Here is a 44,757-nt window from a genome sequence, read left to right on the forward strand (position 1 = left end):
CGGCCCTGCAATTGCAGGTAGATCTCGTAAAGCATGCGGATACCACTGGCCCCCACGGGGTGGCCAAAGCACTTGAGGCCACCATCTATCTGGCAAGGCACTCGCCCCTCAGCATCGAAGCGACCGTCGAGGACATCACGTACAGCCATGCCTGGCTCGGACAGGTACAGATCCTCCATCGTGACCAACTCGGTAATGGAGAAGCAGTCATGCACCTCGGTCAGGCTGATCTGCTCACGCGGACGTTCGATACCTGCCTCGGCGTATGCCTTGCGGGCAGCGATGCGAGCGGTGTGCACATAACTGCCATCCCAACCGTTGCCACTCATCTCCCAGCCATTCGACACCGAGACCTGCAGGGCCTTGAAGGTCACCAGGTCGCGCTTGCCCAGTGCTCGGGCGATATCCGGACGAGTCACAATGACCGCCGCCGCGCCATCGGAAACACCGCAACAGTCGAACAGGCCCAGCGGCTCGGCGATGATCGGCGCCTTCAGGCACTGCTCCTCGGTGATCGGCTTGCGCAGGTGCGCCTTGGGATTCTTGGCGCCGTTGGCATGGCTCTTCACCGAGACGTGGGCGATGGCGCGCTTCAGCAGTTGCGCATCGATGCCATGACGGGCGCTGTACGCCGTGGCCAGTTGGGCAAAGTTGGCAGGAGCCACCGCTGCCGGATACCACTGCGGGATGAAGGTACCGACGGTGGCGACTGGCAGGCCGCCGTAGCCGGTATCCTTGAGCTTCTCCACTCCCAGCGCCAGAGCGATATCACAGGCGCCGGCGGCAACTGCATGGACCGCTGCGCGAATAGCCTCTGAACCACCGGCGCAAAAATTCTCCACCCGAGTGACGCCAATATTGGGCAGGCGCAGGGCGATGCTCATCGGCGTACCCCCGCGCCCAGTACCGACGTCCTCCATGTGGGTGGAGAACCAGGCCGCGTCCAACTGCTCCGGACCGATGCCAGCATCGGCCATCGCCTCGTTGTAGGCCTCGACCATGAGGTCTTCGGGGCTGGCATCCCAGCGCTCGCCGAAGCGGCAGCAGCCCATGCCGAGGATCGCCACCTTGTCTTTGATACCTGCGGGCATGATTTACTCCACTGCTGTGTCAGAAGGATTGGACACCGGTGTCGCCTTCCAGAAATAACGCTTGAAGCCGCGCAACTCGTCGATGTCTTTGATGCGGAAAACCATTTCCACCGGCATGCCGGTGGCCACCTCGCCGCGCGCCACGTCGGTGAACTCCATGAGGATTCGGCCGCCGCCGTCAAAATCGATCTGTCCGTAGTGGTGAGGAGGAGCCAAGTACGGAGACAGCGACTCGGCAGACCAGCTCAGTACCCGGCCCAGACGGTCGGCGAGCGGATAAGGCTCCTGGGTGTCCAACTGCGGAGCATCCGGGGTATAGGAAAAACGCGACGGCGGGAAATGCACATCACCGCTCACCCGGCAACGACCTGCCACCAGCCCCAGGATCGCCCGGCGATGCCGGTAGGCAGTACTCAGCGCAGTCTTCTTGTCCTGCTCACCGCGCACGCCACGCTCCAATTGCAGTTGGCCTTTGTAGGCCAGATAGCGGGTGTAGTTGGTCTCCTCCCTGCCTCGCGCCAACCAGCCGCCAACACCGCGGCGAGGACGGAAGCGATGGATAGCCTCGGTCACGCGCAGCACGAAGGCACGTGCACCGCTGCCGAATTGCGCCAGTAGCACCAGTTGGCCTGGCTCGGCTTGTTCCAGCACCTTCGCCAGCAATAGCAACCCATGGCCAACGCCGGTGTGGCCGACTTGCTCGGTGAGGCCATCCACCAGGCTCTCTGCGCGCAACCCACAGACTTGAGCGAGTTGTGCGTCCATCCGGCTCAGCGAGGTGGGGAAAATGAAATGGTCGATCGCCCCGGCTTCCACGCCACTGTCTCGGAGCACCCGCTGGATAACCTCAGGCATGATCCGCCCGATGCCTTCATCACGTACCCAACGCTCTTCACCGTAGTAGTCGATCTCTCGACCGGACAGGCGGAAATGGTCGATGAAATCGACGCTCGAGGCGGCCTGGCCGAGTACCTCGGCTATCACCCCCTCGCGACCGAGCAGCAACGCAGCCGCGCCATCGCCATAATCAAGCTCCTGAACACTGGCGGCGCGGGTACGTCGGTTGTCAGCTGCGCAAAGCAGAACCTCTTGGGAGGAACTGGCAGCCAGCGCCAAGGCCTGGGAGAGACCGGCCAGCGCCGCACATTGCGACCCCGTGACGTCAGAAGCGGAGGTGCGCTCGTCGAGGTTCAGTGCTTCGGTCAGCACCACGGCATTCAAGCGCTCGGCGAATGGCAGGCTACAGGAGGCCAGCAGCACCTCGCCAATACGCTCTGCCGTACCTTGGCTGCCCAGTGCATCGCGCGCGGCAGCAACCGCCATGGTGATGCTGTCCTCGTCCCAGTTGGCCATGGAGCGCTGTCCCCGCCCCTTGGGCTTGAGCTCAGGTGCGAACCAGGCATTGGCCGCCACGACCGCCTGGCGACTCAGGCGTAGGCGCGGAATGTAGGCGCCGAATCCGGTGATACCGATGCTCACGTTGTACTCCTCATGTCAAACCCAGTGCCTTTGCAGAAAGGCACCAATGTGTTCGATGGCTAGGCGTGCTTCCGGCAGATCCTCGGCGAACTGCTGGAACACATGGATCATTTCCGGCCACACCTCCAGCACCGCCTCACCACCGGCCTGGCGGACCTTGACGGCGAACAGCGCACTGTCGTCGAAGCCGACCTCGCGCTCGCCGACCTGAAGCAACAGCGGTGGTAGACCAGCCAAATCGCCATGCAGCGGCGAAGCCAGCGGCTCGCGGCTATCTACGTCCTCGCCCAGGTACTGGCGGGCCAGGTCGAGCAGCATTGACTGCTGATGGATGGGATCTAGCTCCGCCCGGTTGCGGTAGCTGTCGGTACTGACGGTCAGGTCAGTCCAGGCAGAAAGCAGCACAGCACTGGCTGGTAGCGGACGCCCTTTGTCGCGCAGCGCCAGGAGGCTGGCAGCCGCCAAGCCGCCGCCTGCGGAATCCCCGGCCATCGCCATCTGCCGCGGATCATGGCCCTGGGCAAGCAACCAGTCGTATACCGCCAGGACATCCACTAACGGTTCCGGAAAGCGATATTCGGGTAACAACCGGTAATCCACTCCAAGCACTCGACAGTCCCCGGCCCGCGATAGCCGCACCATCAAGTCATGGTGCGAAATCAATGACCCCATCTTGAAACCGCCACCATGCAGGTAGATCAGCGTGCGGCTCTCATCGGCGGAGGGGGAGCGAACCCAGCGGACCGGCACGCCGTTGGCGCTACGGTCCTGGGTTTCGCACTCGAGGCGGTCGGACCAGAACAATTGGTCCCAGTCGTGGCGCATCGTCTCGATCGGTGTGTGTCGCCGCCAGCGGCCATAGGTCGCCTGGACGCGAGCGATGACCTTCGACAGTGCCGAATGCTGAGCAGTACTCATCAGCAGCCCATCCCGCCGGATACGCCGAGCGTTTCACCCGTAATGAACGAGGCCTCAGGTGAAGCCAGGAAGGCCACCGCCGACGCCACCTCTTCGGGTGTTCCCAGTCGCCCCATCAGCGTCGAGGCCTTCATTGCCTCGAGCATGCGCGAGCCTCCGGCCTCAAGTGCCTTGCGCAGCAAGGGGGTATCCACCGGACCGGGCGCCACTACGTTGGCAGTGATGCCATAGCGACCGTTCTCCCGGGCGATCGATTTGGTGAAAGCTATGACCCCACCCTTGGCCGCGGCGTACACCGAGCCGCCACGTGAGCCTTGACGTCCAGCCTCGGAACCGACGTTGATAATGCGACCATAGCCCGCTGCCTGCATGCTCGGCAGGGCGGCATGGATGGTTGCGAATACAGCCTCCAGATTGACCGCCAACAGGTGGCGCCACTCTTCGGGAGTACTGTTGGTAAAGAATCCGTGCTGGTCGATTCCTGCGTTGTTGACCAGTATCTCGAAAGGTCCGCACGCCTCGACTACCTGTCTAGCACGGCCGAGATCGGTGACATCCAGGCGCACTGCGCTGCCAGCGATCTCATCCGCCAGCCGCTCAGCGCTGAGCATGTCCTGGGCAGCGATCACCACCTTGGCGCCATCGGCGGCAAGCCGCCGTGCTATGGCCGCACCTATACCCTTGGAACCTCCAGTGACGAACGCCCTCTGTCCTACCAACGAACGCATATCAGCGCCCCTCGAAGCGCGCACGACGCTTCTCGACCACGGCCATGAGGCCTTCGCGCACATCCGCAGTGCGGCACAGCGCAGCCACCGTACGACTTTCCTCAGGCATCGCGGCATCGACCCCGAGCGCGATCCCGGCCCACAGCAGGCGCTTGGTCGCGGCCAGGGCCCGAGGTGCCCCCTGGGCCATGCGCTGCGCATACTCAAGCGCATCGCTCTGCAATCCGGAGTCGGCGACGACTCGATTGACCAAGCCACAGGCCAGTGCATCGGTCGCCGTCATCACCGGGTTCATGAACAGCATGTCCGCCGCCTTGCGCGGCCCGACCAAGCGCGGAAGGGTCACTGACAGGCCCGCATCCGGCGCCATCGCCACGCGCGTGGCCCCTGCCAGGAAACTGGCCGATTCGGCTGCAAACACCACATCGGCGGCGCATACCAGCCCCATGCCACCGCCGCCAGCGGCGTAACCCTGCACTGCTGCGACCACCGGCGCGTCCAGGTGGATCAATGCGGAGATGACATGCTGCAGTAGCAGCGTCGCCTGGCGGATGTACTCGGGCAGACTCTCGCCTTTGGTCAGGAAGGTCCATACATCGCCACCCGCGCAGAAGTTAGCCCCAGCGCCAGTCAGCAACAGCACTCGCAGTCGCGGTTCGCCATGGCAGCGCACCAATGCTTCGTGCAGAGCCTGCAGGGTTGGAATATCCAGACCATTGGAGGCCTCGGGGCGGTTCAGCTGCAGCAGCCCTACGCCATCACGCAGTTCGAGCAGAACGGCGCCCTCACCGATCAGTACGTCCACTTGGCTCATGGCTCGCCCCTCAGATCAGGAAAGACAGGGTGAACAACGCCTTGTCGTTGTTCACCAGAACTACTTTCTTGCGCGCCATTCGCAAGCCGCCCTCCTCCCGCCGCAGCAGGTATTCGTTGCGGGTGCACCAAACGGTGTCAGCGCGCAGGTTGGACTCGAACACCATGGCGTTGGCGGTGACGCGCAACTCATCACCCTCCACTGCGATCAGCTCCACATTCGACAGTACTCGCCCCAGACGAGAGGGCGGCGCCTGGGTGTGTCTTTTGCCGGTATGGAACTGACGGATGCGCAAGGCGATACGCGAGCGGTTGTCATAGATGATCGACATCTGGGTTTCCGGGTCGATATCGTCACCGTTGGCCGGTACCCAGTAGATGCCATCGTCGGTCCACAATGCCTCCCACTGATCGTACTCATGGGTGTCCTGCAGGCGGGCCTCACGGTAGAGAAACTGACTGACTTCGTTCAGCAGTTCGCTCTTCGCCTCGTTGCTCATACAGCCTCCATCAGCTTGCGGTAGTGGCGCCAAATACCGCGAGTGGTTACTTCATCGGTGGCGTCGCCGATCAGGTAGCCATCAGCATCGCGGCGCTCGCGCATCAGGCCACGGCCGAGGTAGTTCCATTCCGGATTGCGAATCTGCACCCCACGCTGGGTGCGCTCGTACATTTCCGAGTCGTCGGCGAGCAGGAAGCCGGCCGGTCCCACCGAGCCCATGGTCTGCTGACGCAGCCGCCGGTTCAGGTCGGGCGCGCCCTTGAACTGCAGAGCGGTGACGTGCTGCACGGTCTCATCGACCGACAGCGGCTGGATGACGAATATCTGGATTTCGGCGATGAACAGGTTAGGGAAGATCATGATGTGCGGCGTGCCGTCGATCATGATCTTATTGGAGAGCTCCTCGCCGTAGGCCTCGCGCATCTTCGCCACGTAATCCGGCAGCCGCTCGGCGCTGGTACCGAACCAGCTCATGGGCTCGTCTCGCTTGCGGAACTCGGGGCGCAGGTCGATCTCGGTGTGACCGTCTCCCAGATCGCGGGCAACAGCGGTCGAATCGGAGCTATAGAGGTCGCCTATGCCGCTAGAGGCCACATCGAAGATCGAGGCATGCACAAACTGCGGGTGGTAGCCGTCGGTCTCGTTCTCCACCAGGAATTTCCAATTGGACTTGACCTTGTGCTGGAGGAAGCCGGCGGTGATCTCTACTTCACCTTCAGGAGAAGTCAGAACCAAAGCGTCGAGCGCCGACCGGGCTCCGCCCAGATGCTCTTCAAGGCTCGGACCCTCTTCGGCAAAGCTGCCAAATACAAAGCCCTGATAGATACCGATCCGCGAGACCTTACCCAGCCCGAGCGCCTCACGATCGGCGCCATCATAGCCAGAGGCGAACGGATAGCCGCGCAGGGCGCCGGAATTGGAGAAGGTCCAACCATGGTATGGACAGGTAAAGGACTTGCGGTTGCCCGCATGCTCCAGACAGACTTGGTTACCCCGATGCGGACAGCGATTGAGCAGCAGATGGATTTGCCCTTCGGCATCGCGGGTCATGATCACCGGCTGCGGTCCGATCGACTTCATCACGAAATCGTTCGGTTTCGGAACCTCGCTGACATGACCGACATAGACCCAGGTGCGATACCAGATCTTCTCCAGTTCTTCCTGGAAGATCTCCTCACTGGTGTACACCGAGCCATGCACCCGATCACGCTGAATCAGATCGCCCCAGTCGCGGACAGGGTTAGCTGTCGTCATCACGCACCTCTGCAGAGTAAAGATTCGATGATCAGCACTCTAGCGATGCGCGATTAGCCCCCGGATCGTCGTTTCGGACGAATTGTCCCAATGCGCACCATAGAGGTATCGCGGTGGCTAGCCACAAGCCCCGACCTGACGCAAGACAGCCTCCGCGCAATCGCGATACACAGCACGCACTGCCCAGACAGAACATGCATCCCGTGCCACACAGAGCCCCTGCAGCAGCGACAGAATGCATTTCCTAGCCAAGACAACCTCCCCCACCACAAAAGCGCCGCAGACCACGCCACGCTGTAGAATCTCATCGAGCTCCGCCTCATAGCGCGCCCGCAACTCGCCCACAACCTGCTTGCCTTGAAGGTCCAGGCTGCGGAAGTCCAATAGCAAGACCCGTCCCTCGGCGCCGCGCACCAAATGAAAGCGCACGTAGACAGCGACAAAGGCCAGCAACGCCCGCTTCGGATCGGAGCAACGACGACGTCGGACCCAGGCGGACATCAGATCCGCCTGAAAATCGCAGCAGAGCGCCTGCAGCAACTCTTCTTTACTCGTGAAGTGCGCATAGACAGAGCCCGGCTGGATACCAACCGCCTCAGCCAGTTGGCGCAGAGAAACCCCGGCGTACCCCCGCTCAGCCATCAGTCGAGCCGCCTCGTGCTTGATTGCTTCAACCCTGGCCATCACCCGCCCCCGGAAATTTCGCGACCAAGGGTCTGGCAGCATCGCGCTGCCCTGCTCGTCGGTTCCGACGATTTTTGGTCTTGCGAGCAAGCCCCAACCAACCGGAAATGCCTTGAAACTCAGGGAAATAGCCATCGGAGCGGTCCTGCAGCTATTGCACCCATTAAAATTTCCACTGTTAACAAAACAATCGATCGTTGCTAAGGTGGCAGTGCCAACCCAGCAAAACGGTGAAATCCATGGCCCGCCCTCTCTACTCTCCCGAGGAGACAGAAAGCATCCGTCAGACCCTGGTCCAGGGTGCGCTGGCCCTCTATCTGGAAGAGGGCATGGACAGCGTTACCCTCCGCCAGATCGCCAAGCGCGTAGGCCTCAGCCATACCGTCGGCTACCGCTACTTTTCCAACAAGGAAGCGTTGGTCGCGGAGATGCGGCGCGCCTGCATTCTGGAGTTCAAGGCTGCCATTCCACCGGCGGACGGGCATAACCCTGATCCGCTCCGGCACCTGCGCGCAACCTTGCTGAGCCTGCTCGAGTTCGGTCGAACCCAGCCAGCCAAGTACCGCCTGATCTTTTCCGATAGCCAGCCCGACCTGGCCGATTACCCCTCGCTGTTGACGCAGCGATGGGAAGTCTTCGCCACCTGCGTCGAGCTAGTACAAGACGCCATCGATCAGCGGCGCCTGTACGGCGATGCCCTGCTGTTCTCCCACGGTCTGTGGAGCCTGTTGCACGGAATGCTGTCTCTGCACGCCGCCAACCAGCTGGTGCATGGCCTGTCGCTGAGAGAAATGGCGGAACCCCTGATCGATACCTTCTTGCGGGCAGGCTGCATCCCGCAGGAACCCCACAAGCTGGCCCCTATAGGCTAGGCAGCGCACGCGCGGGGCAACGCCCCATGAGGAGAAGAACCATGCCCAACAATAACAATCCATTGGCTCGATTCAGTGTTCCCTCGGAAAAACAGGCAGCCATTGCGGCGCTAACCCGGGTCCCAGCCATTTCCCCGACTGTATTGCTCCTGTTGATAGCCTCCACCGGCGGCGTAATCGCCACTGACATACTGGCTGTTCTAGGTCACCTAGGCCTGGGCTGGGCCTGTCTGATCAACACCTTCCTGATGTATTGGCAGTTCACCGTTGTCCACGACTCAGTGCACCGCTCTGCCGCGAAAAACCAGACACTCAACGACTTGATTGGCCGCATCGGCGTAGCTACCTTCGCGCCGCATATCAACCTCGGCATATTCCGCTGGGCACACATCCAGCATCACCGCTTCACCAATGGCCCGGAGGATCCGGATTGCTGGATGCACGGCGCCACCTGGAGCCTACCGCTGCGCTGGGCATTCCTCGACTACGGCTACCTGCGTTTCATTCTGCGCACCCGTGACAAGACCGGCATGCGCCACCTGCGCGACGCGCTGCGCAACGCTGCCGTCTCCGCTGTGATCATCGCCGCCCTGATCTACTTCGGCTATGGCCTGGAAGTCCTGCTGCTGTGGTTCATCCCGTCGCGCCTCACCTTCATGTCAGTCGGCTTCATGTTCTTCTGGCTGCCACACGTAAAGGACGACGTCCCCTCCGAGCAGGACATCACCTTGGCAACCTCGGTACGCCTTGGTCATGAATGGCTGCTGACCCCCCTCTGCCAGTACCACAACTACCATCTGATCCACCACCTCTTCCCGACCATGCCGTCCTACCAACACCTCAAGGCCTGGCGGATCCTGGAGCCGGAGCTCATGAAGCGCAATCTACAGATCCAGTACGGCTTCGCCATCCACCCCGTCGTCCATCAGGGAGCCTGACATCATGAAGCGCTGGCAATGCAGTTTCTGCTCGCACATCTATGACGAACGCCTTGGCGATCCCGACCATGACATTCCCCCGGGCACCCGTCTGGAGGACCTTCCCGATGACTGGACCTGCCCCGATTGCGGAGCCAGCAAGGCTGACTACTTCGAGATTGCCTAACCCACTCCACCGCCCCCTCCCAAAGGGGGCGGTGCTCATTAAATTCGTCGATTGAGACGAGTCCCACCGCAACGTTCCTCCTTAGCCTTGCGCCGAGACGCGGTTTCACCACGCCGCTGTAGGCAGCCCATTAAGGCCAAGGGACGTCATATGCACTCTCTTTCCGTGCGAACCAAGCTGTACTTTATGATGTTTTGCTTCATTGCCAGTCTCGCCTGTGTGGGGGCATCCGGCTGGATCGGCATCCGCAATGCCGGTAGCAACATGGAAGACATCAGCATCGCGCTGCGCTCGGTCGACGCACTGGCGTCCCTGCACAACGCCCGCTTGACCTCGATAGCAGCCATGCAGGAGGGCGCCAGTTGGCGCCCGGAAGCCTTCGACTCGCTGTCCGACAAAGGTGAAGCACTCTCCGAAGCCCACACCATGTTCAGCGACATACTCGAACGCCACCGTGCCGCCCTCGCTCAGGCTGAACGAGCCTTCCGCACCTATGACGGGCAACCCAAGAGTGCAGCCGAGCAGGCTCTGTGGAAAAAGTTCAGCGCCCTGTGGAGCGAATTCCAAGACGCCAATGGGACGCAGACCCAGATCTGCGAGCAGTTGATGCAGGCCAAGACCTGGGATGAAGTCCACACCCACTCGCTGGAGCTAGTGACCAACACCTTGCCTTGGGCCGCGTCGATTCATGCCACCGGCGAGCCGTTGGAAAAACTGGTCGCGCTTAGCGTAGACGCCGCCAACCGTGCACAGAGCAATGGCGAGTCCGCTATCGCCACCTCGCGAGTGATGATTGCCAGCGTCTTTGGCTGCGCTGTAGTGGCCCTAACCAGCCTCGCCATCCTCATCGTACGCAGCGTCGTCCTTCCCCTGCAGCAATTGCGCGCGACCATGGAGCAAGTACGTACCAGTAACGACTTTTCGGTTCGCGCCCAGAGCCTGGGTAGCAACGAGGTAGGCCAGGCCAGCAATGCCTTTAACGCACTGTTGGAGCGCGTGCAAAGCGCTCTGCTCGAAGTGAAGGGAGGAGCCGGGAAGATCGACCAGGCTGCCAGCCAGACCAGCGCAATGGCCCGGCAGATGGCCGACAGCGCACTACAACAGAACGATGCGGCAACGGATATCGCCAGCGCCATCGAGCAGATGAGTAATGCTATCGGCCAGATTACCGCTAGCACCCAGGATGCACACTCCCGCTCTCAGAGCGCCGCGGAGGCCGCCACCTCAGGCGCACAGGCAATCAGCAGGAGCACCGAGGAGACCGACCAGGTGATGCGCCAAGTTGGCGAAGCCAGCGAAACGATCAGCGCCCTCGGTAACGAATCGGAACGAATATCCGGCATCGTGGCAGTCATCAAGGCAGTCTCCGAGCAAACCAACCTGCTCGCACTCAACGCTGCGATAGAGGCCGCGAGAGCCGGAGAGCAGGGTCGAGGCTTCGCAGTAGTGGCTGACGAAGTCCGCCATCTGGCTGAAAGAACCAGAACCTCGGCCGAAGAAATCCGCGACATGGTTGCCGGCATGCAAACCTCCGCACGGCAGGCTGTGGCGGAAATGACCGGCGTGGTCAACCGCTCTCGCGAGAGTCGCAGCCTTGCGGAAAACGCCGCAGCCAGCATGCAGGACATCCTGGACAGTGCTAGCCGAGCCTTGAGTGCCATTAGCGAGGTATCGGAAGCCCTGATCGAGCAGGACCGCACTGCCCGGCTGATAGCCCGCCGGGTCGATGCAGTGGCGCAGATGAGCCAGGAAAACTGCATTGCCGGGGAACATGCTGCTGAGGTCTCGCGCGGGTTGGATGGAGCCTCCAGCGATCTCCGCCTGGCCATCGGCCAGTTCCGCGTATGAACCACACAATGTGCTCTCGAAAGCGCCGTCCAGACGATTGACAGCCGCAAATCCGAGATCATAGACTCGCCACTATAACGAACGTTACATAAACAGTTCGAAGCAGGCCGGGTCGGCATCTCAGAGCCAAGCCGAAAACACGGCCGGAGCGACAGCAAGGCGCTCCCAAGCCATGAACCAGAACAAATCCAAAAACGAGGACAGTTCATGCAACAAATCGATGTAATCGTGGCGGGGGCCGGCCATAACGGCCTGGTATCGGCCTGCTACCTGGCCAAGGCCGGGCTGAAGGTGCTTGTCCTGGAAGCCCACCAGACACCCGGTGGCATGACCTGTACCAACCCCATGGCCCCCGAGGCACCGGAACACCTCATCAACGAGGCCTCGATCCATGCCTCGATGTTCCGCATGTCGCCAATCAACGACGAATTGGAGCTCGAGAAGAAGTTCGGCCTGCGCCAGCGTCTGATCGACCCATGCCACTACCAGCTGTGCTCCCACGGAGAGGCTTCCTTCGGCATGTGGCGTGACGCACGCCGCACAGCATCGGAAATCTCGCACTTCTCCAAGAAAGACGCTCAGGCCTGGCTGCAGATGTCCGAAACTGCCGACGCAGCCCTGCGCATCGGCCTGCCGCTGGCTATGGAAAACCCGACCAAGCCAGGCTTCAACGCTGTTTTCAAGGTCATGAGCAAGGCAGTCGGTAACTTCAAACACCTGGGCCCCATCGTCAAACTGATGACCGGCACCCATGCCGGCACCCTCGAAGAACTGTTCGAGACCGATATCGTACGAGCCGGTCTGCTCACGGGCCTGCCGTTCATGGATTTCCGCGCTGATCTGAGCTCGTTCGCCATGGTCTACCTGAGCGTGCTGCAGAAGTACGGCGTAACCATGTTCGAGGGTGGCACCGGTGGCTTCCCCGCAGCACTGATCCGCTGCCTGGAGGCCCATGGCGGCGGCGTGCGCTGTAACGCCAAGGTCAAGCAGATGCTGGTAGAGAACGAGCGAGTGGTCGGCGTGGTACTGGAAAATGGCGAAGAGATTCGCGCCAAGCGCGGCGTAGTCACCGCCTTCAGTCCCAAAGCCGTGCTCAACCACATGCTGCCAGAGGGCCTGCTCGACCATGCCACCCAGGTCAAGGCCAAGTTCATTCCCACCGCCAACCGCGGTATCGCCGACTACAAGCTCAACATCGCTCTCAAGGGCAAGATCATGCCGACCCGCAGCACCGCGTGGCGCCAGAGCAGGGGCTGGGGAGGCAACATGCGCCTGGGCACCCTGCAGTGGTCGACCTATGAACAGGGTCGCAAAGCCTATACCGACTGTATCCGCGGCCTGGTTCCGGAAGTCATCGGCGGCCTGTCACAGATCACCACCGAATTCGATCCGGCCATGGCGCCCCCCGGCCATGACACCTTCTGGTTCTGGTCCGGCCTGATCCCCTTCGATCCCCATATCGGCTGGGACAAGGCGCGCGAACAGATCACCAACATGGTCATCAAGGATTCGGCGCGGATCTACGACGGCATCGAGGAACTGGAGATCGCTCGCCGCCCGTTGTGCCCGCCAGACATCGAGAAGCGCTTCCATGCCATCGACGGCAGCGTCTACCACTGCGATCCCTTCATCACCCGCTTCGGCGCAGGTCGCCCGGCCAAGGGGCTGGCCGGCTACAAGATCCCGGTCAAGGGACTTTATCTCAGCGGTTCGGGTACCCACCCGAGCGCAGGGATCTGCGGCCTACCCGGCCGTAACGCTGCCCTCACTGTGTTGAAGGACTGCCGCTAGACGTGCACCCCCGACATCCATAACCAACAACAAGACAGGTAAATCACAATGTCACTCGACAACTGGATGCAAATCGTCCAAGGGGTAATCCTCCCCGTTCCAGCCGACTATATGTCCAACCAACTGATCGGCATGATCTTCACCATCTGGGCCGGCGGCTTCGGCATCGCTGTGCTGCCATGGGCGTTGTACCGCTACTTCAAGCACAAGGACGACATCCCCGGCCTGATGTGCGTCGGCGGTTTCATCTGCTCGGTGCTAGAGCCGATGCTCGACCACCTCGGTCACCTGTGGTGGCCGACCAACCTGCCCGGTCCGGCATTCATCGGCTTCGACCTGCACATCCCGTATCTGATCCCGCCCTGCTATGTGTTCTTCATCGCCATGACCGGCTACTGGGCCTACCTGCGCATGAAATCCGGTCTCGACATGAAGGGTGTATTCGTGGTCTGGCTAATCATCTCCATGTCCGATGTGATCATGGAAATCCCGGGCACATCCACTGGCGCCTACACCTATTACGGCGACGCCTCGTTCAAGATCTTCGGCTTCCCGCTGGCCTGGGGCTGGATGAACGGCACCTCGATGCTGCTGGTCGGCTTCCTGCTGTGGCTGGTCAATCCCTACCTTTCCGGCCTCAAGCGCCTGTACGTCATCCTGGTTCCGGTCACTGCCATGGGTGCCGCCTATGGGATGGTTTCCTGGCCGTACTTCATGTCGCTGAACTGGGACATGCCGTGGATCGCTACGCGCCTGCTGACGCTGGCTTCGCTGCTGATCTCCATAGTGGTGGTCGGCTTCGTAGCAGCCCTGGTCGCCCGTACCCGCTCCAGCACTGACCCGCTGCCCAACCTACGCGCGGCCTACAACTCGTAATGCTCCGCCCGCACCCTGACCTGATAAGCCCGATGGGTGCGGGCTCAACCACCTCCAGCCAACAACGCGGAGACGGCAACAGCCCTATGGCCACCGTCATCCCGATGAACAAGAAATGGAAACGGACGTGAACGCAGTCGATATCGGTGATTGCCCGACAGTTGCGAAGAAAACCAAGCGCATTCCAGGTGACGAACTGATCTGGATGTTCCTGCTGGGCGACATGATCTGCTTCGCCCTATTCTTTGCTCTCTACTCCTATACCAAACTCGGCAAGCACGAACTTTTCGTTGCCTCGCAGCAGGCTCTCAACCTGCACACGGGCTCGCTCAACACTCTGTTGCTGCTGGCCAGTTCCTGGTTCGTAGTCCTCGCGGTCAAGGCAGCTCGCCGGCAGATGATCGTCGCCTGTCGCTGGCTGCTGTTACCGGCCTTCCTCTGCGGCAGCGGCTTCGCCCTGATCAAGTCCTACGAGTACAAGGAAAAAGCCGCCGCCGGAATCGACTTTCTGACCAACGACTTCTACCTGTTTTATTACCTGATCACCGGCATGCATTTCGTCCATGTCCTGCTCGGCCTGCCCTTGCTCCTGTATTTCGCCATCATCCTTCGGCCACCGCGGCTCGACGAGCGCACCATGAACAATCTGGAGAGCAGCGCCATCTTCTGGCACATGATCGATCTGCTCTGGATTGTGATCTTCCCGCTGATCTATCTGATGAAGTGACGCCATGAAAGCACTCATTCTCTCTCGGGAAACACTGGTTTGGCTGGTTCTGATGGCCATGACCATCACCTCCTGGGTGCTGGCCTATACCCACGGCATGCTCTTGCCCAGCGCACGCTACGAAGCCGTACTGATCATTTCGCTGGCCTTCATCAAGGCCCGCCTGGTACTGATGCATTTCATGGAAGCGGGCCATGCACCGCTTCAACTACGCATTCCCTGCGAAGCCTGGGTGCTGCTAAGCGCTGGCGCCCTCATCCTATTGGAAAGCGGACTGCTCTCTGCCTGACTCCAGATCCCACAAGAACAAGGACAATGCCGATGAAAATCACCTCCACCGACCGTTACCTCGACTTGCTGCTGAAATCACTGAGCGAAACCATCGAGCCAGAGTTGCAATCCAGCAATGCCAAAGCGTCACTTGGCATGATCAAGGGAGTTCTCGGCGAGCTGCTCAAGCGCGAACATGTGACTGGAGGACTACTGCGCGAGGTGATTCGTGAAGGGCTCGATCTGCAAGATACCCTGACCGATGCCTTGCACATTCCCGCGCCCACCGGCGACGTCTCGCGCAACGCAATCGAAACGGCAATCCGGAACGACGATACCTCCCTGGAAGCCTTGCTGCGCCAATACGAAATCCTCTGCAGCAACCTGGACGAGCTGAGCAGCAGGCTCGACCAGAGTGATCTACCTCAGGAGCAGACTGCGGCCCTACTCAAGCGCTTGGCCGAATGGGAGCTGTCCTATTACGAGCGCGAGGCTCAGTTGGCCGTACCAGCGCTCCCCCACATCGACAATCCCAAGCAACCACTGGACAAGCGATTACTGCAAGACTTCCTCAACAGCCTGCCGGGTAGCAGCGGCAGTGTGGAGGTTTCGCGCCTGGAGCCACTTCCTGGTGGCTTCGGCAAGCAGACCTACTTTGCCTCCTACCTGCGCCAGCCCGGGGCGGAACCGAGCGAGTTGGTAGTGCGCAAGACCGACCCAGCGCCAATCATGAGCCACGGCGCCTGTGACCTGGAAAGCGAATACGCGCTGCTCAAAACGCTGGCTCGGATCGACTACCCGGCCCCAAAACCCCAAGACTTCGCCAAGGGTTTCAAGAACCTGGACGCCGATTTCTACACCATGGACAGGATCGCAGGCAGTACGCAGGGAACTTTCCTTGGCGGGCTCAGCGGCGAGGTGGAGGAGGATCTGTTCATGCAACTCGCCGAGCGCCTCGGACAATTGCACGCCCTGCCGCTGGAGATGTTCGCCGACTACATCGAGCAGTACGAGGACCCGCGCATCCTCAGCGGCAGCGTTGAAGACTGCTATCGCTACAACCTCGAGGGCTGGTATCGCTACATGGCCCGTGAGGATCACCTGCCATCCCCCTATATGCGTTGGCTGCTGCACTGGCTGAGTCACAACATTCCCAAGGACGCACGCAAGCCGATCCTGGTCCATGGCGATTTCAACATCCACAACATTCTGTTCGACCAGGGCAAGCTTACCGCTGTACTCGATTGGGAGTGCTCGGGTTTTGGTGCACCGGAGCAGGATCTAGCCTACATCAAGCCGCATATTTCCCAACACATCGAATGGGATCGCTTCGTCAACCATTACCTGGCTCATGGAGGGCTGGAAGTGAATCCCGCGGCAATGGCCTTCGGCTTCGTCTACTCGGCACTGCGCACCAACCTAGCTGGCAACCGCGGCACCAGCAACATGCAGAGCGGACGTAACCAAGACCTGCGCTACACCATGGTCGAGCTTGGCTTCACTCGTTCGTTCATGGACATGGCCCTGACCAGCGCCTACGCCACTTCCAAATAAAACAAGTACAACCTCGAGGACAACGACGATGAAAGTAACCGGCGGTAGTGACGTACTGGAATACGGCCCGCAACAGGAGGGCCCGCAAACACCTGGCCAGGACCCATTCTGGCAGGACAGCGTCGTACTGGTCTGGTGGGACCTGGAGAACCGCGTCGGAGGCATGCACCGCATTGGCCATGAAATGAACGTAGCGGGCGGTCCGCAGGTCTCCCTATGGAACTACGTGTTTTCCCCCGATTACATCTTCAAGCGTGACGATCGCCTGCCACTGCGCGAAGGCGACCGTGACGGTCGCCGCTTCAACAGCGGTGACGACACCTGCATATTCGAGTACACCGACCACCCCATCTGGCGTATCAACGACCAGGATGTCAGCGCCGAGCTGCACGTGAAGGATCATCACCCTCCCGTGGACATCTACCCGAAGAAGGGTGCCATGGCTGACGACGTCGCCCCCAATCACATGGAGGTGGCTGGCCGGATATCCGGGGAGCTGACCATCATGGGGCAGCGTTACCAGATCAATGGGTTCTCCTTCCGGGATCATGGCTGGGGCACACGCAAGTGGGATGTGTTCGTCGGCCATCGCTGGATGGCCGGAGTTCTGGCTGATGGCACCATGCTCTTCGCCCAGACCTTCCACAGCTCAGACGACCAACTGGTACGCTTCGGTTGCATGATCAAGGACGACGTACTGACCTACGCCAAGCACGTCGATATCCTCATGTACCTGGAACCCGATGGACTCACCCATCGTGGCGGCCGGGTCGAGATGACGCTCAGCACTGGCGAACTGATTCAGGTCGAATGCACGCCATTGCAGAAAGGCATCGTCTCCTGGATCCATGGAATCGCCTGCGTCGACACCATCTGCCGCATCGAGTATGCCGGTGTGGAAGGCATCTGCGACTTCGAGACTACCAACAACGCCCTGCGAGGTTCGCACCGACCGAAGCTGGCGCTCAATGCAGTAGTCGATAACGGCATGAATCGCCTGGGATAGCGATCAACGGCACCGTATGATCAACGGCCTCCCCGCGCCCCAGTGGCAAGCGGGGCAGACCGTTATGCCAGTCAGCCCCTTGACAGCCGCCTCACGGGAGTTCTCTTGAAGAAAAGCGCCCCTCAACCTGCCAACTCGCGCCAGCGAATCCTCGAGGTGTCGACCCAGCTCTTCGCCAAACATGGTTTCGACGGCGTCACCATGCGCAACATCGCCACAGCCGCAGAGATAACCCTGCCGGCCATCTACCACCACTTCGGCAACAAGGAAGAGTTGTTCAAAGCGGTGGAAACCGAAATGTATACCTCCCATGCCCGGTCGCTGATAAATCAATTGCAGGCGGATCTCAGTGCCGAAGAACGCCTGCGCGGATTCGTCTTCGTGATGTTCGATCACCTGCAGTCCAACCCAGACTATCTAAAGCTTCTGCAGCGTAACCTGGTCGATGGCTGGGAAGAAAACCAGGTATTTCTGGTCGATCTTTCGCTACAGCCAGTGATGGACGAGTTGAAGACACTGCTCAACCAATACGCTCCCGGTACCGGCGATAGTGTCGCCCCAGTAGCCATCTTCTCGCTCATCCTGGGCTTCATTACTCTCCTACCGGTCGTCCGTCATCTCCGAGAACAACCATTCATGTCCGGTCCTGGCACGCAAACGCGCACATTGCTCGTAGAGTCGGTGATGAACTTCGTCGCTGCCAATCGTCCCTGAGTCCGAGCCATCCTCTACCAACGAGACCGCGATGAGCCATCCCGACCAACACCCCGGACGCCGTTCCCACTGGCTCGCGATGCTTTGCCTGCTGTGCAGTGCTTGTGGACACGCGAGTAACCACCAGGATATCCAGGAACTGCGAACCCTCAGCTATTCGGTTCTGGAAAACGTTCTGGTCTATCACAATCCCCAAGGAAGCCCATTCGACAGCGAAAACGCCACTCGCTACCAGGTGAGTCTGCAACGCTTGCACGATCACGCGGCGAAACTCGGGCGAACCGATATCCTCGAGCAGACGACACGGCTGGCCATCGCTGTGGCGGGGCTGCGCAACCTCCCGCAGTCCAGCACTGGCATACGCACCAGCATTCCGCCCTACTCGCTCTGGCTGCTTCCCGTCGTGGAGCAACAGCAAAAACTGGTCGATGAACTCAGTGCGCTCTATGCAGACACCCCGTCGAGTAGTCCCGCTCAACAGGCTCTAAATGACTTGAGCCAAGACGTCGCAAGGCTCTCGCTCTCCTACCAGCTTGCAGTGTTTCCACAACTGATGGCTCAGATATGGACACTCGACGAGGCCAGCGCCACCGCTCTGGATGCCTCGATCCGCCAGCGCTTCGAAACTCTGCCACGGCAGTATCCCGAGGCCGCTGACACTCTGGAAAAACTGCAACGCCGCTATCACTTCGTCCATGGCCACCTGGCCGAACCGGACAAAAACGTGGCGCCAAGTGCAGTCGAGCGATACCTGCTGAGCACCAGCAACGATCTAGACGATCTGGCCAGCAGGCTGTCCCGCTGAATACCGCCGCTCGCTATCTCGTCTGAAACGACGACGGGAAACGAGGCCGGACCTGCTGACAATGAGGGATACCGGCGCAACCGGTCGGCAAACACCTACAAGGAGCCTAGAAATGTCTCAGAACGTTCTGTTCATCACTGGTGCAGGGAGCGGGCTTGGCCTGCTCAGCGCTCAACGAGCCCTGGCCGATGGATGGGCCGTCGCCGCCCTGGACGTCAACCTAGAGGGGCTCAACAAGCTAGGAGACAACCCCAGGCTGCTCAAGCTGGTGGTCGACATCACTGACCCGCTTGCCATCGAGGAAGCAGTGGAGCGGTGCGAGAACGAGTTGGGTCCAATCACCCGGCTAACCAACGCTGCAGCCATCATGCCTCTTGGCTTGCTGCTGGAGCAGCCACGGGAGGTCATCCTCAAGATCATGGCGATCAATTTCGGCGGCCTGGTCAACCTGTCGAAAATCGCCTTGCCTCGTCTGATCGCCCGAGGGAAAGGCGAGTTCGTCAGCTATGCCTCCATGGCCGGGCACTGGCCAATTCTCTACATGGGAGCCTACAACGCCGCCAAGCACGCCGTAGCCGCCTATACGGAAGTGCTCTTCCACGAAACCCGTGGCAGTGGCGTCCGCATCGTCTGCGTCTGCCCCCCCATAGTGGCGACGCCGTTGCTCGACCAGGCGCGCTCTACCGTATGGCCAAAAATCTTCAACATTTTCCCGCCGATCACCCCCGAGACCGTACTTGAGAAAATCGAGCACGACCTCAAGGGTAAGCGTCTTTGGGTATTCCCCGGTCCAATGACGGCACTCTCTTGGCGTCTGCGGCGCTGGTTGCCAGAAACCCTCTGGTGGACTGTACACAAGGTGGAGCGCATCTGACTCGCCGGCTGCGCCGCTCAAGAATCGTCGGATACGACGATACCTCTCTCGGTAGTGAGCTTGAGAATGCCTCAGAAGCCGCCCGTCTGATTACACAGAGACGAGCGTCCTACAACCCCAACCGAGGAAGCGCGCATGAGTGAAGCAACCACTACGGAATATCCCATCCACCCCTTCCGTACCCACCGCCGGACGATTACCGAAACCGATATCGTCAATTTCGTCAATCTCACAGCGTTCCACGAGCCTTATTTCATCGACATGGAATTCCTCAAGGAAAACATGTCCGGGGCGCATCAGAATCGCTTCGCCCCGGGCCCGATGATCATTTCCTACTCGATGGGGCTCGTGTCGCCGATTCTGATGAAGGTCGTGGATCAGGTGCTGGAAGGACATGCCGTCGGTCCCTTCGCTGGCATGACTGGATTACAGGCGCGCATCCATGCCGCAGTGTTCCCCGGCGACACCTTGCATGTCGAAGGTGAGGCACGCATCAAGGCCAAGAGCAGCAGTGGATTTACCATCCTGGACTTGCGCCATGTCACGAAGAATCAGCGGGGAGAAGTCGTGGTGGAGTTCACCGAAACCGTACTGTTCCACAAGCCCCAAAGCAGCGAGTGAAGCCATGAGCGAAAGTGCTGCTCACCTACTGCTGGAAAGTGTGCCGAACTTCCGCGACCTCGGTGGCTACCGTGCACGCTGCGGCCGATGCGTTCGCCCCGGCCTCCTCTATCGCTCGGAGGATCTCTCTAATCTCAACCCCGAGGACCTCAATCGATTTCGCGATCTAAACATCCAGGTGTTGTGCGATGTACGCAGTGCCGGCGAACAGCAGCGCACCCCCAACCGTTTGCCACGAGACCATCGAATCGACATCGTCAGCCTCGATATCCTGGCAGACCTACGCGCCGGCAACAGCGTGATTCATGAGTTGCTCTCCAGTTCACCCACGGCCAAAAGCGCTGAACAAGCAATGCTGGCCACCTACCGGCTGTTTCCTGGTGCTTTCGCCAAACAGCTCCCGCTATTGCTCGACCACCTGCTTAACCAGAATATTCCACTGCTGTTCCACTGCGCGGCCGGCAAGGATCGGACAGGCTTTATTGCCGCCCTGCTACTGCATATTTTGGATGTTCCCTGGGAAAGCATTTACCTTGACTACCTCGCCAGTGCAGATCGCTGGCAAGGCCCCCGCAGCGAAGCGGTAATCCGGGGCTATCTGGCCGGGCTGAGCAGTACGGAACCGGACCAATCCGCAGTACGGATCTTATGCGGGGTAAAACCGGCATATCTGGATGCTGCTTTCGATGCGTTGACAGAGCAGTACGGAAACATTGAAAACTATTTTGCACTGGCTGGAATGCAGCAGGCAGAGGTACTTCATTTGAGAGATTTACTCTTAGAGTAACCTCGCGATGAACGACAATAAAATCCACAGTCCTCGTGGATAAACGAACGCTATTGCATGGCCTCTAGCGCCTGATACAAGCCCCAGGATCTACTACGCCACTGCCGAGCCGTGTAAAGGTCTGAGTAGCGTGGGCAACAGGCGCATTCAAAACGACACATAACATAATTCGGGTCGCCCCATGAATCGACTGCGCATAGAGCAACCCAACTCTCTCGCTCCGCTATACCCCATACCGTAGTCACCTATAGGAAAGCGCTGAACATCCGCAACCATCGAGCATGGACATAGATATGAATGATTCGGAAAAGCGGCTACGAAACACCGGATCCAAGAATGTTGGTGCCGTGGTACATGCCATTCAAATCCTCCGTTATCTGGCGAGTACTGAGACAGCCGAGGGCGCAACGAGCATCGCTCGCGCCACAGGAATCAGTCCGAGCACCGTGTTCAACATCCTGCGCACTCTGAATAATGAGAAGTTGGTTTCAATCAACGAAAAGAGAAAGACCTATCAATTGGGTCTTGGCTTGTCAGAACTGGCGCTGGGCCTCATTGGTCACAGTTACATAGAGCTAATCCAACCGGAATTGGAGCGATTGAGCCTTAATCATCGGACGTTCATTTCCCTATGGCAGGTCACTGAAGATGCCCACATCCGTCTGATAGCTCGGTCGACGCCAAGTAGTGCCCACATCAATATTGCCCTGGATACCCGTCTGCCAGAACTCGCCGGGGCTGCTGGTCGCTGTATTGCGGCCATACGTAACCTGTCAGACACAGAGTTAAGACGTCGTTTGAGTATGATAAGTTGGGAAAGCCCTCCCAGCTTCGAGAAATATCGAGCAGAAGTAACCGAGGCGGCTAGAAAGGGTTGGGGCCTCGACCAGAATGAGCTTTATTGCGGTATCAGTTCCCTAGCCAGTACCATCATCGATCGAGAGGGACTGCCACGTTTCGTCATATCCGCAACGGGCATTAGCGCTCAATACAAACAAGAAGATTTTGATCGTATTGGCTCCAGCTTATTAGAGACCAATCACTTCATTCGCCGAGCACTATTCCCGTAACTCCTGGCAAGGTGGTCGATTGCGCCGTGACCAGGTGAGTCAAGCTGTATATTAACAGGTGAAATCCAGAGTTCCTTGATTACTATGGCGGGAGCTTTACAGTTCAGCACTTCTGGACTCCTTCATGATCTTGAGATTGCTCAAGTCCAACTCGACGTACCAGCAGCTTCTTAATGGCCCTTTCAAGGCAATCTCAGTTTTCGAATATTCAACCTGCCAAGCACTTGTTTGTAGTGTGCCTGCCTCATCCACAATGGGCGCTTCTACGGCTCTTCAGGCCAACCCGATTGCTGCATAGAGGCCTATCGCGCCTGGAGTAGCCGGAGCAGCATCACCTCCCCAAGCAACCAAGCATGCCGTTCTGGATGAGTTGCTGCCAGGGCAACTGATCTCGCTCAGCACTGAGCGAGAACCACATCCACACCGCCGACAGCGATAAGCTGCGCCGCAGTGGTCCCTCTGAGATCAGTTAGGGCTCATCGCCCTACCCTACATTCCCTCCCCCAGGCTCGACTGAACGGTTCGTGCCAGAAGCCACCGTACCCTGAACTGCTTCCACAACTGTCCGTGCTCTGCCAGCGTGTCAACTCAACGAGCCACTGGTCCTGATCGCCAGTTCACCGCGATGCCATGTCCTGGAGGTTGATTAATCCGGTGCCGGATATCTCCTCCTGAAGTCCAGCTAGTCCCTCACCTTCGCTCGGGTTCTCAGCCGTACCTTCGATACTGCCGGCTGCAACCAGGTCGAGGTCAAGCACAAGCACTAACCAGTTCGAGACGAATGGCAATTGGACGATTGACATCCGCAAATTCGAGATCATAAACTTATCAATATAACTAACGTTATATAAGGATCTCGTACCAAACCAAGCCGGCGCCTCAATGAGGAGATGAAGGCCACGGCCGGAGCGGGCCAGCCCCGCACCCTAGACATGAGCGGGATCCAGAAAAATCCAAAAACGAGGACAGTACATGCAACAAATCGACGTAATCGTGGCGGGTGCCAGCCATAACAGCCATGTGTCAGCCTGCCATCCGACTAAGGCCGGGCTGAGAGTTCTTGTCTTGGAAGCCCACCAGACATCCTGTGGCATGACCTGTACCAACCCCATGGCCCCCGAGGCGCCGGAACACCGCATCAACGAGGCTTCGATCCACACCTCGATGTTCGATGAACTGGAGCTCGCGAAGAGGTCCGACCTGAGTCAACGTCTGATCGCCCCGTGTCACTACCTGCTGAACTCCAATGGCGAAGCCTCTTTCGGCATGTGGCGTGGCCCACACCACACGGCATCGGAAATCTCGCACTTCTCCAGGATGGACGCCCAGGCCTGGCTGCAGATGTCCGAATCCGCCGATGCGCCCTGCGCATCAGCCAGCCGCTGGTCGGCTACACGATCCCAGTCAAGGGACTCTATCTCAGCGGCTCGGGATACCCCGAACACAAGGATCTGCAGCCAACCCGGCCGTAACACGGCCTTCATCCTACTGAAAGACGGCCGCTAATCAGCCGCACTCCCCGTTCAACAACAAAAAGAGGATGTCACATGGCTAGTTCACTCTACGGAAACCTTCCCGGTCTCCCACCCAACGTCAAACCGCTTCCGGCAGGTTTCGAGGCAGGCACAACCAACGAATGGATCTTCTTCTTCGTGGCAGGGGCAGCCGTCGTGCTGTTCGCGCTGCCATGGGCCCTACGCGCAGCCGCCAAGAAAAACTGGATCCCGCTCCTCGTAATGTTCAGCGGCCTGATCTGCTCGCTCGAAGAAGCCATGCTGGACATGCTTGGTCACCTCCACTGGGCAGATGATCTGATCCCGGCCTATACCAACTTCGGTATCACCGTACCGCTGTTGATTCCGCTGTGCTACGTAGCATTCCTCGGTCTACAGTCCTACTTCTGCTATTTCGTCATCCGCAATGGTGCGACCTACAAGCACTTCCTGATGCTGCTGGCGATGGGTGGAATCCTTGATGCCATCATGGAGACCATCGGCATCAATCTGAATGTCTACGAGTACTATGGCATTCAGCCCTTTACCCTATTCAACTTCCCGTATTGGTGGGCTTTCATCAACAGTGCTTCGTTCGTCACTGTCGGCTGTATCCTGACCTATGCCGTGCCACGCCTGAAGGGTTGGAAGCAATTGCTCATCCTCCTGGCAGCGCCGTATGGCATGGCCATGACCTATTTCACTGTGGGCTGGATTCACATTCTTGCGCACAATTCCGGCCTACCAGAATGGGCACGCTGGGCTGCTGCCACGATCATGATGATCGAGAGCATCTTCTACATGAAGCTTCTGCACCACCTATTCGGCGCCAAAGAAGGCGAGCGCACTGCCAATTGGACCCTGCTGCGTATGTTCGCCTACACAATGATGCCGGAAGATGCACGCAATCGCCTTTGGAAAAAAATGGCAACTGAAGGAGAACTGCCGGCAGATCGCCTTCCTGCCGCGCACTGATTCCCTTTTCCATCGACCGGGCAACCGGTCGGTGGAACTATTTCAACGCCGGGAGTCATAGCTTTGCCTTGCAGTTCTGATGGTTCTTTGATGGCGCACTCTCTAACGATACGAAGCCCGCGATAGACCTGTACGGATCAACGCAGTACTACCACTCTCCTACTGCTGTCTGCAGGACAAGCCCATGTAATCTACACGCCTCGGTCACGGCCGCACCAGGCAGCAAAAATACATCTGAGAAGATGAATCAATCAACAACTAAAAGGGGATGAAGAAAGCAAGACGTAGACCATGGAGATAGATGACGCCCCACACAAGCAACCACCCCCGGTCGGCGGCGCACGATTGCTGTCGAACCTATTGCTACAACCAAGATTCGGCGGTGTTACTCCCATACCAGGGCACCTTGCGGTTGCCGACGTTAATATCAACGACCTCGCTCACATGAGAGCTCTTGTAGGCCTTGACCGCACGAGGACGGTGCCCGAAATTTGCAAGGACAGATATTGTCGGAGCAATTGAAGCCCAGTATCCAATCAAAAAGTGCCAAACGAAATGCGCATCCGGATAAGTCGAAGAAGAGTTCCCCCACTAGCTCATGACCAGTGAGGCTTGCCCAGAGGCTCTATGATGGTCACCACGACTACGAGTAGCAGCTTACGGCGGCATGTACTCCTGCACATGACTTCATGCATTACCTATGGATCACATGAGACAATGCCAACCTACATCCATGAGGTTGCCTAGAGTTTCACGCACGTTATGCGCATAGCAAGGTTTCAAGCAAGAAAATGTGACTAGGCCCCTTCGTACTCTTGGACAACGCAGAATTGGTCATATGCCTAACTAATACCACTTTAACGCGCCCCAAGAAGACTATCTCCAGCGCCTGCGTCATTGTCTAAACAAGGCATCCGAGGCACCCATTTTTATTCCAAGCAACCCCATTTTTTCCATTCTATTTACGGGACGCGGACCTAGCCATTGACTCAGGAAACGAAAGAAGAAGTCCTTACCCGGGATCACTCCCGCCGAGCGCCCATTAAGGAATACCTCAGTACCTTCGCCTGGAGAGCATGAGAAAACTGCACGATCACCGTTTACAAATCCACTCACTGGAGCAAGCGCCATCAGCTTACTTAAAACTGGCGCGAACTCTTGGAGCACTGGATCGTCTAGGTTAACGAAAAGATCCTCCAAGAGAAGAGACTTAGCCCTTTTAAGCGAGAATTCATCTTCAAAAACAATAGATATCACCCCTGATCTACCGCCGGTCAATACAAACTGTGCGCTGTCAGATCTAGCAGGAAAATAAAGAGCAAGCTCATACTGAGGCCTACTTTCTCGAGACACTCGCTTAGCAATCCCATTGATAACTTGAACCCTCCCCCCTGAGAAAAATTAGCAGAAAAGCCATCAGCAAACGAACTGACAGAAAAGACAGAAAGCAAAGAAATCATGACTCCAATTATTATGCTCCCCCAAGACCGTTATAACTCTTGAGCCAAACCTCGAATCTCTACCAATTTCCTGGAGAACCAGCGAGACCTGAGATTATGTTTTTCAATATTCGCCATAACCACCCAAAAAACCAGACTCAATGAAAAACACCAATCTGAAAGTATAGCATTACGCACTGAACCAGTAACGAAATCCAAGACTACACAAAGCTGCTAAAACATCCAGAACCCCGCAATACAGCTTAGGCCTGAAACCTCGAGACCAGCTCCTGCAAGAGACCAGCTAACTCCGACAAATCGCCGCTGGCCTGATCTGTCTGATTCACGCCTTCAGATGCTTTCTGGAACAGCCCCTGTATCCTCAGCAAGCTCTGGTTGACACTTTCCATCATCCCCTCCTGTTGATCAGCTGCATCAGCTATCACTCTGCTCCGTTCGTTAATTGTCTCGATTGAGGCCCGAATATCTCGCAATGCCTGATCAGCTGAACCAGCCAAACTTAGAGTGATCTCCGCGCTCTCCGAGCTGCGTTGCATAGACGAGACAGCGCGCTCTGTTACATCCTGAATACCCCCAATGAGCACTTCGATTTCATGTGTCGAGTTCTTCGTTCTATGAGCCAAGGCACGAACCTCCTCAGCGACTACAGCGAATCCACGCCCCGCGTCACCGGCTCGAGCAGCCTCAATGGCTGCGTTCAACGCGAGAAGGTTGGTTTGCTCCGCGATGGAGCGAATAACCTCGATTATTCTCGTGACGTTTGCAACGCTCATTGCCAACTCGCCAATTTGCGCGTTCGTCAGAGAAACCTCTTGAGAAAGCCCTGAGATGGAGTTGACCATCCGTGCAACCTGCTCACAACCCGACTTCACACTCTGATCGGAGATTTGAGAGACTTCCGCAGTCCTGGCTGCGTTCTTTGCAACCTCCACCACGGCGAGAGTCGCAACATTCACAATAGAAACCGCTGACACAACTTCCTCATTCTGCAACTTCATAGCGTGTGACGAAGAAGCGGTGACCACTTTCAACTCGCGTGCTGAAGCTGCGATGCGAGTAGATGACTTAGTAATCGCCTCGATCACATCTCTCAAACCATCCTGCATGAGCTTGAGCGAACTAAGAACCTGAGCAGGCTCGTCTCTGCCTGCCGTGTCTATCTTTGCATCTAGTCTGCCGCGGGCAACCATCTCGACTACCTGCACAGCTCGCCCAAGTGGGTGCGCAATGCTTCTGGTGTAAAAAAAAGCCAAGCCTACTGTCACGAGTAGAGCAAGAAATACGGCGGCTAGAATTCCCCGCCGGGCGCTGTCACGTGCCTCAAGGAGCCCTGCCGTTGCTTTTTCATAACCCTCCATGTTAAGTCTCATAAGCTCTTCAGTTGCCATTCCAAGCCGAGTCCCATAATCAATTATTGCCCCCCTAAGCATTGAAGAGGCCGAAGCCAGATCACCAGAAGCAATTACCCCGACTATTTTCTCCTGCTCTGCGGTATAAATCTTGTCAGACTTTTCGAACTGGACGAATACACTTCGCTCTTTCACGCTCGTCAGCCCAGCATCAACATGCTCCTTCAAAGATTTAACTTCACCCACGAGAGCTTCCAACTGTCGAAGACCACCTTCTCTCGCCGCCGGATTCTCCATGGAGGCCAGTTGAGCCAGAAACACATGATTCCTAAGCTGCGCCTTAACCAGGTTGCTGAGATTAACAATATTGGGTAACCACTTCTCATTAATTACTGCCGACTGCTTGGTCATTCTTTCCATTTTCTGGATAGAGAAAGCTCCCAAGAGAAAAACAATCAGTGCTATGACTCCAAAACTAAAGGCCGAACGCGGCGCTAACTTCATGCTTCGCAACATATCTCCCCCTGGAAAGCCAAAGGCAGCAAGCAAAAAAACGCCTGACGAAGACCGCACAGGCGCACAAGTAAATCTAGGGACAACAAGAAGAAGCGTTAAAGGCCATCAGGGTAATGAACAACCAGGAAAGCCATGACTGCGGAGATAACCCCACCAGTAAGACCAGCCACAATAGATTCTTTCAAGGCAGGACTCATAGCAGTTCCTCTATTTTTTATTTTCGGGCATGCATCAGAAAAAAACCATCCTCGAGCGAGAAAGATCATTGACTTAAGTATTTCCTTGAGTTTTTTAACTATCCTCGATTCACCGTTTCCAAGCGAATCGAGGAATCATCCCTATAGGTAAGGAATTACATGGGATTCCCCAAATACTGGTAGGTCTGCAGAAGCAGTGCAGCCGATTTCTCTCGGTTACCCAGCGCGTCTTCCTGTTCATTCCTACACAGTTGAAGCGATGCATCGCAGATCGTCTTGCAACGTTCGAATCGACGATTGGAGTACATCTCAAGAGCAGCTTTTGCTGTGGAGGTGGCCGCGAGGCTCTCGGCGAGGACAACAGCATCTTCGATGGCCATGCCACCGCCAGAGGTCATTTGAGGCGTGGGAGCGTGCGCCGCGTCGCCGAGCAGAACCACTCGATTGCGATGCCAAGGCGCAGGCACCAGTGTGATATCCAGCGGACGGAAAATGATCTGCTTGGCACCGGTCACAAGCTCGAGCGACTCGCGGATTGCCGGAGCGGTGTATTCCATCAAGCGCTCTCGAATCAGGTGATGAGCCTCTCCTTCCGGAATGCGCAGAGGCTCTTTGCTATTTTCGAGATAGAAGATGTAGCAGCTCTCTTTCGACGTCGGGAACGCCCCCACCGTATGCCCCGTGGTAGTGCGATAAAGGCAGAAAGCATCGATTTCAGCCGGCCTCGGCGCGTTAAAACGCCAGACACTTTGACCAGCAAATCGGGGGCTGCAGTTCGAGCCAAATACCTGATCACGGATCTTCGAGTAAACCCCGTCCGCCGCAACCACCAGGTCGTAAGTTGCCTCGCGACCGTCCGAGAACCGAACGTCGACGCCATTCTCACGATTGATCAGATTCTCGACAGTCAGACCACGATCGAGGACTGCACCAGCATCCTCTGCAGCAGCCTCCAGGATGCGAGCCAGTTCCGGGCGGCGAATCCCGCAGCTGGGTGGAGCAGGATTGGTTACCAGAAGCTCACCTACCGAGTTGAACTGGCGAAACTTATCGAATCGGTAACCACTATCCAGGCAGAGCTCCGCAAGGCCGAGACCTGTGAGGGCACGCATCGCGTTGTGAAGCATACAGATTCCAGAGCCGGCAATCGGAGCCTCAGGCTTGATATCGATGCAGTGAACATCAACACCAATTCTGCGAAGCGCAAAAGCTGCTGTTGCGCCACCGATTCCGCTGCCCACGATCAGGACGCGTTTAATTGCATTCATTTCTTGTCTCCTCTCCGCTTCTGTGGCGGCTGGCAACTGCTATAGCAGGTATAGTCGCCCGCACATCGCTCAAGGCTCTGCACGAAGCTGGTCACATTTGCGCCTCTTACTGACCGGCACCGATACGTCTCCGCGGATAGCTACGGCTTGATATCGGCGCCCGTCTGACCAACTCGGATGCTGCACTAGCCACCCTGAGCTGGTCGAGTCACCTTTCGACGCTCAAACCTCGCGGCTTGAAATGTTCAAAGGCAGAAATTAACAGCAGTACATCTGATGCTTACATGAATGGCTTGCGACGCTCAGGCCACCAGGACTCATCAGGACGCTGCCCGATGCGGTTAAGCAGTACACCGACACCGCCCACATCGAGCTCAACCACATCGCCAGGGTTCAGGCTACGCCCTAGCTCGAGTGCCGAGCCGTTACCCATGGTTCCGGAACCGATGACATCGCCAGGCTGGATGTGGTCGCCGATCGAGACGTAGGCAATCAACTCTTCCGGAGTCCAGAGCATCTCGGACGAATCACCCTCGCCCCAGGTCTCGCCGTTAACGCGAACGGACATCTTAATGGCGTTCAGGTCGGAGAACTCGTCAATCGTGGTGATCCACGGGCCGATACCGTAGGCGAAGTCCTTACTCTTGGTCGGCCCCATGCCGATTGCGAACTCGTTGGCCTGGAGGTCACGGGCGCTGAAATCGTTGAAGATGGTCACGCCAAACAGATGGGAAAGAGCGGTATCGGGAGTGATGTTGTTGGCACGGCGACCGATGACCCAACCGATCTCGAGCTCGTAATCGATACGTTGGCCGCGAGCCGGCCACGGCACCTCAGCGTCATGGCCGATGACGGTCCAAGGCGAGCCCTTGAAGTAGCCCGGGATCTCCAGCAGGGCCGGTTGCGGAGTGACATTCATCCGCTCGTGGAATTGGCGGATGTGCTTGGTGAAAGTCAGGCCGTCACGGATGACCGACGGATCGCACGCAGCGCCCCACTTCAGACCGTCCATAGCCAGCGACGCATCAGCGCCATATTTCTCCGCAGCTTCAGCAGCGGTGTCCAGAAACTGCTGCCCCAGGGCGATGGCAGCAGACATGCTTTCGGGGAACACCGTAGATGCATAGCGAAGGGCAGCTTCGCGGGTAGCGCCCCGTGCTTGAAGACGCAGAGCTTCAGCGGCACGCAGATCGATGACCCGACTCTGCTCCGGCAGAACCATGCAGATACGCTGTACAGGACCATCCAGTCCTTGAACCACAAACCGACCTAGCTTCATCACTTCCTCCAAGGGGGTCTTGCTCTTTCGATAACAAACTATACGTATCGTTTCGCAAATGCAACCACCTCCAACCATTCCACAGAGTGGCCCCTATGGATTGCCTGAATGAACCTTGCCTGAGATAAATATTTTGAATACGATCCGTATCGTTTGAGTTGAAAGCATCCCCTACCGCGCACCACAAACTGAGCTGTCATGCACATCGAGAGGGCCGCACCACCAGGAGCCTTCAACTGACTCACGAGGCAAGCTGCCTGACTGCAGGTCTAGGAAGCCGCGTAGTCAGAGACGTCCGTGCAACGCACTAATCGCCGAAACTGGGTCGCTCTACTCGCGCTCATCCTGTAACCACCGCTTTTTTTGGAATCAACCATATGACTGTCAACCTCCAGAAACCCGTATTCGTCTCTAGCGACACAGCACGAGCCGTCTTTCACTGGAAAGATGCAATTGCCGCTCTCCAAAAGGCGTACACCCACTCCATCCCCGCGAAGGCGACGCCGCCTCGCACGGTAGCGCTGCTTGAAAAAACCTGGCTGCGCAATCTGCCCGCAATTCCTCCTGGTAGCCGTTACTATGGCGCCAAGCTGATGGGTTCAAACATGGGAGGCGACGCGCCCCCGGGTATCGAATACGTCATCGTCCTGTTTGATCGGACCACCAACCGAATAGCTGCCTTCGTCGACGGCAACCTGGTAACGGGCTACCGCACCGCCTCCACCTCAGCCGCAGCTTTGGATCGGCTCGCCCCCAAGGGCCCTGCTCGCCTTGCAGTGCTTGGTAGCGGCCTGGAAGCAGCGATGCACTCCCGCGCGTTCGCAAGTGTTCGCGAGCTCAGCGAAGTCAACATATTCAGCCCGACTCCTGATCGTCGCGCTGCCTTCGCTGAGGCGCTGACCGCAGATATCGGCGTTCTTGCCAAAGGTGTGGCCTCAGCCAAAGAGGCAGTGGAAGGCGCAGACATCGTGCTGACCGCTGCACGTTCTCGTGGCGAGGAGCCGATTCTCTTTGCCGAGTGGCTGAAACCCGGCGCAACTGTTGTCTCGATTGGCTCGACCATTCCTGAGCAGCGCGAAATCGACGTCTCGGTCGTTGAGCGCAGCGACATCATCATCTGCGACACGCTGGAAGAAGTACTCGAGGAGACCGGGGACATGTTGGCTGCCAAAGCAGCGGGCATTGAGTTCCATAACAAAGCATTCAGCCTGGCCGATCTCATGAGCGGCGCCTGCGTCGATGCCCTGGCGAAGGCTCGCGCCCCGATGTTCAAGTCCGTCGGCGGCGGCCTGCAGGACATCGTCGTCGCTGAGCTGATCCTTACCAAAGCAATCGAAGCTGGCCTTGCCACCCCGCTTCCCATCGAATTCGAAACCAAAAACTAAACGAGCTTTTAGTCCAGATAGAACAATCCACTGAGGAAACTGAACATGGCCAATTACAACAAAAAGGACGCCCGTGAGTGGGCTCGCGAACACCTGCTCGGCGTGGCCAACGTCACCATCCCGACGATGACCTCCAACTTCAAGCGCATCAATGAAAAAGCTGTGCGCCATGACGTCGAACTGGCAATCCAGCATGGCTTCGTGGGCACCCTGTCCTGCTCTGAAGTTGCGATCACTCAGGACCAGTACGTCGAGTTCTGCCAGATCATGGCCGACCAGGCCGCAGGCCGGATGGTCGTGGTGCACCATGCCGTATTCAACACACTCGAAGACAACATCGAAGCGGTAAAGCGTGCCGAAGCCGCCGGTGCTGACGTGGTCCTTCTGGGCTACCCGCCATACTTCTACCCGAAGGATTACGAAGAGGTTTTCCAGTACACCAAGGCAGTCTGTGACGCGACCAATCTCGGTGTGATCATCTTCCCGCTGCCGGCCTGGGGCTTCAGCCGACTGCACCCCGCAGATATTCCGCTCTCGGTTCTGCGTCGCATGGTCGACGAGATTCCGAACGTTGTGGCGATCAAGGCCGAAGGCGGTCTGCCCTACATCATGTCCGCCATCGAGGTGCACCGTGAGTTCCATGAGGAAGTCGTGATTTCCTCCCCTCTGGAATACGAGTACGTGCCCCTGGCCCAGGTCATGGACATTCCGTTCTGTGGGACCAACTACTCCGCCTACTACGGCCCGCTCCTGCCCCAGATCCACAAGCTGATCCGCGCTGGCAACTACGATGAAGCCACCCAGCTTTGGTACAAGATGGACCCAGCTCGTAAAGCTTTCGCCAGCCTCCCGATGGCTGCAAGTGGACTGTTGAACCGGATGATGTGGAAGTACCAAGGCTGGCTCCAGGGCTACAATGGCGGTCCGATGCCTCACCCAACTCAGCGTGTATTCCAGAAAGACATGGCGGTTCTCCGCAAAGGTCTCGAGGCCGCCGGCCTCAACCCCACCCGCGACGCAGACGAAGCCTTCTTCGTCGGCCGTAACCCTGTTTGAGGTCAGCCATGTCCAGTACAAATACTCTGCAGTTGAAAGACCCTGATCTGCTCCGTGAGGCCATACTGATCGATGGCCAATGGGTTCAAGCCGACAACGGCCAGACTATTGAGGTCCGCAACCCGGCCACCGGAGAACTGGTGGCCCGCGTTCCCAATGGTGGTATGCGCGAGACGCAGCGTGCGGTAGCTGCCGCCGAGCGCGCCATGAAAGGCTGGCGCAAAACGCTGCCGAAGGAGCGTTCCAAGGTTCTGCGTAAGCTCTTCGATCTGATGCTGGAAAACATCGACGACCTGGCGAAGATCATGACTGCCGAACAGGGTAAACCCTTGGTTGAGTCGCGCGGCGAGATCATCTACGCAGCAGGTTTCATCGAGTGGTTCGCCGAGGAAGCAAAGCGCGTTTACGGCGACCTCATTCCGCATAACGTGGAAGGTCGTCAGATCCTCGTGCAGAAGGCGCCTATCGGGGTGTTCGCAGCTATCACTCCTTGGAACTTCCCCTCTGCAATGATCACCCGCAAAGCGGGCCCGGGCTGGGCTGTGGGTTGCGCCGGCGTGATCAAGCCCGCAAGCCAAACTCCGCTCTCTGCGCTGGCACTGGCAGTACTAGCGGAGCGTGCTGGTCTGCCTGCAGGCGTCTGCAACGTTGTGACCGGTTCGGCTCGAGCAATCGGCGGCGAGCTAACGTCCAACCCGACCGTACGCAAGCTCTCCTTCACCGGCTCGACTGAGGTGGGTGCCCAGCTGCTGGCTCAATGTGCACCGACCATCAAGAAGACCAGCATGGAACTGGGCGGCAACGCTCCGTTCATTGTCTTCGATGATGCCGATGTGGATGCTGCTGTGAAGGGCGCGATTGCAGCCAAGTACCGCAACACCGGACAGGCCTGCGTCGCGGCCAACCGAATGCTAGTTCAGTCGGGAATCTACGACACATTCGCACAAAAACTCGCAGAGGCCACCGCGGCTCTGAAGGTTGGCAACGGCATGGACGAAGGCGTAGTGCTTGGCCCACTGATCAATGATGAGGCGGTCAAGAAAGTCGAAGAACACATTGCCGACGCGGTAGAGAAAGGCGCCCGGGTAGCAACTGGCGGTAAGCGACACACCCTGGGTGGAAGCTACTTCGAGCCGACCGTTCTCACCAATGTCCCGAACGAAGCCTTGATTTTCAGCGACGAAACCTTCGGCCCGGTCGCACCGCTGTTCCGCTTCGAATCCGAGGAGGAAGCGATCACCATGGCAAATGACACTCCGTTCGGCCTGGCTGCGTATGTCTACGCTCGCGATGTAGGTAGGGTCTTCCGTGCCGTCGATAGCCTCGAGTTCGGCATGGTCGGTGTGAACGAAGGGATGATTTCTACTGAGGTTGCCCCCTTCGGGGGCGTGAAAACTTCCGGCCTGGGCCGCGAAGGCTCCAAGTACGGTGTAGAAGACTACCTGGAGATCAAGTACGTCGCCCTTGGCGGTCTTGGTCAGTAACCGCAGGCGTCGCTAGTGCTCGGCAGTCAGAAATGGCTGTCGAGTACTCCCCCAGCATTCCCCCTTGCTTCGCAATGAAGCACAGGCGTCACCTGCAAGATTTCCCCAGCCGCGCCTTCTCCTATCAACACCGCCCATAGCGAGTACATCAGGGCGCCCATACCTCATGGGCAACACCGATGCTGATCTGATGCCGCAGAGCTACCCGCCAGAGCCTTCGCCCTACCAGGAGCTCTTAGCCAGCAGAACCTCTCCTTACAGAGGCCCAGCAACCTCTAGGTAGAACCGGCCAAAATCTCTGTAACGGACTTGAAAAACCTATGTAGCTAGCTAGAAAAACTACATAGAAATTTCAGAAAAATCTAGGTGCCACGTAGAGACTGGTTTTACCCAGACATCCAAAACTCCTGTCGAAACGTCGGACTGCATAGGAGAAGAAGATACGCAGACGATTGAACAAGGAAACCTTAACTCCACTACATGCGCTGTCAGTCAGAATCTTAGCCCATCTGAAAGGGGCCGATTTCGGCCACGTGCGGGGAGGATCACGGGATTTGAGCGAGACGAGCACGGGAAGTTTGGCTGCGACTGCAACCCCCGATAACCATGAAGACCTCAAGGGCTTGAGCAGGTACGCTACATTCATGCACAACAACCTGGCCTACGCCGGCTCTAATTACTCCCGAGGAGCGGATACATGACTTCCAACGTTGGCTCCTCGGCGCAGAGCGAAATCTATCTCGCGACCACGATAGAGAGAAAGATCAACAGCTATAAGGCTCATATGCCTGAAAGAGAGAAGCAGATCCTTGTTCGCAACTTTGGCAAGTTACTAACACCGGCAAAACACAGAAATATGGAAGATTAAAATCGTCGTCGGCTCCGGAGCCCATCGCTCCGAAGCCCCATCTGACAGCCTGAATACTTATTGAGTTTTCCGGATCGCAAAGCAAGCAGAAAGCCAAAACGCGACTACGCTAGCCCACCCATATCATAAAATGGCACTAGCAGCTGTAAACTTAATAAATATAGCTCGACACGATGCCATTCTCAATTTCAGTAGTCACAACCAGAACGCTTAATGAATTAAATAGTCAGAACTGAAGATCTGGCCTACCGACCGCTATAGCTCAAGCAATCCGATAGATCTCCTCAAAAGACAACGCCCAACCGTGCTGGCTGGGCGCTGTAATGGCGGAGCAGATCAGTACTTCATGAATGCGTTGAGCAAAATAGTATCGCCTTTCGAGGTATTGCGAGCGTAAACATCATTCTGATACCCAGCGACAAAACCCCAGTCACGAGTACCATATCCAAACTGCGGACCAATCTTTGTACTGCGACTACGATTGCCGACATCATCACCGTGCGACTGATCATCGTTCAATTGGGTTGAAATATATCCACCCACCCCTGCAAACCAATTCTGCGTTACACGGTAGTTCAGACCATAGTCAGCAACCAACTGAACACCAGACTGATAGTCCGTATCCTTATTCTCGAAACTGTAGTTCAGACTAATCTTGGAACTTAGCTCGACGCGCTCCATTGGGAACCAAGTGAAAGAGTATCCCATATAGAGAGCACGAGCATTGTTACCCGAATTGATGAGAGAATTTTTGTCGTACTTCCCCCAAGGCTCAATCCACTCGATATCTATATTATGCAAGTATGTTGCTGAAACCCAACTAACCAAGAAGCCAAACATCGGATCGGAGATACCACTAACCGAGTCACGCTCATACGGACCGAGAGCCGGTATATTGATGTGACCCGATACGTAAGGCAGTCCAGCCTGTAGCGAAACATCGCCGCCTAGGAGCTTAGGGCCATCCAGAGTATGAACAACTCGGATAGCGTGTGCATGAATCTTTCCCTTGACCTTAGGAAAGGACTTATCACCGTCGTTGTTTCGAAGTGAGTCGATGCTGATAAGTTTGTTATATGTGTAGAAGTGAGTCTCACCAGGAGCACCCACAGCACCATTCATCACAGTGAGCGTCCCTGAAGGGTAGCTGGAAGTACCACCCTCCAATGCGTAGGCTCGCGAAGCCAATAGAACACCAATCGAACAGACAGCAACTCGCAAAGCATCAGTAATTTTCATAGAGAGGATCCTTTTTATTTTTGTTCCAATCTAACTTTAGATACCCAAAGAACAGCCCCACCCAGCCAATTATTGGGATAATGCAAAGGCTAAGAAACTATCCTAGGCGTTTACCACAAAAATATTACCTTCCTTATCTATTTCTATAGGCAATGCAATTAGCTTTCCCCCCAGACATGGACCGCGAATGCAAACACCTGTTTCAATTTTAAATAATGCACCATGCCCGTGACAGACGATATACCTTGACTCTCCATCAAGGTATTGCCCTTTTTTCACAGGCAACGTTGACCCAGGCCAGTGAGGACAAGAGTTCCGATATCCAAATATCTCCCCAGACTTATTGACCAGAAAAATATCGTCTTTACCAAACTGCGAATATCGGAACCCTTTGGAAGTTCCAGGCAGAACATCATCGATATGGCAGATTCGCTCCATAACGGTTCGGCCCAGCTTTCCCCTATTGGGGACGCTCACCACCCGGTGCCCACTGCTCGCGCCAATGGAACAGGAAGACCTGGGAGTTATCCATGATGCCCGGAGCGATGCGTGGCTCCCAGTTGTCATCGTGCTGGTCCATATCCGCGTCGTATTCGATGTGGCAGCCCATCGGGGTGTTGAAGTACCAGAACCAGTTAGAGCCGAAGCGATGTCGGCTAGGCCCCCAGAAGGTCTCGTAACCTTTCTCGACCATGGCAGTGCCAGCGCTAAGGACCTCGGTCGGCCCCCCCATGTGGAAGGTAAAGTGCTCACAACCTTGCAGCTGCGGCGGGGTTTGGATGAAGAACAGGGTGTGGTGTTCGAAGGTACCTGCAGGACGCAGGAAGGGACCCATGCCAACGAACTTGTCAGTCAGCTTGAAGCCGAGGCGATTGGTGTAGAAAGCCTCAGCCTTCTCGATATCGGGCACAAAGAACACAACGTGAGAGAGCGACCGCGGGCGCGCATCGATGGGCGTAGCGACATCAGATGGGACGCCGGTGACGTTTGCGGGGCGACGGATATCGCCTGGCGCGTTCACAACCTCGGCCGGCAGATCGAGGGGCTTGCGCACAGTGACTTGGAAGCCCAGCGCGAAGCCAAGGTCATCCACGAGCTCCAGGGAACCATCGGCCAGGATTTTGACCTCGCGCTCACCTTCAAACTCTTGCTTGATTTGCTGAAGCACCGAGGCGTCCTTAACGCCGTAGATGGTCTTGCGCAGCATGTTGGCAGTCGGGAGATCCCAGGCCGGCAGAGAAGGATCACCGCGATGCTTCAGCTCAACGCCGGTGCCATCAAGGGCTTCGAAACGACCGTTGCCGACAGGGTTCAGACCATAGTCAGTCAGGAATTGCTCGCAGAGAGCAACGTCATCCACACCAAAGACAAGCGTATCCGGGCCAATAATGTTCATTCGATCACCTTTTTATTCTTTATCGTACCGTCAATTCCAGCCGGAAGGCTTTCGGAGACCAACCAGCAACTCTTGCATGAAAGTCATGCGATCTTGCGACCACCTGCCATCATGTTCTGCCAACGCTAACCGGCCTCGACTTGCGCAGTCGTGACCACCTACCCGATGGGTTTAGCTAGCCATCCAAGACTGTCGGACAGGAACTTCCTCTGCCTGCTGAAGGAACCTCATTTTGGTCCTTATGGTTGAAAACCAATCTATACGACACGTACCGTTTTGTAAAGCTATTTGCTAGACTAAACCACGCAAAGCCAGCATCAGCCAGGCCGTCGCTTCTAACTCAAGATTCCCGGAACTGTGGTAGCAAAACCGTAGCGCTGACAATATACTAGTCGATTCGTCTCGTAAGCATCTCCAAAACGGACTGCGCGAGCGTTTTAACCAGCTCCAAAGGAGGAATGCATGCAGGTTAAGAAGACCGCATCGAACGAAAAAACATCGGTCGGGCGCCCCCGTAGCGAGGCAACTCGCCGCCAAATCCTTAGCGCGACCATCGCTCTGCTCCAGGAAAAGTCCATCCAGGCCATTTCCATCGAGGCGATCGCGCGCGAAGCTGGAGTGAGCAAGGCGACGATCTATCGGTGGTGGGATTCCAAGGCACTGATTGTTATCGACGCCTTCATGGAGAACCATTTGGTTAAGACAACCATCCCTCGCGAGCTTGGGCCGCGCGAAGCACTGGCCTACCACTTCAAATCTCTGGTCGAGCAGTATTCAGGCTGGCCGGGCCGCCTAGTTGCCCAGATCATTGCCGAAGGGCAATCGGACCCTTCGATTTTGCGGGCCTTCCGTGAGCGCTTCCACTATGGCCGCCGGGCTGTGGTGCGAGAGGTACTCGAAGAGTGGAAGGCGACTGAAGAGATCGCTGCAGACACGAATATCGAGATTCTCATGGATGTGATCTACGGAGCGGTCTACATGCGCCTCATGCTGGGCCACGCACCACTGGATGAAGCTTTTGCCGAATCGCACATCGCCTACGTGTACCATCTGCTCGGCATCAACTGAACATCAAAAAAGCCGGCCATAAGGCCGGCAAAAAAGTAGACAAACCTCAGACTTAGAACGCAGTATTACCTTTACCTTTCAGAGCTAGGATTTCCCGCGCCTCTGCTGGAGTAGCGATTTCAATGCCCAGCCCCCCAAGGATTTCGCGGATTTTGCGCACCTGCTCAGCATTCGATATGGCGAGCTCGCCGCGGCCGATGTAGAGGCTGTCCCCCAAACCTACGCGCACGTTACCGCCCAGGATTGCGCTGATGGTCGACAGCGGAATCTGATCTTTCCCTGCCCCCAGCACAGACCAGTGGTATTGATCACCAAACAGGCGATCTGCGGTCCGTTTCTGATGTAAAACATCCTCGATATGGGATCCGATAGCGCCGCGTAAACCAAAGATGGTTTGAATGAACAGCGGCGGCTTTACCAAACCCTGATCAAGGAAGTACTTCAGAGTGTAGAGATGACTGACGTCGTAGCACTCGAACTCAAAACGAGTCCCAGTACCGCCGATCGTTTTCAGGATCCACTCGATATCCGCATAGGTGTTTCTGAACACCAGATCCTTGGTAGCCTCGAGGTGCTGGACCTCCCAGGCGTACTTCCACTCCCTGTCCTTTTTTGCCATCTCAGACAGGTTGAGGTTGATAGATCCCATATTCAGCGAGCACATTTCCGGCTGCAGATCGATACCGGCGGCAGCGCGCTCATTGATTGGCATCCCCGGGCCACCACCTCCCGTGGAGATGTTCACGATCGCATCAGTTTCACGCTTGATGCGGCCGACAAACTCGCGGAATACCTCAGGGCTACCAGTGGGGCGACCGTCCTCTGGGTTTCGTGCGTGCAGATGGACAATGGCCGCACCGGCCTGAACCGCCTCAATCGCCTGCTCAGCAATCTCATCGGGAGTCACCGGCAAGTAAGGAGACATCGAGGGGGTATGCGCACCACCGGTGATAGCAGCGGTAATGATCGCTTTTTTCACAGCTTCTCTCCTTCGTCAAGAGCCAGGAGGACGAAGAGCATCCGACAGTTTTTGCCTGACCTGTTCGACCAGCTATGGTTGGTAGCACGCTGAATCAGAACATCTCCTGCCTTCATCAACGCCTCACCTTGATCGAGCATCGCGTAGATCTCACCCTCGAGGACTACGGCGTAATCCAGCGACTCAGTTTTGTGGAACCAGAAGTGCCGAGGTTGCGCTTTATCACGCACACCTTCTTTGTCGAGAAACTCGAGGAGTTTCTCTTTGTCGTACGACTCGTCCGGCGGGAAGTCCACAATTCGCAGCAGCGAACCACCTTCGGAATGGAAGCCAAACTTGTGCCCGGCTGGCGCAGGTTCTCCGCCAGCCGCACGCCCCTCACCAGTAGCCCAGAGTACCTGCGCAACAGGCTTTCCAGGTTCGGCAATAACATTCAACGCATGACCATCACTTACGATAATCGACTCACCTTGTTCGTTGTGACCGGTGACAATTCGTCGTGCTGCTGCATAACCCAGGTTTGCCGGCTTATTCATCTACCCTCCACAGAAACGAGACGTTTCGCACACCAATTATTCAAATTTTTTAACCCAGATTCACATCCATGACGAAGAACGTTGCAGAGGCATTAGCTATCAAGGAATTCTTCTCAACGTCATGAATCTCACTCCTAGCGAATGCAACTTGGCGACCGACTCGATCGACTCTACCCGTAACTTTAAGGAGCTTTGGAGCGGCCGGAGACTGCATATTCACCGTAATACTGGTTGTGGCGCAGGTTTTTCCAAACGGCAGCTTACTAAGCACTGTATATGCCATTGCATAGTCCAGCATCGTCATCAGCGTTCCACCCGAAACAACGCCATTCCCCTGGGTTGATTTTGGTGGAACCAAGAAACTGAATTCTAACTCACCTGGAACCCCATTGATTAATCGAGCACCGAGCTCCTTCAGCCCCTCAGTTGTTTCGAGAGCAATATCAAATTTTTGCTCAAAAATGATTTTCTCGAGTAGCGCGCGATCAGAATTATCCTTGAGAACTTGCATTATCAGCCTCAATTCGCCTTGATGATGCACTTCTGGCGCTGATATCCCAACCCGGAAATCTCACCCCACATAACATCACCATCGATAAGATAACGGTTGTAGTGGGTGCCATTGCCGGCCGGAGAGCCGGTGCAGATAATGTCGCCAGGCAAAAGTTTGGCGTACTTGGAGATGTATGCGATCTGCTTTTCAATTCCGAAGAGCATGTCTGCAGTAGTCTCGTCCTGCATCGTTGCCCCGGAAACAGTGAGCCTCATCAAGAGATCGTAAGGATTGTCGATAAAGCATTTGGGTACAACATACGGCCCCAAAGGTAGGAAACCAGGTTGTCCTTTAGAGCGAAACCAGTCGGTCCCGAGCATTTTGTAATCAGTTCGCGGAATCAGGTCACGGGCGGAGATGTCATTTACGATCGTATATCCAGCAACATAATCCATCGCATCGGCTTCGAGGATGTTATATCCCTCTTTACCTATTACGACCGCAAGCTCCAACTCCCAGTCAGGCTTTTCAGTTGTAGGGGGTAGAATCAGGTCATCATAAGGACCGGAGACAGCGGAAACAGGCTTAGTAAATACATAAGGTTCGCCGTTTGCGACACGACTGTCCATCATTTCTTCTGCCCACTTCTTAAGTTCTTCTTTACTGAGCCCTTCAGGGCCGACATTAGCATCGACCGTCATATCGACAACATGCTTTCTATAATTAGCCCCGGTACAGAACACTTGCCGAGGAAGGTCTACTGCAGGATGGAACTTCAAATGGCTCTCATCACACCAATCGGTAGTGTCAACCTTCTCCACTAATGTCTTCAGAGACTGGAAGGAGTTGGGCCACGACTCGAGAAGCGCAAGCACGTTTTTCCCACCAAGCTGCGGAAAACCGTACTCTTCTGCCAGCCTAGAAATCGGAGCAACCTTCCGGTCCACAACCAGGCCCGCGAACTTCTCAGAAGTTACACCTCGAATAGAGAAAGTACCCAATGCGAATTTTTTCATGCTCACTCCAAACTCAAATTATCAACCAAAATATACAACTTGATCGTACGTAGCATCCGAACCGATAAGACCAAGTAACCGTCGATGTTCAATTAGCAGATTTACACCACGCTTATCTGGAGTAAGCGATGCTGGGACAGACTGGACCATCGCGCTGACAGCCGCATCGGGCAGTCCTTCGTTTGAAAGACTATTCCTGAGCCTATCTAGACTCTCAGGAAGCTGAGCGAGAGTCTCTGAAAGAACATTCAGCCACAGCGCTATACCTGGATTTGAGGACAACGATGACTTTCTGACGACTAGACCCTGCCCAGGGAACTCTGGGTAAAACTCTTGCACTTCAGCGACCTTATGCATCCCCTCCTTGATAGCAAGAGCGTCAAATGGGGGGCCAAGAAGAGTGGCATCACCCTCCCCCCTCACCAAGGCCAAGTAGCGCTCTTTGACCCCACCCACCGGGGTTAGTGTGTAGTCAGGCAGATTCAAACCTGCTTGATTCAACAATGCTCTGAGAGCAATGACAAATCCATTCTCGGGGGCGTCAACTAGGATCTTTGCGCCGCCTAGATCACTGACGCTTTTAACGCGCGGAGAAGCGACGATGGATAGTGGCGTCGTGGTCTCTACTTGAGCCACTATGACGAAGTCTTTGGGGCCTGACCGATGATTCCAGTGGAAGACATTGTCCATCGAGGTCACGACAGCATCTACACTGCCGTCCGAGAGCGCAGCAAACTGCTCGTCTGAGGACTGAGTCCGACTCGCCTCAAACGATAAATTTTCGCTTTCCTGCCAGGATGCGGCGATCGCGATAGCAGGAGGTACGAACCACATTACTCGGAGTTTGTGAGGGGGCATTTTTTTACTCTCGTTTCACCTTGGCACAATATAATACTGTACGTATCGTATTGTCAAACGAGTATGATCCAACCTGACTCATTGGAATTCCTATATAAATCAATAGGTCAGGGAAAAACGCCTCAGATAGAGAGGCGCTAGCGAAGCATTGCAAATGAGCTTTCGTCTGGACGCCAAAAGGTGGGGGGCCACCGTCTCCACCTTGGCAAATGCTTGCAGATTGCTCTGATTAATCGCTGGCTATCAGAACACACAACACCGTTCTGAAGTCTTTGATCTGCTCAGGGGTAAATCGAGAGAACACCTTGGCCTGCTGTTCCTCGGTGATGCTCCACAGCGTCTCGGCCTGGTCGATGCCGGCGGCGGTCAGCGCGCAGCCGCCCTCGCCCACCTGCAGCAGGCCCTTGCGTTCGAGGTTGGCGCGGGCCTCCTCGATCTCCCGCAGCGGCATCGCCACCAGTTGCTGCAGCGCCGTGGTGTCCAGGGCGGCGTCCTTCTCCATCACCATCAGCATGCGCGCCTCGCTGGTGCGCAGGCCGCTGGCCAGCTGCCGCGGCTGGTAGTCGGCCTGGTAGCAGCGCAGCGCCTGGGTCATCAGGTAGTAGAGGTTGTGGTTCAGGCGGCCCTGGAAGGCGGTGCGCGGCACCCCGGCCTGGGCCTCGTGCAGGCGCGGGTGCGGCAGCACGCTGGAGTACACGCCCTGGTGGTAGAGCAGCGGCGCGCGGCCCAGGTCGTCGAAGGCCAGCACGCGGCCGATGAGAATCCAGTGGTCGCCGCCGTCGAGCTTCTGCTGCAGCTCGCACTGGAAGCGCGCCGCGCAGTCCGGCAGCAGCGGCGCGCCGCCGGCGCCCTGCTCGCAGGCCACGCCGGCGAACTTGTCGGCGCTGGGTCGGGCGAACTGGTTGGACAGGTCGATCTGGTCGGCGGCCAGCACGTTCACCGCGTAGTGGCTGGCCTTGTCGAACAGCGCCAGGCTGGTGGCGCGCTTGTCGATGCTCCAGAGCACCAGCGGCGGGTCGAGGGATACCGAGTTGAAGCTGTTGGCGGTCATGCCGACGCGCTCGCCGTCGGCGGCCGCGGTCATCACGGTGACGCCGGTGGCGAAGTTGCCCAGGGCACGGCGGAAGGCACGCGGGTCCAGGCCCGCTTCATTGTTCTGGTTCATGGCGGTTCCTCCGCGCCGGCGCGGGGCCGGCGGGACAAGGCTGCGGGAAGAAGGGCGAAGTCGCTGGGCTCCCGCGTTCGCGGGAGTGACGGGGGGAGTCCGTCATCCCCGCGAACGCGGGGAACCAGCGACTCGAAGACGGCTCAGACCATGCTCGGATCAGGCTCCAGGCCCATCAGCTCGCGGCCGAGGATCTGCGCGCAGACGTCGTAGTCGGTGTAGGCGTGGGCGCCGGTCATGTGCGAGTCGCGGAACAGCCGCTGCATCTCGTTGCTCTCGAACCAGGCGG

The 44,757-nt window shown here is 57.2% G+C and carries 45 protein-coding genes and 2 pseudogenes (1 of these 47 cut by a window edge); 23 read left to right on the forward strand and 24 right to left on the reverse strand.

Going from position 1 to position 44,757, the window contains the following annotated elements; translation table 11 throughout:
- The 8 genes from QSJ95_RS16615 to QSJ95_RS16650 form a co-directional block, all read right to left on the reverse strand.
- Positions 1–1,091, reverse strand: the 5' portion of a protein-coding gene (locus QSJ95_RS16615) for an acetyl-CoA acetyltransferase (RefSeq protein WP_275629445.1). Its footprint begins 112 nt before the window's first position; the window shows 1,091 of its 1,203 coding nt (coding positions 1–1,091); it begins with the start codon at positions 1,089–1,091; its stop codon lies off the left edge, out of view.
- A gap of 3 nt (positions 1,092–1,094) precedes the next feature.
- Entirely contained in the window at positions 1,095–2,570 is a 1,476-nt protein-coding gene (locus QSJ95_RS16620; RefSeq protein ID WP_285643850.1) for a hydroxymethylglutaryl-CoA synthase family protein, read from the reverse strand.
- Positions 2,571–2,585: 15 nt separating this feature from the next.
- On the reverse strand, positions 2,586–3,488 hold the full coding sequence (locus QSJ95_RS16625) for an alpha/beta hydrolase (protein WP_285643852.1): 903 nt from the start codon (positions 3,486–3,488) through the stop codon (positions 2,586–2,588).
- Positions 3,488–4,216, reverse strand: coding sequence for an SDR family NAD(P)-dependent oxidoreductase (locus tag QSJ95_RS16630; RefSeq protein ID WP_285643855.1), 729 nt, complete (start codon positions 4,214–4,216; stop codon positions 3,488–3,490). The genes QSJ95_RS16625 and QSJ95_RS16630 overlap by 1 nt, the downstream gene beginning before the upstream one ends.
- A 1-nt stretch (position 4,217) precedes the next feature.
- A complete protein-coding gene (locus QSJ95_RS16635; RefSeq protein ID WP_285643857.1) occupies positions 4,218–5,030 on the reverse strand; it encodes an enoyl-CoA hydratase/isomerase family protein in 813 nt (270 codons plus the stop codon).
- A gap of 10 nt (positions 5,031–5,040) precedes the next feature.
- Positions 5,041–5,529 carry an aromatic-ring-hydroxylating dioxygenase subunit beta gene (locus QSJ95_RS16640; RefSeq protein WP_285643859.1) on the reverse strand — a complete coding sequence of 163 codons (489 nt, stop codon included), beginning with the start codon at positions 5,527–5,529 and terminating at the stop codon, positions 5,041–5,043.
- Positions 5,526–6,785 carry an aromatic ring-hydroxylating oxygenase subunit alpha gene (locus tag QSJ95_RS16645; RefSeq protein WP_285643861.1) on the reverse strand — a complete coding sequence of 420 codons (1,260 nt, stop codon included), beginning with the start codon at positions 6,783–6,785 and terminating at the stop codon, positions 5,526–5,528. Before QSJ95_RS16645 ends, QSJ95_RS16640 begins: the two co-directional genes overlap by 4 nt.
- 117 nt (positions 6,786–6,902) lie before the next feature.
- A complete protein-coding gene (locus QSJ95_RS16650) occupies positions 6,903–7,604 on the reverse strand; it encodes a TetR/AcrR family transcriptional regulator (protein WP_275629438.1) in 702 nt (233 codons plus the stop codon).
- 104 nt (positions 7,605–7,708) lie between these two features.
- Between QSJ95_RS16650 and QSJ95_RS16655 the strand changes: the two genes are divergently transcribed.
- The 16 genes from QSJ95_RS16655 to QSJ95_RS16730 all read left to right on the forward strand — a co-directional run bounded on the left by QSJ95_RS16655 (position 7,709) and on the right by QSJ95_RS16730 (position 22,388).
- Entirely contained in the window at positions 7,709–8,341 is a 633-nt protein-coding gene (locus QSJ95_RS16655; protein ID WP_275629437.1) for a TetR/AcrR family transcriptional regulator, read from the forward strand.
- A 41-nt stretch (positions 8,342–8,382) separates the two neighbouring features.
- Positions 8,383–9,279, forward strand: coding sequence for a fatty acid desaturase (locus tag QSJ95_RS16660; protein ID WP_285643863.1), 897 nt, complete (start codon positions 8,383–8,385; stop codon positions 9,277–9,279).
- A 4-nt stretch (positions 9,280–9,283) separates the two neighbouring features.
- Positions 9,284–9,445: a rubredoxin gene (locus QSJ95_RS16665; RefSeq protein WP_285643865.1), complete on the forward strand. Its 162-nt coding sequence runs from the start codon at positions 9,284–9,286 to the stop codon at positions 9,443–9,445.
- Positions 9,446–9,595: 150 nt separating this feature from the next.
- Positions 9,596–11,293 (forward strand): methyl-accepting chemotaxis protein, encoded by a 1,698-nt coding sequence (locus tag QSJ95_RS16670; protein WP_285643867.1) that lies wholly within the window; start codon positions 9,596–9,598, stop codon positions 11,291–11,293.
- Between the two features lie 207 nt (positions 11,294–11,500).
- Entirely contained in the window at positions 11,501–13,084 is a 1,584-nt protein-coding gene (locus QSJ95_RS16675) for a phytoene desaturase family protein (protein ID WP_275629433.1), read from the forward strand.
- 111 nt (positions 13,085–13,195) lie between these two features.
- Entirely contained in the window at positions 13,196–13,960 is a 765-nt protein-coding gene (locus QSJ95_RS16680; RefSeq protein WP_275629432.1) for a hypothetical protein, read from the forward strand.
- 127 nt (positions 13,961–14,087) lie between these two features.
- Positions 14,088–14,687, forward strand: coding sequence for a cytochrome c oxidase subunit 3 (locus tag QSJ95_RS16685; protein WP_285643870.1), 600 nt, complete (start codon positions 14,088–14,090; stop codon positions 14,685–14,687).
- Between the two features lie 4 nt (positions 14,688–14,691).
- Entirely contained in the window at positions 14,692–14,976 is a 285-nt protein-coding gene (locus QSJ95_RS16690; RefSeq protein ID WP_285643872.1) for a cytochrome C oxidase subunit IV family protein, read from the forward strand.
- Between the two features lie 32 nt (positions 14,977–15,008).
- The gene (locus QSJ95_RS16695) at positions 15,009–16,511 is read left to right on the forward strand and encodes a phosphotransferase family protein (RefSeq protein WP_285643874.1); all 1,503 of its coding nucleotides are present in this window, start codon (positions 15,009–15,011) and stop codon (positions 16,509–16,511) included.
- Positions 16,512–16,539: 28 nt separating this feature from the next.
- The gene (locus QSJ95_RS16700) at positions 16,540–17,517 is read left to right on the forward strand and encodes a DUF7064 domain-containing protein (RefSeq protein ID WP_285643876.1); all 978 of its coding nucleotides are present in this window, start codon (positions 16,540–16,542) and stop codon (positions 17,515–17,517) included.
- Positions 17,518–17,622: 105 nt separating this feature from the next.
- A complete protein-coding gene (locus tag QSJ95_RS16705; RefSeq protein ID WP_285643878.1) occupies positions 17,623–18,231 on the forward strand; it encodes a TetR/AcrR family transcriptional regulator in 609 nt (202 codons plus the stop codon).
- 31 nt (positions 18,232–18,262) lie between these two features.
- A complete protein-coding gene (locus QSJ95_RS16710) occupies positions 18,263–19,036 on the forward strand; it encodes a hypothetical protein (RefSeq protein ID WP_285643880.1) in 774 nt (257 codons plus the stop codon).
- Positions 19,037–19,148: 112 nt separating this feature from the next.
- Complete coding sequence (locus QSJ95_RS16715; RefSeq protein ID WP_285643882.1) at positions 19,149–19,910, forward strand: SDR family NAD(P)-dependent oxidoreductase; 762 nt, start codon at positions 19,149–19,151, stop codon at positions 19,908–19,910.
- 135 nt (positions 19,911–20,045) lie between these two features.
- Positions 20,046–20,531 (forward strand): MaoC family dehydratase, encoded by a 486-nt coding sequence (locus tag QSJ95_RS16720; RefSeq protein ID WP_285643884.1) that lies wholly within the window; start codon positions 20,046–20,048, stop codon positions 20,529–20,531.
- Between the two features lie 4 nt (positions 20,532–20,535).
- The gene (locus QSJ95_RS16725; RefSeq protein WP_285643886.1) at positions 20,536–21,318 is read left to right on the forward strand and encodes a tyrosine-protein phosphatase; all 783 of its coding nucleotides are present in this window, start codon (positions 20,536–20,538) and stop codon (positions 21,316–21,318) included.
- Positions 21,319–21,611: 293 nt separating this feature from the next.
- Positions 21,612–22,388 carry an IclR family transcriptional regulator gene (locus tag QSJ95_RS16730; RefSeq protein ID WP_285643888.1) on the forward strand — a complete coding sequence of 259 codons (777 nt, stop codon included), beginning with the start codon at positions 21,612–21,614 and terminating at the stop codon, positions 22,386–22,388.
- A 617-nt stretch (positions 22,389–23,005) separates the two neighbouring features.
- Here the strand turns inward: QSJ95_RS16730 and QSJ95_RS16735 are convergent.
- Positions 23,006–23,191: a hypothetical protein gene (locus QSJ95_RS16735; protein ID WP_285643890.1), complete on the reverse strand. Its 186-nt coding sequence runs from the start codon at positions 23,189–23,191 to the stop codon at positions 23,006–23,008.
- Positions 23,192–23,360: 169 nt separating this feature from the next.
- Here QSJ95_RS16735 and QSJ95_RS16740 point away from each other — a divergent pair, with 169 nt between their 5' ends.
- Positions 23,361–23,894, forward strand: coding sequence for a phytoene desaturase family protein (locus QSJ95_RS16740; protein ID WP_285643892.1), 534 nt, complete (start codon positions 23,361–23,363; stop codon positions 23,892–23,894).
- 41 nt (positions 23,895–23,935) lie between these two features.
- Positions 23,936–24,856, forward strand: a complete 921-nt coding sequence (locus QSJ95_RS16745; RefSeq protein ID WP_285643894.1) for a hypothetical protein — start codon at positions 23,936–23,938, stop codon at positions 24,854–24,856.
- Positions 24,857–25,750: 894 nt separating this feature from the next.
- Here the strand turns inward: QSJ95_RS16745 and QSJ95_RS16750 are convergent.
- The 5 genes and pseudogenes from QSJ95_RS16750 to QSJ95_RS16765 form a co-directional block, all read right to left on the reverse strand.
- Positions 25,751–26,209 carry a chalcone isomerase family protein gene (locus tag QSJ95_RS16750; protein WP_285643896.1) on the reverse strand — a complete coding sequence of 153 codons (459 nt, stop codon included), beginning with the start codon at positions 26,207–26,209 and terminating at the stop codon, positions 25,751–25,753.
- Between the two features lie 349 nt (positions 26,210–26,558).
- A complete protein-coding gene (locus QSJ95_RS33015; RefSeq protein ID WP_502945278.1) occupies positions 26,559–27,422 on the reverse strand; it encodes a methyl-accepting chemotaxis protein in 864 nt (287 codons plus the stop codon).
- Positions 27,414–28,181 (reverse strand): annotated as a pseudogene (locus QSJ95_RS33020) (MCP four helix bundle domain-containing protein); the annotation flags it as partial. The gene QSJ95_RS33015 and the pseudogene QSJ95_RS33020, both read right to left, overlap by 9 nt.
- A gap of 352 nt (positions 28,182–28,533) precedes the next feature.
- The gene (locus tag QSJ95_RS16760) at positions 28,534–29,646 is read right to left on the reverse strand and encodes an FAD-dependent monooxygenase (protein ID WP_285643900.1); all 1,113 of its coding nucleotides are present in this window, start codon (positions 29,644–29,646) and stop codon (positions 28,534–28,536) included.
- Between the two features lie 280 nt (positions 29,647–29,926).
- Positions 29,927–30,925 carry a fumarylacetoacetate hydrolase family protein gene (locus QSJ95_RS16765; protein ID WP_285643902.1) on the reverse strand — a complete coding sequence of 333 codons (999 nt, stop codon included), beginning with the start codon at positions 30,923–30,925 and terminating at the stop codon, positions 29,927–29,929.
- Positions 30,926–31,302: 377 nt separating this feature from the next.
- Between QSJ95_RS16765 and QSJ95_RS16770 the strand changes: the two genes are divergently transcribed.
- From QSJ95_RS16770 to QSJ95_RS16785, 4 genes are all read left to right on the forward strand, one after another.
- Positions 31,303–32,310 carry an ornithine cyclodeaminase family protein gene (locus QSJ95_RS16770; protein WP_285643903.1) on the forward strand — a complete coding sequence of 336 codons (1,008 nt, stop codon included), beginning with the start codon at positions 31,303–31,305 and terminating at the stop codon, positions 32,308–32,310.
- Between the two features lie 45 nt (positions 32,311–32,355).
- On the forward strand, positions 32,356–33,366 hold the full coding sequence (locus QSJ95_RS16775) for a dihydrodipicolinate synthase family protein (RefSeq protein WP_285643905.1): 1,011 nt from the start codon (positions 32,356–32,358) through the stop codon (positions 33,364–33,366).
- 26 nt (positions 33,367–33,392) lie between these two features.
- A complete protein-coding gene (locus tag QSJ95_RS16780; protein WP_285643928.1) occupies positions 33,393–34,850 on the forward strand; it encodes an NAD-dependent succinate-semialdehyde dehydrogenase in 1,458 nt (485 codons plus the stop codon).
- Positions 34,851–35,547: 697 nt separating this feature from the next.
- Positions 35,548–35,718: a hypothetical protein gene (locus QSJ95_RS16785; protein ID WP_285643906.1), complete on the forward strand. Its 171-nt coding sequence runs from the start codon at positions 35,548–35,550 to the stop codon at positions 35,716–35,718.
- 336 nt (positions 35,719–36,054) lie between these two features.
- Here the strand turns inward: QSJ95_RS16785 and QSJ95_RS16790 are convergent, their stop codons facing one another.
- From QSJ95_RS16790 to QSJ95_RS16795, 3 genes are all read right to left on the reverse strand, one after another.
- Positions 36,055–36,957 (reverse strand): SphA family protein, encoded by a 903-nt coding sequence (locus QSJ95_RS16790; RefSeq protein WP_285643907.1) that lies wholly within the window; start codon positions 36,955–36,957, stop codon positions 36,055–36,057.
- A gap of 102 nt (positions 36,958–37,059) precedes the next feature.
- Positions 37,060–37,524, reverse strand: coding sequence for a Rieske (2Fe-2S) protein (locus tag QSJ95_RS32875; RefSeq protein ID WP_352230817.1), 465 nt, complete (start codon positions 37,522–37,524; stop codon positions 37,060–37,062).
- Complete coding sequence (locus QSJ95_RS16795) at positions 37,418–38,353, reverse strand: VOC family protein (RefSeq protein ID WP_285643908.1); 936 nt, start codon at positions 38,351–38,353, stop codon at positions 37,418–37,420. Before QSJ95_RS16795 ends, QSJ95_RS32875 begins: the two co-directional genes overlap by 107 nt.
- A 462-nt stretch (positions 38,354–38,815) precedes the next feature.
- Here QSJ95_RS16795 and QSJ95_RS16800 point away from each other — a divergent pair, with 462 nt between their 5' ends.
- On the forward strand, positions 38,816–39,421 hold the full coding sequence (locus tag QSJ95_RS16800; RefSeq protein ID WP_285643909.1) for a TetR/AcrR family transcriptional regulator: 606 nt from the start codon (positions 38,816–38,818) through the stop codon (positions 39,419–39,421).
- Positions 39,422–39,473: 52 nt separating this feature from the next.
- Here QSJ95_RS16800 and kce read toward each other — a convergent pair whose 3' ends face one another.
- The 7 genes and pseudogenes from kce to QSJ95_RS16835 form a co-directional block, all read right to left on the reverse strand.
- Positions 39,474–40,400, reverse strand: a complete 927-nt coding sequence (kce, locus tag QSJ95_RS16805) for a 3,5-dioxohexanoate:acetyl-CoA acetone transferase (RefSeq protein WP_285643910.1) — start codon at positions 40,398–40,400, stop codon at positions 39,474–39,476.
- Positions 40,397–40,936: a cupin domain-containing protein gene (locus QSJ95_RS16810; protein ID WP_285643911.1), complete on the reverse strand. Its 540-nt coding sequence runs from the start codon at positions 40,934–40,936 to the stop codon at positions 40,397–40,399. Before QSJ95_RS16810 ends, kce begins: the two co-directional genes overlap by 4 nt.
- Positions 40,937–40,985: 49 nt before the next feature.
- Positions 40,986–41,447 (reverse strand): PaaI family thioesterase, encoded by a 462-nt coding sequence (locus QSJ95_RS16815; RefSeq protein WP_285643912.1) that lies wholly within the window; start codon positions 41,445–41,447, stop codon positions 40,986–40,988.
- Positions 41,448–41,455: 8 nt separating this feature from the next.
- Positions 41,456–42,445 carry a fumarylacetoacetate hydrolase family protein gene (locus tag QSJ95_RS16820; RefSeq protein ID WP_285643913.1) on the reverse strand — a complete coding sequence of 330 codons (990 nt, stop codon included), beginning with the start codon at positions 42,443–42,445 and terminating at the stop codon, positions 41,456–41,458.
- Positions 42,446–42,466: 21 nt separating this feature from the next.
- A complete protein-coding gene (locus QSJ95_RS16825) occupies positions 42,467–43,303 on the reverse strand; it encodes an ABC transporter substrate-binding protein (RefSeq protein WP_352230818.1) in 837 nt (278 codons plus the stop codon).
- Between the two features lie 229 nt (positions 43,304–43,532).
- Positions 43,533–44,468: a p-hydroxyphenylacetate 3-hydroxylase reductase component gene (locus QSJ95_RS16830; RefSeq protein ID WP_285643914.1), complete on the reverse strand. Its 936-nt coding sequence runs from the start codon at positions 44,466–44,468 to the stop codon at positions 43,533–43,535.
- Between the two features lie 143 nt (positions 44,469–44,611).
- Positions 44,612–44,757, reverse strand: a pseudogene (locus QSJ95_RS16835) (p-hydroxyphenylacetate 3-hydroxylase oxygenase component); the annotation flags it as partial.

The organism is Pseudomonas sp. NBRC 100443 (assembly GCF_030268185.1).
GTDB lineage: Bacteria > Pseudomonadota > Gammaproteobacteria > Pseudomonadales > Pseudomonadaceae > Pseudomonas > Pseudomonas citronellolis.

What these genes read in the sequence shown, in the direction of transcription:
- QSJ95_RS16790 (WP_285643907.1), bottom strand. Translation starts at nt 36,957, where the DNA reads ATGAAAATTACTGATGCTTTGCGAGTTGCTGTCTGTTCGATTGGTGTT.
- QSJ95_RS16645 (WP_285643861.1), bottom strand. Translation starts at nt 6,785, where the DNA reads ATGACGACAGCTAACCCTGTCCGCGACTGGGGCGATCTGATTCAGCGT.
- QSJ95_RS16810 (WP_285643911.1), bottom strand. Translation starts at nt 40,936, where the DNA reads ATGAATAAGCCGGCAAACCTGGGTTATGCAGCAGCACGACGAATTGTC.
- QSJ95_RS16815 (WP_285643912.1), bottom strand. Translation starts at nt 41,447, where the DNA reads ATGCAAGTTCTCAAGGATAATTCTGATCGCGCGCTACTCGAGAAAATC.
- QSJ95_RS16625 (WP_285643852.1), bottom strand. Translation starts at nt 3,488, where the DNA reads ATGAGTACTGCTCAGCATTCGGCACTGTCGAAGGTCATCGCTCGCGTC.
- QSJ95_RS16760 (WP_285643900.1), bottom strand. Translation starts at nt 29,646, where the DNA reads ATGAATGCAATTAAACGCGTCCTGATCGTGGGCAGCGGAATCGGTGGC.
- QSJ95_RS16725 (WP_285643886.1), top strand. Translation starts at nt 20,536, where the DNA reads ATGAGCGAAAGTGCTGCTCACCTACTGCTGGAAAGTGTGCCGAACTTC.
- QSJ95_RS16770 (WP_285643903.1), top strand. Translation starts at nt 31,303, where the DNA reads ATGACTGTCAACCTCCAGAAACCCGTATTCGTCTCTAGCGACACAGCA.
- QSJ95_RS16665 (WP_285643865.1), top strand. Translation starts at nt 9,284, where the DNA reads ATGAAGCGCTGGCAATGCAGTTTCTGCTCGCACATCTATGACGAACGC.
- QSJ95_RS16795 (WP_285643908.1), bottom strand. Translation starts at nt 38,353, where the DNA reads ATGAACATTATTGGCCCGGATACGCTTGTCTTTGGTGTGGATGACGTT.
- QSJ95_RS16765 (WP_285643902.1), bottom strand. Translation starts at nt 30,925, where the DNA reads ATGAAGCTAGGTCGGTTTGTGGTTCAAGGACTGGATGGTCCTGTACAG.
- QSJ95_RS16710 (WP_285643880.1), top strand. Translation starts at nt 18,263, where the DNA reads ATGAGCCATCCCGACCAACACCCCGGACGCCGTTCCCACTGGCTCGCG.
- QSJ95_RS16830 (WP_285643914.1), bottom strand. Translation starts at nt 44,468, where the DNA reads ATGAACCAGAACAATGAAGCGGGCCTGGACCCGCGTGCCTTCCGCCGT.
- QSJ95_RS16695 (WP_285643874.1), top strand. Translation starts at nt 15,009, where the DNA reads ATGAAAATCACCTCCACCGACCGTTACCTCGACTTGCTGCTGAAATCA.
- QSJ95_RS16655 (WP_275629437.1), top strand. Translation starts at nt 7,709, where the DNA reads ATGGCCCGCCCTCTCTACTCTCCCGAGGAGACAGAAAGCATCCGTCAG.
- QSJ95_RS32875 (WP_352230817.1), bottom strand. Translation starts at nt 37,524, where the DNA reads ATGACAACTGGGAGCCACGCATCGCTCCGGGCATCATGGATAACTCCC.
- QSJ95_RS16775 (WP_285643905.1), top strand. Translation starts at nt 32,356, where the DNA reads ATGGCCAATTACAACAAAAAGGACGCCCGTGAGTGGGCTCGCGAACAC.
- QSJ95_RS16650 (WP_275629438.1), bottom strand. Translation starts at nt 7,604, where the DNA reads ATGGCTATTTCCCTGAGTTTCAAGGCATTTCCGGTTGGTTGGGGCTTG.
- QSJ95_RS16630 (WP_285643855.1), bottom strand. Translation starts at nt 4,216, where the DNA reads ATGCGTTCGTTGGTAGGACAGAGGGCGTTCGTCACTGGAGGTTCCAAG.
- QSJ95_RS16670 (WP_285643867.1), top strand. Translation starts at nt 9,596, where the DNA reads ATGCACTCTCTTTCCGTGCGAACCAAGCTGTACTTTATGATGTTTTGC.
- QSJ95_RS16660 (WP_285643863.1), top strand. Translation starts at nt 8,383, where the DNA reads ATGCCCAACAATAACAATCCATTGGCTCGATTCAGTGTTCCCTCGGAA.
- QSJ95_RS16675 (WP_275629433.1), top strand. Translation starts at nt 11,501, where the DNA reads ATGCAACAAATCGATGTAATCGTGGCGGGGGCCGGCCATAACGGCCTG.
- QSJ95_RS16785 (WP_285643906.1), top strand. Translation starts at nt 35,548, where the DNA reads ATGACTTCCAACGTTGGCTCCTCGGCGCAGAGCGAAATCTATCTCGCG.
- QSJ95_RS16680 (WP_275629432.1), top strand. Translation starts at nt 13,196, where the DNA reads ATGTCCAACCAACTGATCGGCATGATCTTCACCATCTGGGCCGGCGGC.
- QSJ95_RS16700 (WP_285643876.1), top strand. Translation starts at nt 16,540, where the DNA reads ATGAAAGTAACCGGCGGTAGTGACGTACTGGAATACGGCCCGCAACAG.
- QSJ95_RS16720 (WP_285643884.1), top strand. Translation starts at nt 20,046, where the DNA reads ATGAGTGAAGCAACCACTACGGAATATCCCATCCACCCCTTCCGTACC.
- QSJ95_RS16640 (WP_285643859.1), bottom strand. Translation starts at nt 5,529, where the DNA reads ATGAGCAACGAGGCGAAGAGCGAACTGCTGAACGAAGTCAGTCAGTTT.
- QSJ95_RS33015 (WP_502945278.1), bottom strand. Translation starts at nt 27,422, where the DNA reads ATGCAGGATGGTTTGAGAGATGTGATCGAGGCGATTACTAAGTCATCT.
- QSJ95_RS16730 (WP_285643888.1), top strand. Translation starts at nt 21,612, where the DNA reads ATGAATGATTCGGAAAAGCGGCTACGAAACACCGGATCCAAGAATGTT.
- QSJ95_RS16735 (WP_285643890.1), bottom strand. Translation starts at nt 23,191, where the DNA reads ATGTCAATCGTCCAATTGCCATTCGTCTCGAACTGGTTAGTGCTTGTG.
- QSJ95_RS16715 (WP_285643882.1), top strand. Translation starts at nt 19,149, where the DNA reads ATGTCTCAGAACGTTCTGTTCATCACTGGTGCAGGGAGCGGGCTTGGC.
- QSJ95_RS16740 (WP_285643892.1), top strand. Translation starts at nt 23,361, where the DNA reads ATGCAACAAATCGACGTAATCGTGGCGGGTGCCAGCCATAACAGCCAT.
- QSJ95_RS16690 (WP_285643872.1), top strand. Translation starts at nt 14,692, where the DNA reads ATGAAAGCACTCATTCTCTCTCGGGAAACACTGGTTTGGCTGGTTCTG.
- QSJ95_RS16820 (WP_285643913.1), bottom strand. Translation starts at nt 42,445, where the DNA reads ATGAAAAAATTCGCATTGGGTACTTTCTCTATTCGAGGTGTAACTTCT.
- QSJ95_RS16745 (WP_285643894.1), top strand. Translation starts at nt 23,936, where the DNA reads ATGGCTAGTTCACTCTACGGAAACCTTCCCGGTCTCCCACCCAACGTC.
- QSJ95_RS16635 (WP_285643857.1), bottom strand. Translation starts at nt 5,030, where the DNA reads ATGAGCCAAGTGGACGTACTGATCGGTGAGGGCGCCGTTCTGCTCGAA.
- QSJ95_RS16800 (WP_285643909.1), top strand. Translation starts at nt 38,816, where the DNA reads ATGCAGGTTAAGAAGACCGCATCGAACGAAAAAACATCGGTCGGGCGC.
- QSJ95_RS16825 (WP_352230818.1), bottom strand. Translation starts at nt 43,303, where the DNA reads ATGCCCCCTCACAAACTCCGAGTAATGTGGTTCGTACCTCCTGCTATC.